The 57,671-nt window shown below is 66.7% G+C and carries 54 protein-coding genes (2 of these 54 running past the window's edge); 16 read left to right on the forward strand and 38 right to left on the reverse strand.

Annotation, left to right across the window (positions count from 1 at the left end; all coding sequences use genetic code 11):
* From mnmA to KRX55_RS04675, 4 genes are all read right to left on the reverse strand, one after another.
* On the reverse strand, positions 1-1,032 hold the 5' portion of the coding sequence (gene mnmA / locus KRX55_RS04660) for a tRNA 2-thiouridine(34) synthase MnmA (RefSeq protein ID WP_218406630.1). The gene continues 72 nt to the left of window position 1, outside the view; the window shows 1,032 of its 1,104 coding nt (coding positions 1-1,032); the start codon lies at positions 1,030-1,032; its stop codon lies beyond the left edge, outside the window.
* A gap of 118 nt (positions 1,033-1,150) precedes the next feature.
* Positions 1,151-2,347 (reverse strand): hypothetical protein, encoded by a 1,197-nt coding sequence (locus KRX55_RS04665; RefSeq protein ID WP_218406631.1) that lies wholly within the window; start codon positions 2,345-2,347, stop codon positions 1,151-1,153.
* A gap of 102 nt (positions 2,348-2,449) precedes the next feature.
* The gene (locus KRX55_RS04670) at positions 2,450-3,160 is read right to left on the reverse strand and encodes a 3-oxoacid CoA-transferase subunit B (RefSeq protein ID WP_218406632.1); all 711 of its coding nucleotides are present in this window, start codon (positions 3,158-3,160) and stop codon (positions 2,450-2,452) included.
* Entirely contained in the window at positions 3,153-3,902 is a 750-nt protein-coding gene (locus tag KRX55_RS04675) for a CoA transferase subunit A (protein ID WP_218406725.1), read from the reverse strand. Before KRX55_RS04675 ends, KRX55_RS04670 begins: the two co-directional genes overlap by 8 nt.
* 85 nt (positions 3,903-3,987) lie before the next feature.
* On the opposite strand from KRX55_RS04675, the gene pcaD reads away from it, so the two are divergent.
* The 5 genes from pcaD (at position 3,988) to KRX55_RS04700 (ending at position 8,735) form a co-directional block, all read left to right on the forward strand.
* Entirely contained in the window at positions 3,988-4,824 is an 837-nt protein-coding gene (gene pcaD / locus KRX55_RS04680) for a 3-oxoadipate enol-lactonase (protein WP_218406633.1), read from the forward strand.
* The gene (locus KRX55_RS04685; RefSeq protein WP_218406634.1) at positions 4,814-5,935 is read left to right on the forward strand and encodes a muconate/chloromuconate family cycloisomerase; all 1,122 of its coding nucleotides are present in this window, start codon (positions 4,814-4,816) and stop codon (positions 5,933-5,935) included. The genes pcaD and KRX55_RS04685 overlap by 11 nt, the downstream gene beginning before the upstream one ends.
* 27 nt (positions 5,936-5,962) lie before the next feature.
* Positions 5,963-6,250, forward strand: a complete 288-nt coding sequence (catC, locus tag KRX55_RS04690; protein WP_218406635.1) for a muconolactone Delta-isomerase — start codon at positions 5,963-5,965, stop codon at positions 6,248-6,250.
* Between the two features lie 308 nt (positions 6,251-6,558).
* Positions 6,559-7,425, forward strand: a complete 867-nt coding sequence (catA, locus tag KRX55_RS04695; RefSeq protein WP_218406636.1) for a catechol 1,2-dioxygenase — start codon at positions 6,559-6,561, stop codon at positions 7,423-7,425.
* A gap of 83 nt (positions 7,426-7,508) precedes the next feature.
* On the forward strand, positions 7,509-8,735 hold the full coding sequence (locus KRX55_RS04700; protein ID WP_218406637.1) for a thiolase family protein: 1,227 nt from the start codon (positions 7,509-7,511) through the stop codon (positions 8,733-8,735).
* A gap of 61 nt (positions 8,736-8,796) precedes the next feature.
* On the opposite strand, the gene KRX55_RS04705 is transcribed toward KRX55_RS04700, so the two are convergent.
* Both KRX55_RS04705 and KRX55_RS04710 read right to left on the reverse strand, forming a co-directional pair.
* Positions 8,797-10,419, reverse strand: a complete 1,623-nt coding sequence (locus KRX55_RS04705; RefSeq protein ID WP_218406638.1) for a 4-hydroxyphenylacetate 3-hydroxylase family protein — start codon at positions 10,417-10,419, stop codon at positions 8,797-8,799.
* A 42-nt stretch (positions 10,420-10,461) separates the two neighbouring features.
* Positions 10,462-10,986, reverse strand: coding sequence for a flavin reductase family protein (locus tag KRX55_RS04710; RefSeq protein WP_370625755.1), 525 nt, complete (start codon positions 10,984-10,986; stop codon positions 10,462-10,464).
* A gap of 233 nt (positions 10,987-11,219) precedes the next feature.
* Here KRX55_RS04710 and KRX55_RS04715 point away from each other — a divergent pair, with 233 nt between their 5' ends.
* On the forward strand, positions 11,220-12,158 hold the full coding sequence (locus KRX55_RS04715) for an AraC family transcriptional regulator (RefSeq protein WP_218406640.1): 939 nt from the start codon (positions 11,220-11,222) through the stop codon (positions 12,156-12,158).
* Between the two features lie 19 nt (positions 12,159-12,177).
* Here the strand turns inward: KRX55_RS04715 and KRX55_RS04720 are convergent, their stop codons facing one another.
* The 6 genes from KRX55_RS04720 to KRX55_RS04745 form a co-directional block, all read right to left on the reverse strand.
* Positions 12,178-12,963, reverse strand: coding sequence for an IclR family transcriptional regulator domain-containing protein (locus KRX55_RS04720; protein WP_218406641.1), 786 nt, complete (start codon positions 12,961-12,963; stop codon positions 12,178-12,180).
* A gap of 127 nt (positions 12,964-13,090) precedes the next feature.
* Positions 13,091-14,227, reverse strand: coding sequence for a cysteine desulfurase family protein (locus KRX55_RS04725; protein ID WP_370625750.1), 1,137 nt, complete (start codon positions 14,225-14,227; stop codon positions 13,091-13,093).
* Positions 14,228-14,230: 3 nt separating this feature from the next.
* A complete protein-coding gene (locus tag KRX55_RS04730) occupies positions 14,231-15,190 on the reverse strand; it encodes an electron transfer flavoprotein subunit alpha/FixB family protein (protein ID WP_218406642.1) in 960 nt (319 codons plus the stop codon).
* 50 nt (positions 15,191-15,240) lie between these two features.
* On the reverse strand, positions 15,241-16,056 hold the full coding sequence (locus KRX55_RS04735; protein WP_218406643.1) for an electron transfer flavoprotein subunit beta/FixA family protein: 816 nt from the start codon (positions 16,054-16,056) through the stop codon (positions 15,241-15,243).
* 152 nt (positions 16,057-16,208) lie between these two features.
* On the reverse strand, positions 16,209-17,396 hold the full coding sequence (locus KRX55_RS04740; protein WP_218406644.1) for a class I SAM-dependent methyltransferase: 1,188 nt from the start codon (positions 17,394-17,396) through the stop codon (positions 16,209-16,211).
* On the reverse strand, positions 17,397-18,254 hold the full coding sequence (locus KRX55_RS04745) for an ABC transporter ATP-binding protein (RefSeq protein WP_218406645.1): 858 nt from the start codon (positions 18,252-18,254) through the stop codon (positions 17,397-17,399).
* A 217-nt stretch (positions 18,255-18,471) separates the two neighbouring features.
* On the opposite strand from KRX55_RS04745, the gene KRX55_RS04750 reads away from it, so the two are divergent.
* The 3 genes from KRX55_RS04750 to glgB all read left to right on the forward strand — a co-directional run bounded on the left by KRX55_RS04750 (position 18,472) and on the right by glgB (position 23,759).
* Positions 18,472-19,218 carry an iron transporter gene (locus KRX55_RS04750; RefSeq protein ID WP_218406646.1) on the forward strand — a complete coding sequence of 249 codons (747 nt, stop codon included), beginning with the start codon at positions 18,472-18,474 and terminating at the stop codon, positions 19,216-19,218.
* A gap of 205 nt (positions 19,219-19,423) precedes the next feature.
* The gene (locus KRX55_RS04755; RefSeq protein WP_218406647.1) at positions 19,424-21,457 is read left to right on the forward strand and encodes an alpha-1,4-glucan--maltose-1-phosphate maltosyltransferase; all 2,034 of its coding nucleotides are present in this window, start codon (positions 19,424-19,426) and stop codon (positions 21,455-21,457) included.
* A gap of 100 nt (positions 21,458-21,557) precedes the next feature.
* The gene (glgB, locus tag KRX55_RS04760) at positions 21,558-23,759 is read left to right on the forward strand and encodes a 1,4-alpha-glucan branching protein GlgB (protein WP_218406648.1); all 2,202 of its coding nucleotides are present in this window, start codon (positions 21,558-21,560) and stop codon (positions 23,757-23,759) included.
* A 91-nt stretch (positions 23,760-23,850) separates the two neighbouring features.
* Here glgB and KRX55_RS04765 read toward each other — a convergent pair whose 3' ends face one another.
* On the reverse strand, positions 23,851-24,780 hold the full coding sequence (locus KRX55_RS04765; protein ID WP_218406649.1) for a tetratricopeptide repeat protein: 930 nt from the start codon (positions 24,778-24,780) through the stop codon (positions 23,851-23,853).
* Positions 24,777-25,103 (reverse strand): thiamine-binding protein, encoded by a 327-nt coding sequence (locus tag KRX55_RS04770; RefSeq protein ID WP_200258894.1) that lies wholly within the window; start codon positions 25,101-25,103, stop codon positions 24,777-24,779. The genes KRX55_RS04765 and KRX55_RS04770 overlap by 4 nt, the downstream gene beginning before the upstream one ends.
* A 70-nt stretch (positions 25,104-25,173) precedes the next feature.
* Between KRX55_RS04770 and mce the strand changes: the two genes are divergently transcribed.
* Positions 25,174-25,635: a methylmalonyl-CoA epimerase gene (mce, locus tag KRX55_RS04775; protein ID WP_218406650.1), complete on the forward strand. Its 462-nt coding sequence runs from the start codon at positions 25,174-25,176 to the stop codon at positions 25,633-25,635.
* On the opposite strand, the gene KRX55_RS04780 is transcribed toward mce, so the two are convergent.
* The 17 genes from KRX55_RS04780 to rho form a co-directional block, all read right to left on the reverse strand.
* Positions 25,632-25,946: a hypothetical protein gene (locus tag KRX55_RS04780; protein WP_255567561.1), complete on the reverse strand. Its 315-nt coding sequence runs from the start codon at positions 25,944-25,946 to the stop codon at positions 25,632-25,634. The genes mce and KRX55_RS04780 overlap by 4 nt on opposite strands.
* Positions 25,946-26,641: an endonuclease NucS gene (gene nucS, locus KRX55_RS04785; RefSeq protein ID WP_218406651.1), complete on the reverse strand. Its 696-nt coding sequence runs from the start codon at positions 26,639-26,641 to the stop codon at positions 25,946-25,948. Before nucS ends, KRX55_RS04780 begins: the two co-directional genes overlap by 1 nt.
* A 51-nt stretch (positions 26,642-26,692) precedes the next feature.
* Entirely contained in the window at positions 26,693-27,127 is a 435-nt protein-coding gene (locus tag KRX55_RS04790; protein ID WP_218406652.1) for a DUF2550 domain-containing protein, read from the reverse strand.
* A 304-nt stretch (positions 27,128-27,431) separates the two neighbouring features.
* The gene (locus KRX55_RS04795; protein WP_218406653.1) at positions 27,432-27,803 is read right to left on the reverse strand and encodes a F0F1 ATP synthase subunit epsilon; all 372 of its coding nucleotides are present in this window, start codon (positions 27,801-27,803) and stop codon (positions 27,432-27,434) included.
* Between the two features lie 13 nt (positions 27,804-27,816).
* Positions 27,817-29,262 (reverse strand): F0F1 ATP synthase subunit beta, encoded by a 1,446-nt coding sequence (gene atpD, locus KRX55_RS04800; protein WP_198735648.1) that lies wholly within the window; start codon positions 29,260-29,262, stop codon positions 27,817-27,819.
* Positions 29,263-29,265: 3 nt separating this feature from the next.
* Positions 29,266-30,246: a F0F1 ATP synthase subunit gamma gene (locus KRX55_RS04805; protein WP_218406654.1), complete on the reverse strand. Its 981-nt coding sequence runs from the start codon at positions 30,244-30,246 to the stop codon at positions 29,266-29,268.
* 52 nt (positions 30,247-30,298) lie between these two features.
* Positions 30,299-31,942 (reverse strand): F0F1 ATP synthase subunit alpha, encoded by a 1,644-nt coding sequence (atpA, locus tag KRX55_RS04810; RefSeq protein ID WP_218406728.1) that lies wholly within the window; start codon positions 31,940-31,942, stop codon positions 30,299-30,301.
* Positions 31,943-32,011: 69 nt separating this feature from the next.
* Positions 32,012-32,830, reverse strand: a complete 819-nt coding sequence (locus KRX55_RS04815) for a F0F1 ATP synthase subunit delta (RefSeq protein WP_218406655.1) — start codon at positions 32,828-32,830, stop codon at positions 32,012-32,014.
* Positions 32,831-32,835: 5 nt separating this feature from the next.
* Entirely contained in the window at positions 32,836-33,414 is a 579-nt protein-coding gene (locus tag KRX55_RS04820; protein WP_218406656.1) for a F0F1 ATP synthase subunit B, read from the reverse strand.
* 49 nt (positions 33,415-33,463) lie between these two features.
* Complete coding sequence (locus tag KRX55_RS04825; RefSeq protein WP_198737374.1) at positions 33,464-33,703, reverse strand: ATP synthase F0 subunit C; 240 nt, start codon at positions 33,701-33,703, stop codon at positions 33,464-33,466.
* 171 nt (positions 33,704-33,874) lie between these two features.
* The gene (gene atpB / locus KRX55_RS04830) at positions 33,875-34,687 is read right to left on the reverse strand and encodes a F0F1 ATP synthase subunit A (protein ID WP_218406729.1); all 813 of its coding nucleotides are present in this window, start codon (positions 34,685-34,687) and stop codon (positions 33,875-33,877) included.
* A 504-nt stretch (positions 34,688-35,191) separates the two neighbouring features.
* Complete coding sequence (locus KRX55_RS04835; protein WP_218406657.1) at positions 35,192-35,620, reverse strand: hypothetical protein; 429 nt, start codon at positions 35,618-35,620, stop codon at positions 35,192-35,194.
* Positions 35,621-35,654: 34 nt separating this feature from the next.
* Positions 35,655-36,806 (reverse strand): glycosyltransferase family 4 protein, encoded by a 1,152-nt coding sequence (locus KRX55_RS04840; RefSeq protein ID WP_218406658.1) that lies wholly within the window; start codon positions 36,804-36,806, stop codon positions 35,655-35,657.
* A 1-nt stretch (position 36,807) separates the two neighbouring features.
* Positions 36,808-37,458: an L-threonylcarbamoyladenylate synthase gene (locus KRX55_RS04845; RefSeq protein ID WP_218406659.1), complete on the reverse strand. Its 651-nt coding sequence runs from the start codon at positions 37,456-37,458 to the stop codon at positions 36,808-36,810.
* Positions 37,459-37,491: 33 nt separating this feature from the next.
* Complete coding sequence (gene prmC / locus KRX55_RS04850) at positions 37,492-38,346, reverse strand: peptide chain release factor N(5)-glutamine methyltransferase (RefSeq protein WP_218406660.1); 855 nt, start codon at positions 38,344-38,346, stop codon at positions 37,492-37,494.
* 11 nt (positions 38,347-38,357) lie between these two features.
* Positions 38,358-39,431 carry a peptide chain release factor 1 gene (prfA, locus tag KRX55_RS04855; protein WP_218406661.1) on the reverse strand — a complete coding sequence of 358 codons (1,074 nt, stop codon included), beginning with the start codon at positions 39,429-39,431 and terminating at the stop codon, positions 38,358-38,360.
* 1 nt (position 39,432) lies between these two features.
* Entirely contained in the window at positions 39,433-41,445 is a 2,013-nt protein-coding gene (rho, locus tag KRX55_RS04860) for a transcription termination factor Rho (protein WP_218406662.1), read from the reverse strand.
* 526 nt (positions 41,446-41,971) lie between these two features.
* On the opposite strand from rho, the gene KRX55_RS04865 reads away from it, so the two are divergent.
* From KRX55_RS04865 to KRX55_RS04875, 3 genes are all read left to right on the forward strand, one after another.
* Entirely contained in the window at positions 41,972-43,687 is a 1,716-nt protein-coding gene (locus KRX55_RS04865; protein ID WP_218406663.1) for a long-chain fatty-acid--CoA ligase, read from the forward strand.
* Between the two features lie 133 nt (positions 43,688-43,820).
* A complete protein-coding gene (locus KRX55_RS04870) occupies positions 43,821-44,114 on the forward strand; it encodes a DUF2249 domain-containing protein (RefSeq protein ID WP_218406664.1) in 294 nt (97 codons plus the stop codon).
* Between the two features lie 220 nt (positions 44,115-44,334).
* Entirely contained in the window at positions 44,335-45,462 is a 1,128-nt protein-coding gene (locus KRX55_RS04875) for an ABC transporter ATP-binding protein (RefSeq protein WP_218406665.1), read from the forward strand.
* A gap of 78 nt (positions 45,463-45,540) precedes the next feature.
* Here the strand turns inward: KRX55_RS04875 and thrB are convergent, their stop codons facing one another.
* The 7 genes from thrB to argS all read right to left on the reverse strand — a co-directional run bounded on the left by thrB (position 45,541) and on the right by argS (position 53,743).
* A complete protein-coding gene (thrB, locus tag KRX55_RS04880; RefSeq protein WP_218406666.1) occupies positions 45,541-46,464 on the reverse strand; it encodes a homoserine kinase in 924 nt (307 codons plus the stop codon).
* 5 nt (positions 46,465-46,469) lie between these two features.
* Positions 46,470-47,552 carry a threonine synthase gene (gene thrC / locus KRX55_RS04885; protein WP_218406667.1) on the reverse strand — a complete coding sequence of 361 codons (1,083 nt, stop codon included), beginning with the start codon at positions 47,550-47,552 and terminating at the stop codon, positions 46,470-46,472.
* 4 nt (positions 47,553-47,556) lie between these two features.
* On the reverse strand, positions 47,557-48,894 hold the full coding sequence (locus KRX55_RS04890) for a homoserine dehydrogenase (RefSeq protein WP_218406668.1): 1,338 nt from the start codon (positions 48,892-48,894) through the stop codon (positions 47,557-47,559).
* An 888-nt stretch (positions 48,895-49,782) separates the two neighbouring features.
* Positions 49,783-49,944 carry a hypothetical protein gene (locus KRX55_RS04895; RefSeq protein ID WP_218406669.1) on the reverse strand — a complete coding sequence of 54 codons (162 nt, stop codon included), beginning with the start codon at positions 49,942-49,944 and terminating at the stop codon, positions 49,783-49,785.
* A gap of 17 nt (positions 49,945-49,961) precedes the next feature.
* Positions 49,962-50,456 carry a DUF4190 domain-containing protein gene (locus KRX55_RS04900; protein ID WP_200258816.1) on the reverse strand — a complete coding sequence of 165 codons (495 nt, stop codon included), beginning with the start codon at positions 50,454-50,456 and terminating at the stop codon, positions 49,962-49,964.
* 155 nt (positions 50,457-50,611) lie between these two features.
* The gene (lysA, locus tag KRX55_RS04905) at positions 50,612-52,090 is read right to left on the reverse strand and encodes a diaminopimelate decarboxylase (RefSeq protein WP_218406670.1); all 1,479 of its coding nucleotides are present in this window, start codon (positions 52,088-52,090) and stop codon (positions 50,612-50,614) included.
* Complete coding sequence (gene argS, locus KRX55_RS04910; RefSeq protein ID WP_218406671.1) at positions 52,091-53,743, reverse strand: arginine--tRNA ligase; 1,653 nt, start codon at positions 53,741-53,743, stop codon at positions 52,091-52,093.
* A gap of 794 nt (positions 53,744-54,537) precedes the next feature.
* Between argS and KRX55_RS04915 the strand changes: the two genes are divergently transcribed.
* The 3 genes from KRX55_RS04915 to KRX55_RS04925 form a co-directional block, all read left to right on the forward strand.
* Positions 54,538-56,226 carry an L-lactate permease gene (locus KRX55_RS04915; RefSeq protein WP_218406672.1) on the forward strand — a complete coding sequence of 563 codons (1,689 nt, stop codon included), beginning with the start codon at positions 54,538-54,540 and terminating at the stop codon, positions 56,224-56,226.
* A gap of 480 nt (positions 56,227-56,706) precedes the next feature.
* On the forward strand, positions 56,707-57,492 hold the full coding sequence (locus tag KRX55_RS04920; RefSeq protein ID WP_218406673.1) for a (Fe-S)-binding protein: 786 nt from the start codon (positions 56,707-56,709) through the stop codon (positions 57,490-57,492).
* Positions 57,489-57,671, forward strand: partial view of a lactate utilization protein B gene (locus tag KRX55_RS04925; protein ID WP_218406674.1) — the start only. The gene runs 1,374 nt beyond the window's last position; the window shows 183 of its 1,557 coding nt (coding positions 1-183); it begins with the start codon at positions 57,489-57,491; its stop codon lies beyond the right edge, outside the window. The genes KRX55_RS04920 and KRX55_RS04925 overlap by 4 nt, the downstream gene beginning before the upstream one ends.

Below are 57,671 nucleotides of genomic sequence, written 5' to 3' on the forward strand. Positions count from 1 at the left end.
GAGCACGGCGGCCTGTCCACGGGCGACACCGGAGAGCGGGTCGCGGAGCGCGAGTTCCATCGCGTCGCCGTCCGTGTCGACCCGCGCCCGGCACGGGACCACCCCGCCGTGGGCGCGCACCTGCACCTCGCAGTCGAACTCACCGGCCATGCCGGGATGGAGGACCTTCAGCCGGTCCGCGTGGATCACCGACACCGCGAGTCTCTCCCACGGCCCGACGGTGACCGTCCCGGTGGCGGCGTCGATGTCGGTGACGTACCTGGGTCGGCCGTCGGCGGCCGGTTCCCCGAGTCGCAGGCCCTTGCGCTGACCGATGGTGAACGCGTGGACGCCGTCGTGGTCACGGAGCTCGCGTCCCGTCTCGTCGACGACCATGCCGGGGCGCAGGCCGATGTGCCGGCCGAGGAACGCCTGGGTGTCACCGTCGGGGATGAAGCAGATGTCGTAGGAATCGGGTTTCTTCGCCACGGCGAAACCCATCGCCGCGGCTTCGGCGCGGATCTCGGGCTTGACGGTGTCGCCCACCGGGAACATGCAGCGGCTGATCTCCCCGGCACTGAGTACACCGAGAACGTAGGACTGGTCCTTGTTCGGGTCGACCGCGCGCCGCAGGTAGCCGTCCCCTCCGTCGCACGGCTGGGTGAGCCGGGCGTAGTGGCCGGTCGCGACGGCGTCGAATCCTAGCGCCACGCCCCGTTCCAGGAGCGCGGTGAACTTGATCTTCTCGTTGCACCGCAGGCAGGGGTTCGGGGTCTCCCCGTGGGCGTAGGAGTCGATGAAGTCGTCGATGACCTCGGCGCGGAACCGCTCGGAGAAGTCCCAGACGTAGAAGGGGATGCCGAGTGCGTCACAGACACGACGGGCGTCGGCGGAATCCTCCAGCGAGCAGCATCCGCGGGCGGATTCCCGGACGGTCTGCGGGTCCCGCGAGAGCGCGAGATGGACTCCGGTGACGTCGTGCCCGGCGGCCTTCGCCCGTGCGGCGGCGACGGCGGAATCGACACCGCCGCTCATCGCCGCAAGTACTCGCATCGTCCCTGTCCTCCCGTGTCTCCCTGTTCCCGTTCACGGCCCGGTACCACGCTGACCGCGGAGTGGGCCGTGCCCCAGGGTAGCGGTCGATGGAGGGATCCTCCCAACCGCGTCAGACTCATCTCCCGCAGGACAGTTCCGGTTCTCCCAGGACCGTCGCGGCGAGCAGGGACATGTCCGCGGGGAGGACGACCGTACCGAGGTCCGCGGTGCACGTGGTGTCGTCGGGATCGAACGCCGTCACGGAGAACGTGCCTGTCGACGGGTCACCGCCCCAGGCGACACCGAGCGCGCGACCGTCACCGCCACCGGTGACCGTGGCGCCGGCGATCCCGGTGAGTTCGGAACCGACACTGCGGAACCGGGGCTCCGGGGTGAAGGTGTAGCTCTCGATCAGCCCATCTCCGCTGATGCGGTGGATCGAGCCGTCGGCTGCGGTGCCCCCGGAGGTGTCGATGCCCCGGACCTCGGACGCGGGTCGGAAGGTGTCGACGGTGGTGCGGGTGGCTTCACCGCCGTCGACGGTCACGGCCGTACCGTCGCCGGACACCCAGCTGACCGTGTCGCCGCAGCCGGCACGGCCCCACACCGGGGCGGGGCCGGCGGGGAGCACCTCCGAACGGATGTCCTCCGGACCTGAGGCCGTGATGCGGGAGACGGCCACATCCTTGCCGAGCTCCCCGCCGTCGAAGCTCGGCGCCGGGGAGGCGGCCGCCAGCCAGGAGATGTGTCCGTCGGCGCATTGTGTCAAACCCACGGGCACTGAATCCGACACCGTGCTGAACGATGAACCGTCAACTCCGATACTGATGATCAGGTGCGCATCCGGACGTCCGCCGTCGCCGGCGGCGTACGCGAAAGCGGCACGCTCGCCGGTCTCGGACGGGACCGCCCCCGTGACGAAGCCGACCGGGTCGCCCTCCACGTGGTGTCGGGGTTCGAGACTGGCGTCGTAGACGGTCACTCCGGAGCTGTCCGCGACGGCCACCCGGCCGTTCGCGAGTGGAACCAGCCCGGGGAGGATCGACTCGCCGGAGGAAGCGACGGTGTCGATCACCCCGTCCGGATCAACCTCCCCCAGTTCGGTGACTCCGGGAGAACCCGTGAGCACCACGAGACGGCGGCCCGGGATCCCAGGCCGGGATTCCGTACCGGCGGTTTCGGACCGGGCCGCGGTCTGCTCCCCCGGTGACGTAACCTCATCTCCGGGTGATGCCGTATCCGAACACGCGCTCAACGCCGCGACGAGCACGGCCGGGAAGACGAGCGCAGCGATGTACGATGCTGTTCTTCTCCGCATCCGGTCAGGGAGCACTCCGGTTCTCCTCTTCTGCGTCTGTCTCGACAGATGACCTGTCCATGCTAACGCGGCGTCGGAACCTTCCGGCCGGGGGGAGGATCCACCACCGGGTCGATATCACCCGAGTACCGCGACATCGACCGGTGTCGCGTCGGCCAGGTCCAACCGCATTCCGGTCAGCCGCTGGACCTCCACCGGACTCATGCCCGGGTGGTACTCGCGGAGAACCGGTACCGGATCGGCGATGTCGATGACGGCGATATCGGTGACGATGGTGTTCACGCACCTCCGACCGGTGAGCGGAAGTGAAGTGACGTCAACGAGCTTCGGTTCCCCCGACCGGGTGCAGTGGTCCATGAGAACGATCACCCGACCGACGCCGTGAACCAGGTCCATCGCTCCCCCCATCCCCTTCACCATCCGGCCCGGAACCATCCAGTTGGAGAGATCACCGGCCGCGCTGACCTGCATACCACCGAGCACCGCGACGTCCACGTGTCCGCCACGGATCATCGCGAAGGACTCCGAGGACGAGAAAAGCGCGCCGCCGGGCTCGAGGGTGACGGTTTCTTTTCCGGCGTTGATGAGTTCGGGATCGACCTCTTTCTCGGTGGGATACGGCCCCACCCCGAGCAGGCCGTTCTCCGAGTGGATCGTCACGTGCAGGTGTCCCGGAATGTGAGCAGGCATGAGGGTGGGCATCCCTATTCCGAGATTGACGTGGTCACCTTCCCGCAGTTCACGGGCCGCCCTGGCGGCCATCTGCCGTCGGGTCAGTCGGGGATGTGGTTCCGGTTGTGTCGGCCTCCCGGTATTCAGGTCAGACATCGGACACCGTCCTGTTCTCGATTCCGGTCGGGCGGGGACCCACGACGACGACGCGGTCGACGTACACCCCGGGTGTGTGGACATCCTCTGGCGGTATCGCGCCCGGCTCCACCAGGTGTTCCACCTGCGCTACCGTGATCCTTCCGGCGGTAGCGGCATCGGGATTGAAGTTGCGAGCGGCGCCACGGAAGTAGAGGTTGCCGTAGCGGTCTCCGAGATGAGCGTGGACGAAAGCGAAATCGGTGACGATTCCGTGCTCCAGGACGTAGGTGCGCCCACCAAACTCCCGGTGTTCCTTCGGGGCGCTGGTCTCCGCCACTCGACCGGCGCCGTCGTACCTGAGCGGCAGGCCGCCGTCGGCGACCGGGGTACCCACGCCCGCGGGTGTGAAGAACGCCGGTATTCCCGCACCACCCGCGCGCAGGCGTTCCGCGAGCGTTCCCTGCGGGGTGAGTTCGACCTCAAGCTCGCCAGCGAGGTACTGCCGGGCGAACTCACGGTTGTTGCCGACGTATGAGCTCACGGCCCGGCGAACCCGGTGAGCCGCGAGCAGCAGTCCGAGGCCTCGGTCGTCGGTCCCGAGGTTGTTGCTGACGATCTCGAGCCTTCCCGCCCCCTGACGGAGCAGTGCCCGGATGAGGACGTCCGGGATTCCGACGAGCCCGAATCCGCCCACAGCGAGACTGGCTCCGTCGGGAATGTCTGCGACCGCAGCCGCAGCCGAGTCCACCACTTTGTTCATCATGAACTCACCATAACCAAATGTACGCATGATGTACACTAATTCACATAGCGCACACCAGAATTCCGGAGGATCCATGCCACTCATGCTCGAGAACACCCTCCTCACCGTCCAAGGGAGCACACCGGTGGTGTTCCTCGGCTCCCTCGGAACCGATCACTCCATGTGGGATCCGCAGGTCAGACACCTTTCCCGCCGACATTCGACCATGGCTGTGGATCTACGCGGACACGGCGCCTCCCCCGCTCCACCCGGCCCCTATTCGATGACCGAGCTGGCGGACGACGTCCGTGCCACCATCGACGGAGCAGAGCTCGGGACGTGCCACCTCGTCGGCCTGTCACTCGGCGGCGCCGTCGCACAGGAGCTCGTGATCGCCGAACCGCACCGCTTCCACTCCCTCACTCTCATCGCCACAGCCGACCGCTTCCGGGAGGCGCACGGGTGGCTCGACCGTGCGGCCACGGTCCGGGCCTCAGGAATGGGGGAGGTGGCGTCCGCCGTCATCGACCGATGGTTCACCCCCGGGTTCAACGGCACCGCGGACCGGGAGCGGTGCCTCGCAATGCTCCGCGAAACCCCGGCCGAGGGATACGCGGGATGCTGCGAGGCGCTGGCCGGCTGGACCAGCGGAGACCGACTCTCCGGGATCACGGTTCCGACACTCGTCATCGCGGGAGCGGAAGATCCGGCGACGCCGCCGACGGTCGTCAGGAAACTGGCACTGGAGATACCCCGGTCCGAGTTCCGGGTGCTCTCCCCCGCCGCCCACCTAGCCAACCGTGAACAGCCCACCGCGGTGAACGAACTCTTGGCCGACCACCTGGAACGGAATGACCCCGACCCCCGGCCGCGACCGCGAGAATCAACCTCAACCGCCCGGATCAACCACCGGCGCACCAGGAGCCACGATGGACAGTGAATGGCTGATCGAGGACATCACCACCCGCATCCTCGACGTACCCCTCATCAGACCCCACCGTTTCGCCACGATGACCGCAACCCATCAACCGATTCTCCTCGTCGAGACACGCCTGGCCGGCGGGGCCGCGGGATGGGGCGAAGGTGTCGTACCCGGCGGCCCCTGGTGGGGCGGCGAGAGCGTGGAGACCATGCAGGTGATCGTCGAGCGGTATCTGACTCCGATCCTGCGGGGAACCGATGTCCGGGAACTCCCGTCGACCATGGAGAAGTGCGGTGGCGTCGTGGCCGCTTCCCCCTTCGCGAAGGCCGCTGTCGAGATTGCCTGCCACGATGCCTGGGCACGGGCCCTGGAGGTTCCGCTCCACGATCTGCTGGGGGGACGCTTCCGGGACCGGATCGACGTGACCTGGGCACTCGGTGTAGCCACCGTCGGGGAGATGGAAGATGAGATCGCCACCCGGCGCACCACCCACGGAACCGGATCTTTCAAGCTCAAGATGGGCGCGGGAGATCCCGCCGCGGACACGGCACGAATCGTCGAGCTCGCCGGGATCCTTGGCGGGGAGGTGGGGCTCCGGGTCGACGTCAATGCTCGGTGGAGCCGACTCACGGCTCTGCGGATGCTCCCGAAACTGGTGTCCGCCGGGATCGAGGTCGTCGAGCAGCCCACTCCCGCCGGCGATATCGAGACGCTCGCCGAACTCCGCAGAGCGACCGGAGCGGTGATCATGGCGGACGAGTCGGCGATGACCGCGGGCGACGTACTCCGCCTCATCCGTCACGGTGCCGCGGACATCATCGCGGTGAAGACGACCAAGTGCGGTGGTCTCGCCGAGGCGGGGAGAATGGCCGCCGTCGCGATGGCCGGCGGCCTCGCCTGCCACGCCGCAACCAGTATCGAGGGACCCGTCGGGACAGCGGCGAGTGCCCACTGGGCGGCATCCAGCCCAGCCGTCACCTTCGGCAGTGAACTGTTCGGACCACAGCTCATGTCCGTCAACTACTGCACGGCAGAACTCGACTATTCGGATGGAACGGTCGAGGTACCGACGGGTACGGGAACCGGACTCACACCGGATCGGCGGACCGTCGCCCGACTGTCCCGCTAAAAACACCTCTACGAGAAGGAGAACACGATGGCCCTCTACCACGTCCGAATGGACGTCTCACTGCCCGATGACCTCGACCCCGCGGAACGTGAAACCCTGGTGTCCACGGAGCGGCGGTACTGCCATGAATTGCAGAGCGCCGGAAAATGGCCGCACATATGGAGAATCGTCGGTGCCTACTCCAACATCAGCATCTTCGATGTGGACAGTCCCACGGAGCTGCACGACATATTGTGGGGCCTCCCCCTGTTCCGCTACATGGTGGTCACGGTGACTCCCCTGTCGAAGCACCCGTCCGACATTCTCTCCGACTGATCAACCGACCCACCCCCGCGGGACAGCGAAGCCCGCACCGTCACGGCGGTGCGGGCGATCAGCCATGTATAGATAATGTGTTCTATTGGGCGGCGAGAGCGAAGTCGACGACATGCGCCATACAGGAGTCAAGTACCGCTTCTGCGCATAGTGGCTATCACCTGCGCAGATCGGACACTTGGACGTTGACGAATCTAACGTTGCGGAGCACAGTGGAATCAGAAAGTGATCCAGATCATCATTTACTACCTTCACCCGTATTCGTAAGTGTGATCGGATCGTCCCGCCCCTCAAGTCAGGAGACCATCATGTCAACCCCGACAGTCACATCGACCACGAAGACACCGAGCGCCCATGACTCCGGTATCGCCGCCACGGAGCTGTTCAAGGCCGCGCGCTTCACCTGCGACACGTCCGTGGAACGTGCCGGCGCCATCTACAAGGATCTGCTCGCCGCTCTCGCGCAGGTCATCCACGACCATCAGATCACCTACGACGAGTACCACGTCCTCATGCAGTGGATGGTCGACGTCGGTGAGTACGGTGAGTGGCCACTCTGGCTCGACGTGTTCATCGAGCACGAGATCGAACAGGTCAACTACGACCGGAACCACTACGCGGGCACCAAAGGCTCGATCGAGGGACCCTACTTCGTCCCGGACGCCCCGAAACTGCCCTCCGTCTGCGAACTGCCTATGCGGGACAAGGACCGCGAATCCAAACCCCTGGTCTTCCACGGTCAGGTCACCGACCTCGATGGGGTTCCGCTCGGTGGCGCGCTCCTGGAGATGTGGCACGCCGACGAAGACGGCCTCTACTCGCACTTCGCACCCGGAATGAACATCCCGGACTGGAATCTCCGCGGCACCGTCGTCACCGACGAGGAGGGACGTTTCGAGGTCACGACCATCGAGCCGTCGCCCTACAAGATTCCCGCCGACGGCCCCACAGGCTGGTTCATCAGCTCGTACGGCGGCCACCCGTGGCGCCCCGCCCATCTGCACCTACGGATCAGCCATCCAGGTCACCGGGTCATCACGACGCAGCTCTACTTCGAGGGTGGAGAGTGGGTCGATGACGACGTCGCCGCCGCGGTGAAGCCCGAGCTGATCCTCCGCCCCGAGAACAACAGGGTTGAGTACAACTTCCGGTTGGATCCCGATTCCGGACAGTAGTGTCCCCGCAATTCCCGCGACCCGGCGATTCGCCGGGTCGCGGGTTCGCCCTTTTCCGTCATCTGGAGAAAGTGGAGCACCCCATGACTACAGCTGATGCGTTCATCGTCGCCGGAAAACGCACCCCCGTCGGCCGCTACGGCGGCGCTCTGTCCAGCGTGCGCCCCGATGACCTCGCCGCCACCTGCCTCCGCGCAGTCATCGACGACACCGGAATTCCACCGGAAGCCGTCGACGAGGTGATCCTCGGCAACGCCAACGGCGCCGGCGAGGAGAACCGTAACGTCGCCCGCCTCGCGTGGCTGATCGCCGGCTACCCCGACACCGTCCCCGGAATCACCGTCAACCGACTCTGCGCCTCCGGTATGTCCGCCATCACCCTCGCCGCCACCATGATCCGCGCAGGCGACGCCGACATCGTCATCGCCGGTGGCGTCGAATCGATGTCCCGCGCACCCTGGGTCCTGGCGAAACCCGAGAAGCCGTTCGCCAAACCCGGGGAGATCACCGACACCTCCATCGGGTGGCGGTTCACCAACCCGGTGCTCGCGGCACGGGACAAGGCGACGTTCTCCATGCCGGAGACCGCCGAGGAGGTCGCCCGGGTCTGCGGGATCAGCCGCACCGACGCCGACGCGTTCGCCGCGCAGTCACAGCAACGGGCCACAGCAGCCATCGAGGCCGGACACTTCGACGACGAGATCGTCCCCGTCGAGGTCACCGGGCGCAAGGGAGCGGTGACCGTGGTCGACACCGATGAGGGCCCACGCCCGGGCACCACCACCGAGGTGCTTGCCCGGCTGAAGCCGGTCGTCGCCGGCGGCGAGGTCGTCACCGCGGGCAACAGTTCCTCGCTCAACGACGGCGCCTCCGCGGTGGTGGTGTGTTCCGAACGTGCCCTGAAACGTTTCGGCCTGACCCCGCGGGCCCGGGTCGTCGGCGGTGTGTCCGCCGGTGTCGCACCGGAGGTCATGGGACTCGGCCCGGTCCCGGCGACCCGGAAACTCCTCGACCGCATCGGCTGGGGCATCGGGGATCTGGAGGCCGTCGAGTTGAATGAGGCGTTTGCCACGCAGTCGCTGGCCTGCATCCGTGATCTCGGCCTGGACCCGGGGATCGTCAACAGCTGGGGTGGGGCGATCGCGCTCGGTCACCCGCTCGGCTCCTCCGGGTCCAGGATCGCCATCACCCTGCTGAACCGGATGGAGCACGAGGGCGCCCGGCGCGGCCTGGCGACCATGTGCATCGGCGTCGGACAGGGCGCCGCCCTCGCCCTCGAGCTGGACACCGGGACGCGCGGCTGGCCGTAATATGCGACCGAGCCGCCGCGATCCCTGGGATCGCGGCGGCTCGGTCAAACGCAATTCAGGGTCAACTGTTCCTGCGGTACGCGTAGACGTCATCGTTGCTGATGAGGTCCGGGACGGTCCAACCGTCGAGGTCGTACTCAGCCATGAAGTCCTCGGCCAGTCCCCGCATGGAGCTCGTCCGACCACGGTCATTCGCCGCGAACAGCAACTCGGCCTTGACGTTCTCGTGGTTACCCGAGTAGTTGCGCTCGTACAGTTCATGCCGGCCGCCGAACTCCGAACCGATGGAGTCCCACAGCGCCTTCATCACCTTTACCCGATCCACCGCGGTGATCCCGTTGGAACCACGCACATACTTGTCGAGGTAGGGCCGGATCTCGGGATTCCGGAAGTCCTCGGCGGAGCTGGGCAGGTAGATCAGCCCGGAGGCCACGTCCTGCTCGATGATCTCCTTCACCCTCGGATATCCCTGGATCATGAACATGCGGTAGGTCAGGCCGTACTCCAGCTTCGGTATGACTGTCCCTTCCTTCCAGGGTTCCGGGTCCCGCGCCATCGACTCGGAGAGCGACCAGAAGAGGTTGCGCCATCCGATGACCTCGCCCACGCGGGTCTGCACCCCCCGGAAACCTCCTGCACCTGTCGCGTCGAGCGCCTTGAGGAGCAGACCGGCGATGAAGTCTAGCTTGACCGCGAGCCGGGTGCAGCCCTGGAACGTGAACCTCGGAAGGAAACCCGACTGGGGGAAGAAGGCGTTGATCTTCTCGACGTCGCCGTACATGAACACGTTCTCCCAGGGTACGAGGACCTTGTCGAAGATGAAGATCGCGTCATTCTCGTCCATCCGGCTGGACAGGGGGTAGTCGAAGGGCGTGCCCGCAACCGCGGAATTCTGTGCATAGGAGGTTCGGGAGATCAGCTTGACACCGGGGGCGTCCATGGGCACGGTGCAGATCAACGCAAACTGACGTTTCTTGATGGGAAGACCGTAGTGAGCGATGAAGTTGTAGTTGGTGATCGCCGAACCGGTCGCCACCACCTTCGCTCCGGATACAATGAGTCCGGCATCGGTCTCCTTCTCCACCTTCATGTAGACGTCGCCGACCTGGTCCGGCGGGAGCTGCCGGTCAACCGGTGGATTGATGATCGCGTGATTCCAGTAGAGGACCTTTTCCTGGCTCTCCCGGTACCAGCGCTCCGCATTGTCGCCGAACGGCTCGTAGAGTTCCCGGTTCGCGTGGAGGGTGCCGAGGAAGGACGCCTTGTAGTCCGGGCTCCGCCCCATCCAACCATAGGAGATCCGGGCCCACGCGGCGATCGCGTCTCGTTCCCGGAGCAGATCCTCAGAGCACGTGGATGCCTTGAAGAAAGGCATGGTCACGCCACCGTTTCCGGTGTCCGTCGGCGTTGTCAGGGTCTTGACCTGATCACCAGTGTGCATGGCGTCATACATCCGCGCGACCATCCTGACGGAGTTCCGGAAGGCAGGGTGGGTCGTCACATCGGACACCCGCTCGCCGTGGATGTAGACTTCGCGACCATCCCGGATCGACTCGATGTACTCGTCTCCGGTCATCGGGTTGGAGGCGTAGTTCTTCTGGTGGTTCACCGGCTTGTCCGCCGCCGGATTGACGGTTCCTCCCTCGGTGTGGTCGGCATGGTCTTGGTCTGCTGAGCTGGTCATGACTGAGTCCTTGTCTGTCTGGGGGAATGCGCGGATGCGCACTCAGGGCAGCGGGGTCAGCGGTGCGTTGGCACCGAACCAACCCCCGAAGGGATCGTCCGCGGAGAAGTTCCAGCAGCTCTCGCGGCTCTCCGGTCCGATGGTGTGGAAACCGGATCGGAAGAACAGGATCGGGTCCGCCTCGGTGTTCACTTCGGCGTCGACGATCTCCCCGAGGTAGAGCACGTGGTCACCACCGTCGTAGTGGGTCCACGGTCTGCACCAGACCGTCGCGAGACATCCGGTCAGGGACGGGGCGATGTTGCTTTTGTCCCAGCTGATCGGACGGTCCTGCGGACGACCCGCGAAATGCAGCGCGGTCTCGGTCTGATCGCTGGCGAGAATGTTCACCGCGAAATTCGCCCCGGGAAGCAGCTGACCGGCCAGTGAGGATTTGGTCAACGTCACCTGACAGAGTCGCGGCGACTGGGACACCGACGTGAAAGCCGTGACGGTCGCTCCGTGCGGAGTCCCGTTAGGGTGGCCCACCGTGACGACCGTTACACCGGACGCGAACTGGCCGAATATGTTCCGTAGCTTCCGCGACTGGACCGGTGCCCCCTGCCCGGTCTCGACGTCTCCCGACCCCGAGGCCGATCGTGTCCCTGCTTCTCTCACTGATGCTCACTCCTTCACCGCTGGTTGAAGTGATCCGCATTTATGCTGCAAATCACAAAGTGGACGGTATATGATCTGCACAACAGGCGAAATCCGCAATGCGCACGTCTGTCCGCTATGCGAATACATGAGAGAGGTGGGCGATGCGGAACCACCACGGCCGCGATCACATCAAGAGGATCTCCCGCGAGGTGTGCGATCGATACTTTCCCCATGATCTGATCGTCCGTTCGCCGGTACTGACCGAGAACAGCCGCCTGGCGGGGCGAACCTTCAACGCGGTCACGCTGATCGGGCTGAAATGGGGAGCCGCGGTCCGGATCGACACCGCACACCCCGGGGGATACGCGCTGAACATTCCACTTCGCGGAACATTGACCGCATACCACCGGGGCGGAATTCTGCGGAGCGGGACGAATCAGGGAATCCTCTGCCCACCGGACACCGACATCTCTTTCCCGGACTGGGGCAGTGAGGTTTCCATGCTCGGTGTCCGAATCGACGAAGGATACCTCCACCACCAGGCCGAACTGGCCGGTATCCGCTGTCCCGAGACCCCGGTGACCGTGGACCTGGGAAGCGGGGTCGGTCGATCCTGGCGGGAGTTCATCGGTACCCTTCTGCCCGAGAACACGGCTGACGGCCATCTCGGCCAGCATCCACTGGTGGCCAGGCATCTGTCGGCGACGATAGCTTCCGGTCTGGTCGCCGTACTCGCCGCGGCACCGGCGGATCCGCAGAAGAACACCTGCTCTGACCGTCGGATCATGACCGCAATCGACGCGCTGGAGTCAGACCCGGCGCGTCCGTGGACGATCGCCGAGATCGCCGCGACCGCGAATGTGAGCGTGCGCACGTTACAGAAACACTTCAAGGAGGCGACCGGGGTCAGCCCCACGGAATACCTCCGGAACCTCCGACTCGATCTTGTCAACGATGATCTCCACGCGACCAGTTGGGGCTCCGGGGTGACCGTCACCGACGTCGCGGTTTCATGGGGTTTCACCCACATGGGGAGATTCTCCGCCGCGTACCGGCGCCGTTTCGGGGAACCGCCGAGCGCCACCATCCGCAGTGGGTGACGCCGACCCGGCGCCTGGGTCACGTCGACGATGTCGCGACCCGGAGATCTGCCTCGATCCTCCCCGCGGCCTCGCGAAGATGAGGGAGCAGGTCCGAGGACAGCTGCGGGAGTGTGTACTGGGCGGTCTGCGTCGACGTGTTGATCGCGGCCACCACGGCACCGGTCGGGTCGTGAACCGGCACCGCCAACGACGTGAGCCCGATCTCCAGTTCCGAGGACACCACAGCGAAGTCACGCTTCCGTACGTCCCCGAGCTCCCGTTTCAGCTCCGCAGCGTCGCCGATGCTGTACCGGGTCAGGCGGGTGAAGTTCATTTCGGCGATGAGATCGTCGAGTTCCTCTTCCCTCAGGCCTGCGAGAAGCACGCGTCCCATGGAAGTGAGATGCGCCGGAAACCGCGTTCCGATGCTGATGCCCACCGTCATGATCCGACTCACCGCGACCCTCGACACATAGACGATATCGGCCCCGTCGAGGACCGCCATGGAGGCCGATTCCCCCGTCGTCGTCCGGAGCTGTTCCAGATGGGGTTGCGCCACCGCGGTCAGTGGCTGGGTCGACAGATAGGAGTACCCGAGCTCGAGGCACTTCGGTGTCAGCCAGAACCGCGAACCATCGCCGTCGGCGTAGCCGAGATCCTTCAGCGTCAGGAGGAAGCGGCGCGCGGTCGCCCGGGTCAGCCCCGTGGCCCGGGCCACCTCGGACAGGGTCTGCCGGGAGGATTCCGTAGAGAAGCTGCACAGGACCTGCAGCCCCCGTGCCAGGGACTGGACATGGTCGGTGGATCGAGCGGATTCTGACATCGTGGTCCTTCGGCGGCTCGTCGCACCGCCGGGATCCGTTTCCCGGCTCCGACGGTGTCTTCGGTTGGTCTGAGTATAAATGGTGGTGGAATCCATCCGATCGACGGTCCGTACCCGGCGACAACCGTCAGGCCATACCCGCGAGCCTCGCGCGGGCGACCACGTCGGCGATGACCCCGAGCACCCGGTCAACGTCGGATTCCGTGCTCGTGGAACCGAGTGTGAAACGCACGGCCCCGCGGGCGTCATGCTCACTGACCCCCATCGCGAGCAGCACGTCACTGGCCCTGTTGACTCCGGCGGAGCAGGCGGATCCCGTGGAGCAGGCGATCCCCGCGCTGTCGAGCAGCATGATCAGGCTGTCGCCTTCCGCACCGGGGAAGGACACGTGCAGGTGCCCCGGGAGCCGGTCGACGTCCGCGCCGTGGACCAGGACGTCGTCGACGCGGTCCAGGATCCCGGCCTGCAGCCGGTCGCGCAGTTCGGCGGTCCGGGTGGCGGCCCCGCTCAATTCGGAGACCGCCTCGGTGAGGGCCGCGGCGGTCGCCACGGCACCCGCCACGTCGGCGGTGCCGGGTCGGATGCCGCGTTCCTGTCCCCCGCCGAACAACACCGGTGCCGGCGCGGGTGAGCGTCTGGCGAGGAGCAGTCCCACCCCGCGTGGCCCGCCGAACTTGTGCGCCGCCGCGGCGAGCGTGGTCGCGCCGAGTGCGGCGAAGTTCACGGGCAGATGTCCGACGACCTGGGTCGCGTCCACGTGCACCGGTGTCCCGGCGGCGGCTGCGCGGGCGCAGATCTCGGATACGGGCTGGATCGCGCCGGTCTCGTTGTTGGCCCACATGCACGTGGCCAGTGACGCCCGTGTGTCCAGGCGGGGGTCCGGGACGACCACGCCACCGGGCCCCACGGGAAGTAGGTCGAGACCGGCACCCTCCCCGGCCAGTGCCTTGACCGTCTCCGCGACGGCCGGGTGTTCGATCGGGGTGGAGATGATCCTTCCCCGACCTCCGGCACGCCAGAGCCCCTGGACGGCGATGTTGCAGCTCTCGGTGCCTGACCCGGTGAAGATGACCTCGATCGGTTCACAGCCGAGGGCGTGGGCGATCCGTTCTCTGGCTTCCTCGAGGGCCGCCCGGGCGAGACGTCCGGAGGCGTACTGGCCGGCGGGGTTGAGCAGTCGCGCGGTATCCGCCCACGCGTCCACGGCGCACGGACGGATCGGGGCGGTCGCCGCATGGTCGAGGTAGTGCAGCGATTCCGGCACGGATCAACCCCGCCTGCGGCGCGTGATCTCCTCGGTGAGCGCCGGAGCGATGCTGAACAGGTCCCCCACGACGCCGAGGTCTGCGATCTCGAACAGGGGCGCGTCCTCGTCGTTGTTGACGACGACGATGGTCCTGGAGGTCTGCATGCCGGCCTTGTGCTGGATGGCGCCGGAGATGCCGAGACCGATGTAGAGCTCCGGTGCGACGGACACACCGGTCTGGCCGATCTGGTACTGACCGCCGTACCAGTCGTGGTCGATGGCGTCACGGGTGGCGCCGACGGCTCCGCCGAGCGCGTCGGCGAGGGGTTCGACGATGTCGGTGAAGCCTTCGGCGGACCCGACACCGCGTCCACCGGCGACGACGATCTTCGCCTGCGCGAGGGCGGGCCGCTCGCCGCGTTCGGCGGGGATGAATCCGGTGACACGGACGTCCTTCTCCCCTGCGCCGGGCAGTTCGAGGGTCACTAGTTCACCGGCACCGGGACGGGGTTCCGCGTCGACGGCTCCGGCGCGCACGGCGTAGATGGGGCACTCGCCGCCGACTGCGGCCGTGACGGAGACCGTGTCACCGAAGATGGACTGTTGCGCGGTCCGGTCGGCGTTGACCCCGACGACGTCGCACAGGACACCGGAGCCCAGGCGTACGGCGAGGCGGGCGGCGATCTCGTCTCCGGCGGGTGACGAGGGGACGAGGACCGGGGCGGGGTTCGAGGACGCGAGGATCGAGAGGGCGTCGACGGCGGGAAGGACGAGCCGCTCCCCGACGTCCGCCCCCTCGGCGGCGACGATCTGGTCGGCACCCGCCGCGGCCAGGGCCCCGGCCAGCGGAGCCACGGTTCCCGGGGCTCCGACGACGACGGCGCTGACGGCCCCGAATGCGCGGGCGGCGGTGATCAGTTCTGCGGTGACTTCGTCGAGCGCGCCGTCGGTGTGCTCGACCAGTACGTATGCGTGGGACATTGCGGGTTCTACTCCTGGGGTTGCGTGGATCTGCGGGGCGGGGCGTGCGACTAGATGAGGTTCCGGGACTCGAGGAAGTCGGCGATGGCGACGGCGGCCCGGCCGTTGTCGCGGATGATCTCACCCTGGCTGCGCTCGGGGCGTTCGGCGGCGGCCGTGACCGCAGTCGCGGCGTGGGCTCCCCCGACCTGTTCCGCGGTGGCGGCGGTGTCCGCCAGGGACAGGCGTGTGATCTGGGCCTTCTTCGCGGCCATGATGCCCTTGAAGTTGGGGAACCGGGGACGGTCGGCCTGGTCGGTGACCGAGATGATCGCCGGGAGGGTGGCGGCGAGCTCGAACTCACCCCGCGGGGTCTCCCGGACACCGGTGACGATCCCCTCTGCGGCGTTGACGGTGGCGCTGCGCAGGTGGGTCAGCGCGGGGATGGTGCGGTACTCGGAGAGGATTCCAGCCATTCCCCCCATCAGTCCGTCCGAGGACCGGTTTCCGGTGACGATGAGCTTGAGGTCGTCCAGCCCCAGGACGGACATCGCCGCATCGATAGCGCAGGTCAACGACCATGCCGTACCGGGCAGATCCGAACCGGCGATGCCCTCGTCGGACAGCAGGACGGCATCGTCGACGCCCATGGCGAGCGCCTTGCGCAGCGCCTCCTCCGCTCGGCCGGTTCCCGCGGTGAGGGCGACGACCCGCCATCCCGCGTCGGCGTCCGCCTCGCGGATCTTCAGCGCCTGCTCGACGGCGTACTCGTTGATCTCGTCGATGACCTCATCGACGTTGTCGCGGTCGAGGGTGAAGTCCTCGGCCAGCTTCTTCTGCGACCAGGTGTCGGGGACGTGCTTGACCAGTACCACGATCGTGGGCATGCGGTGTGGGCCTTCCTTGTTTTTCAGGTGTGACGGGTTTCGTGGTCGTCCGTGGGTCGACCCTCCGGCGCCGGAGGGGACACCACGGCTCCCAGGCTGGCCGCCAGTCTAGCCGCCGTCGACGCTCCCGTCGCCACCGGGCGAACAACCTGTCAGCTGCGGTCAACGCCCCCGGTCCGGGGACCACAGACCAGGGCGACCCCGGCCGAACCGATCCGGGTCACCACGACGGCCATGGGGCGTTCACCGGCGGGTTTGAGGTTCCGGCGGAGTTTGTCCGGATCGATGTCCACGCCACGCACGAGTATCTCCAGCGCGCCGCATCCGTGATTCCGGAGAACCGCCTTCAGCTTCTTCAGCGGCACCTGTTCGATGAATGGAAATCCGGTCCTGCCCTCCGGGATACGGTCACCGGTGAGGTGGGCGATCCGGTCGTCGAGCATCCACAGGCCCTCGCGCAGTGCGTAGTGGCGGACCAGCCCCGCACGGACGACGGCACCGTCGGGGTCGATGATGTACCGGCCGGGTGGACCGGTGAGACTCTCCCCGTCACCGTCACCGGAGAGATCGGTGATCCGGTCGAGGCGCGGTCCGGTCCCCGCCTTCGTGGAGATCATCACCGCCTCGCGCCGCTCACCGCCACCGAGTTGCGGCGAATACAGGCACGCCTCCTTGACTCCGCCGTCGACGCTGACGACACTCACGGGGCCGTCCCATCCACTGAAATCCAGCCCCGGTGCGCACTTCACCGCCACCGGGGTCCCGGCGTGGGCGGCGATCAGGGCGGGCAGCGGTGGTAGCAGCTGGTCGGGGCGGGTGATGCGACGCCCTCCCGCCCGGCGTGCGGGGTCGGCCACGACGACGTCGACGGCCCCCGGGCTCAGGGCCGGGACCAGGGCGTCCGCGACCACGACGCCCGCTCCGGTGTTGACCCGGGCCATCCGGGCCCGGACGGGGTCGAGGTCGGATCCGGTGACGGCCAGCCCCGCGTCGGCCAGCGGTGGCAGTTCGGTGCCGATGGAGCAGGTCACGTCGTGCACACGGGCACCCGCGCCGAGGTGTTCAGCGATCCGTCGCGCCCGGACGGCGACGACGACGGGCGGGGTCGCCTGCTGTGCGGATTCACCGCACATCAGCCAGTCGGAGGGCAGCTTGCCTGCGGACGAACGGCGCGCGGTGACGAGTTCGGTGACGGCGCGCGCGTGCCCACCGAAGTGCCTGCGGAGGACCTCGGTGTCGGCGATGAGGCTGCGGCGGGTGAGCGCGAGTTCCGCGGTGACCTCCGCGATCTGCGCGCGGTGGGACCGGAGGAAGTCGACCTCCTCGAGCGTGTACGACATCTACTTCCGGTGGCTCCCACGCCCGGCGCGGGGTGCCCGCCGGGCGAAGTAGCGTCCGTCGATCCGGTCGAGCTGGATCGGCTGGTGGAACGCGCGGGTGAGGTTCTCTCCGGTGAGGACGTCATCGATGAGCCCCTGCGCGACCACGGCCCCCTCGTCGAGGAGCATCGCGTGGGTGAAGCCTGCGGGGATCTCCTCGACGTGGTGGGTGATCATCACGATCGCCGGGGCGTCGGGATCGAGCGCGAGTTCCCCCAGGTGCCCGACGAGGTCCTCCCGCCCGCCCAGATCCAGGCCGGCGCCTGGTTCGTCGAGGAGGAGGAGCTCCGGGTTGGTCATGAGTGCGCGGGCGATCAGAACGCGTTTGCGCTCCCCCTCTGACAGGGTCCCCCACGTGCGCCCCTGCAGGTGGTACGCGCCCACCTGCTCGAGGATGGTGCGGGCCTGCTCGAGGTCGCGCTCGTCGTACTCCTCGCGCCACCTGCCGAGGATGGCGTAGCCCGCGGAGACCACGAGGTCCCCCACCTCCTCGGTCGGGGGGATGCGATTGCCGAGGGCGGCGGACGACACCCCGATCATGGCCCGGAGGTCACGCATGTCGGTGCGCCCGATCCGCTCCCCCATGATGAAGGCAACCCCGTCGGAGGGGTACTCCTCGGCCGCCGCCATCCGGAGGAGGGTCGTCTTCCCCGCTCCGTTCGGTCCGATGATCACCCACCGCTCGTCGAGTTCCACCTGCCAGGTGACATCCCCGACGAGTGTTGCCCCGTCACGGACGAAGGACACGTCGCGGAAGTCGATGAGCAGGTCCAGGTCGGTTTCGGTCTCATTCACAGTCACCCCTCCATCATGGACCATCCGGAACCGGTTGGGCGTCTGCCACGTCCGGGGTGGAAACCGCACCCCCCTTTGACTTGAAGGTGAGCCAAACCTATCATCGACCCCGTTCGGGCAGTCCCTTTTCAGGGATCTGGTCCCGATTTCCATGGTTCCTCCGAGCCGGGTCGCCTGAGACACCTCGCCTCCCCCTGTCCCGACCGAGACCACCATCCACCATTTTCCACAGGGAGAAGAGATGAATAAGCGCCTGATGAGGAAGGCTGCGGCCATCGCTGTCGCCGCCACCACAATCACAACCACGCTGACAGCCTGCAGTTCGGACGGCACCGAGGGATCCGCCGAGGAATCCACCACCACAGCTGCCGCGGCGACCTCCGGGCAGTCCGGTGAACAGGCCGGGGACCCCCGTCTGGAGGCCTCCGTGTGCGGCACCCCGGAGGATGACGGTGAGAACCACGAGATCCCGATCGGTTCCACGACCGCGGGCCCCTTCGACATCGACGCGGCGTACTTCCAGCCCGCCTACATGAACAACAACGGCGACAGCATGCCCTCGTACAGGGACTCGATCGCCCACATCGAAGCGGACGTCAAGACCAACGAGAAGGGCGAGGACTACGGTTGGTCCGTCGGGGAGACCCCCGCGGATCTCCGGATCAGTTACAAGATCACGGACGCGGACGGCAAGGAGATCGTGTCAGGCAAGTTCATGGAGATGAACGCGGTCGACGGCTCTCACTACGGAACGAACATCCCCCGGACCGCCGAAGCCAAGGGCCTGGTCGGAACGCTCGACGACCCCGCACACCTCACCCTGACGCTCAAGGTCGAGGCCCCGGAGCACTACCCGCTGCACATCGACCGCAGGACCGGTGTCAAGGAACACGAATGGTTCAAACCGATCACCGTCAAGATGGAGATGCTCTACACCGGTGAGCAGCTCAAGTGCATCGTGGATGATCCGGTAGCGGACAACTCCTGACAGTCCCCCCCATCCGGCATGCGGAACCCCGGGCACCATGACGGGTGCCCGGGGTTCCGCATGCCGGGGTCGGAATCAGGCGGGTACATCCGGGAGCACTCAACTAGACTTGGTTGAGCACCGGTGGATCGACCGCGGCACCCCGTCGATCCACCGTCCACCGGCGTGAGCCGGGGTAAACCGGACAACCACGAATGAGGAAACAGTGACTAATCGCCTTGGCCTAGATGATGTCCGCCCCGTGATCTCCGGGGGTCGACACCCCACGAAGGCTGTGGTCGGTGAGGTGGTACCGATCTCAGGTCTGGCGTGGCGCGAGGGACACGACGCGATCTCCGCCACCCTCAACGTCCGGGGCCCCGAAGCCTCGCCCGGGTTCCGGCGTACCGTCCGCATCCCGATGCACACCAGCCCGCACGACGAGGACCAGGTCAACGCCGTCGTCATCCCGGATGCTCCGGGGACGTGGACCTTCCGCATCGACGTCTGGTCGGACCCGGTCGCCACCTGGCGGCACGCGGTAACCTCCAAGATCGACGCCGGCCAGACCCGCGCGGACCTGGCCAACGACCTGGAGATCGGCGCGCGCCTGTTCCTCCGTGCCGCCGAGGGGGCTCCGAAGAAGCGCCGTCCCGAATTCACGTCCGTGGTCGAGAGTCTCCGCCGGGAGGACGTCTCCCCCGCCGAGGCTGTGGCCCCCGCCTTCGAAGCGGACTTCGTCGACCTCCTGGACAGCCATCCCCTCCGCGAACTGCTGACCCGCGGCATCACCCGTAAGATCAAGGTCGAACGCCCGAAGGCGCTGTTCAGCTCCTGGTACGAGTTCTTCCCGCGGTCGACCGGCGGCGTCGACGAGGACGGCCGGCCGGTGCACGGCACCTTCGCCACCGCAGCCGCCGAACTCGACCGCGTCGCCGGAATGGGCTTCGACACCGTCTACTTCCCGCCGATCCACCCCATCGGTGAGATCAACCGCAAGGGCCGCAACAACACACTCACCCCCACTCCTGAGGATGTCGGTTCACCGTGGGCCATCGGCTCCACCGCCGGCGGCCACGACGCCGTGCACCCCGCGCTGGGCACCATCGACGACTTCGACGCTCTCGTGTCCCGCGCGGAGGAACTCGGTCTGGAGGTCGCCCTCGACCTCGCGCTGCAGTGCGCCCCGGATCACCCCTGGGCCGCGGAGCATCCCGAGTGGTTCACGGTCCTGCCCGACGGCTCGATCGCCTACGCGGAGAACCCCCCGAAGAAGTACCAGGACATCTACCCCCTGAACTTCGACAACGACCCCGACGGGCTCTACCGGGAGGTCCTCCGGGTGGTGCTGTTCTGGGTCGGCCACGGCGTCACCACGTTCCGCGTGGACAACCCGCACACCAAGCCGGCCAACTTCTGGGAATGGCTCATCAACGCCGTCCACGAGAAGCACCCGGAGGTCATCTTCCTCGCCGAGGCCTTCACCCGCCGGCCCCGCCTGTACGGTCTGGCGAAGGCGGGATTCAGCCAGTCCTACACCTACTTCACGTGGCAGACCACGAAACGGGAGCTGACCGAGTTCGGCCAGGAGATCTCCCGGATGGCGGATGTGTGCCGCCCCAATCTCTTCGTCAACACCCCGGACATCCTGCACGCCTCACTGCAGTACGGGGGACGCGGTATGTTCGCCCTGCGGGCCGTACTCGCGGCGACGATGTCGCCGCTGTGGGGCGTCTACTCCGGCTACGAGCTCTACGAGCACCGGGCTCTCAAGCCCGGCAGCGAGGAGTACCTGGACAGCGAGAAGTTCGAGCTCCGCCCGAGGGACTACGCCGCCGCGGAGGAATCCGGCGACTCACTCTCGGTGTTCATCGGCACCCTCAACCGGGTCCGCCGCGAACACCCCGCCCTGCAGCAGCTCCGGATCCTGGACTTCCACGCGACCGACTCCGACCAGATCATCGCCTACTCGAAGGTCGATCCGGTGTCCGGTGACGCGGTCCTCGTCGTGGTCAACCTCGACCCCTACAACGCGGTGGAGACGACGGTCCATCTCGACCTCGAACGCCTGGGGCTCGACCCGGGCGCGATGTTCGACGTCCACGATGAGATCAGCGGCGCCGACTACCTCTGGGGCGAGCACAACTACGTCCGCCTCGAACCGTGGAACAACGTCGCGCACCTCCTCATCCTCCCCACGGTGGACCCCGAACGCCGCGAGCAACTCGCCTGGCGCCGGATCGACCGCTACCGGGCCTAGCTTCCCGCCCGGGTGCCGCGTACCGTGCAACAGCAGCGGCCCGCCCCGGGCGCCGATCCGCCAGCCCCGCGCCACAGTCAACCCCTCTAAGGACACCGCCATGAACTCCCCGAACGTCCCCGACCGACTCCTGATCGCCGACGGCGACTGGCAGCTGCTCTCGACCTGCCGCCACCACGACCCCCACGGCGTCTACGGCTGGCACCACACTGAGTCGGGTTCAGTGATCCGGACCCGCCAGATCGGAGCCGAACGGGTCCAGCTGCACGTGGAGGGACGCGAGCCCGTCGACATGCAGCCCATCGGCGACGACGTCTACGTCGCCGCCCTCCCGGACACCACCTCGGTAGCCTACGAACTGATCATCACCTGGTCCGGCGGGGGCACCGTGACCCGTGCCGACGGATACTGCTTCCTCCCGACGCTGGGCGAGACCGACATCCACCTGATCAACGAGGGACGCCACGAGCGCCTCTGGGAGGTACTCGGCGCGCGGGTCCGCCGCTACGACACGGTCCTCGGCCCCGTCATCGGCACCTCCTTCGCGGTGTGGGCGCCCAATGCGGCGGGCGTCGCCGTCATCGGCGACTTCAACGGCTGGAACCCGTCCCAGACGCCGATGCGCGCACTCGGATCCTCCGGTGTGTGGGAGGTGTTCGTTCCCGGCGTGTACGCCGGGGAGGTGTACAAGTACGCGATCCACACGCACGACGGCACCCGCCTCGACAAGGCGGACCCGATGGCACGCCTGACCGAGGCACCGCCCGCGACGGGCTCGATCGTCGCGGAATCGGACTACCGGTGGCGCGACTCCGGGTGGCTCGAGCAGCGCGACTCGACCGACTGGGACGCGTCCCCCATGAGCATCTACGAGGTGCATCTCGGTTCCTGGAAGTACGGCCTGACCTACACCGAGCTGGCGGATGAACTCGTCGACTACGTCGCCGACATGGGCTACACGCACGTCGAGTTCATGCCGGTCGCCGAGCACCCCTTCGGTGGTTCCTGGGGCTACCAGGTCACCGGCTACTACGCTCCCTCCTCGCGGTGGGGCACGGCGGATGAGTTCCGCGCACTGGTCGACGCCTTCCACGCCCGCGGCATCGGGGTCCTCGTCGACTGGGTTCCCGCACACTTCCCCAAGGACGAGTGGGCGCTCGCCCGGTTCGACGGCTCCGCACTCTACGAACACCCGGACTGGCGGCGCGGTGAACAGCTCGACTGGGGCACCTGCGTCTTCGACTTCGGCCGACCCGAGGTCCGTAACTTCCTGGTGGCCAACGCACTCTACTGGCTGGAGGAGTTCCACATCGACGGCCTGCGGGTCGACGCCGTGGCCTCGATGCTGTATCTCGACTACTCCCGCAAGGAGGGCGAGTGGCTGCCTAACGTCCACGGCGGCCGCGAGCACCTGGAGGCGGTGCAGTTCCTCCAGGAGATGAACGCGACGGTGCACCGCCACCACCCGGGCGCACTGACCATCGCCGAGGAGTCCACCTCCTGGCCGGGTGTGACCGCGCCGACCACCGAGGGCGGGCTCGGTTTCTCCATGAAATGGAACATGGGGTGGATGAACGACACGCTGCGGTACTTCGGTGAGGACCCGATCAACCGCAGCTGGCACCACAACGAGATCACCTTCTCACTGGTGTACGCGTTCTCCGAGAAGTTCATCCTGCCGATCAGCCACGACGAGGTCGTCCACGGGAAGGGCTCTCTGTGGGAGCGGATGCCCGGCGATTCCTGGAACAAAGCCGCCGGTGCCCGGACTCTGCTCGCCTACATGTGGGCGCACCCCGGCAAGCAGCTTCTGTTCCAGGGTCTCGAATGGGCGCAGACCTCCGAGTGGTCGGAGAGCCGCTCCCTCGACTGGGGCAATCTCTTCGGCTGGGAGGGCGAGTACCACACCGGCGTCCGTGACCTGGTGCGCGACATGAACCACCGCTACGTCGACGAACCGGCCCTCTACACCCGGGACTTCACCGGTGACGGGTTCGACTGGGTCAAGGCCGACGACGCCGAGAACAACATCCTCGCGTTCCTCCGTCACGGCGCCGGCGGCGAGAAGCTGCTCTGCGTCAGCAACCTCGGCGGCAACAGTCAGCTGTCCTACACCTTCGGACTGCCGGTCGGCGGCGACTGGGAACTCGTGCTCAACACCGACGCGGAGAACTACGCCGGTGCCGGGAACGACCTCCGCCGGGTCATCCACGCCGACGACTACGGCTGGGACGGCAAGCCGCACTCGGTGACCCTGCATGTGCCGGCGATGTCGACCCAGTGGTACCGCCACCGCGGCTAGGCCACCGGCTCCACCACATGACACGGTTGGTGCCCCGTGCAGTCCCCTGATGACAGGGGCCGCACGGGGCACCGTCTCGTTGATCGGTCGGTCAGAACAGGGCGCTGGCCATGCGGCCCCGGGCGGCGATGACCCGAGGATCGTCTGTGGCGAACAGCGCGAAGAGTTCCAGCAGCCGCTCCTTGACCGTGGCCTTCCGGTCGCCAGTGTTCGAGGCGAGCAACGTGATGAGCCGATCGAAGGCGGGTTCCGGATCACCCGCGGCGATGGCGGCGTCCGCGGCCGCGAAGGCCTTGTCGATGTCGGAGGGGTCCGCGTCGGCTTCGGCGACGGCGTCCACCGCGGGATCCGCCCCGGACAGGCGCTTGAGCAGACGGGCATTGTCCCGCGCGAGTTTCGCGTCCGTGTTCGCGGGTTCCTTCGCCAGGATGTCATCGTAGACGGCGATGGCCGCGTCGAAATCACCCTGCGCCATGGCGTCCTCCGCCGGAGCGAAGCGCGGGTCCCCCGGCTCCTCTTCGTCGGCGGAGTCCTCGGTGCCGTCCTGCTGCGGGAGCCCCTGGAGCTTCCCGGCGCAGGCCCCGACCACGGCGGCGGTCCACTCCTGGAGTGCGGACTGCGGCTGGCCGCCCTGGAAGTCCGCGAGCGGCCTTCCACCGGCTATGGCGACGACGGTCGGCAGCGCCGTGACGCCGAAGATCTGCGCCAGTTCGGGGGCGGCCTGTGCGTCGATGTACCCGAACAGCCAGTCATGTCCCGCGGCTGCGGCGAGATCCTTGAGATCGGTACGCAACTGCCGAGAGGATTCGACCTCATCCGAGCCGATGAGCAGGACGACCGGGACCTGCATGGACCGTTCGATCACCTCGGACTCGATGTTCGACCGGGTGACGGTGAAGGAGGTGGGGATCCCTCCCCCGGCGTTCCCTCCCCGGGACTGTGCCTGGGAGCGGGCCTCCGCCCGGGCCTTGATCTCGCCCAGGTCCACGGCTCCGGCGGTGAAACGTTCGGGAGTGGTCATAGTCCGTTCTCCTTTTCCTCGGCTGCGGCCAGGCGCCGGTTCACGGCGTCGACCTTGGCGGTCAGCTGACCAGTGTAGCCCGGTCGGATGTCGGCCTTGAGAACCAGCCCGACCCGCGGGGAGACGGCGACCACGGCGTCGGTGGCGCGTTTGACGACGTCCATGACCTCGTCCCACTCACCCTCGATGAGGGTGAACATGGCGTTGGTCTCGTTGGGTAGGCCGGAGGCGCGGACGACACGGACGGCTTCGGCGACGGCGTCCGCCATCTCCGCCTTGCTGCCGGGCGTTTCGGTGGGGGCGACTGAGAATGCGACGATCATGGCCCCAGGCTACCGAAGACCGCCGGGTGTTCCTCCGAACGAGGCCCGGTCGGGCTCCGACGGGAGTAAAATGGCCTGCATGAACAATCCCATCGATATCCCCCATGAGTACGTCACCTGCCTCGACCACGTCGGCATCGCGGTCCCCGACCTCGAGGCGGCTCTCGAGTTCTACCGGAGTGCCTTCGGCTGGGTGAACCTCCACCAGGAGACGAACGAGGAGCAGGGTGTCGTCGAGGCGATGGTCGGGCCCGCTGACCATGCGCCGACCGCCGGCGTCATCCAGCTCCTCGCACCGCTGAATGAGTCCTCCACCATCGCGAAGTTCCTGGAGAAGAAGGGGCCGGGCCTGCAGCAGATGTGTCTGCGCACCGACAACATGGACGCGTTGTGTGAACACCTCCGCGACAACGGTGTCCGCCTGCTCTACCCCGAGCCGAAGCGCGGCACCGGTGGTGCGAGGATCAACTTCGTCCACCCGAAGGACGCCGGCGGTGTCCTCCTCGAGCTCACCGAGCCCGCGTCCGATTAACGCCTTTCCCAGCAGTGCCGGTGCCAGTGCCGCCGGTCATCGGCGCCGCGCCCCAGATCCTTCGGCCACGCCACGATGTGTGCGACACCCGGCGGGATGTTCTGGTTGCAGCCGGGGCAGACGTAGAACTTCCTCGCTCCGGTCGACCCGATCCTCCGCACGAGGTGCGGCGCCCCACCGGTGTACGCCGGTCCGGGCATCTCCTGGGTCCCGTGGAACACCGCCCCGTCCCTCGGCAGCGGACGCGGGCCCTGCTGCGGGCTGGAGCGCCCGGTACGGCGCCCTCCCCTGGGATGATTGCGCCGGGGCATCAGAAGAGACGCAGCTCGGATGACTCGGTGCCCCGTAGCGCCTGGTAGTCGAGCACGACACACCTGATGCCGCGGTCCTCCGCGAGGGTCCGGGCCTGTGGCTTGATCTGCTGTGCGGCAAACACCCCGCGTACCGGTGCCAGGAGTTCATCCCTGTTGAGGAGCTCAAGGTACCGGGTCAGCTGTTCGACCCCGTCGATCTCGCCGCGCCGTTTGATCTCCACCGCCACCGCCTCGCCGGCGGCGTTCCGGCAGAGGATGTCGACCGGACCGATCGCGGTCGGGAACTCCCGACGGACGAGCGTGTACCCGTCGCCGAGGGTGGTGATCTGTTCGGCGAGAAGCTCCTGCAGGTGGGCCTCCACGCCGTCCTTGATCAGGCCGGGGTCCTGCCCGAGCTCGTGGGTGACGTCGGAGTGGATCTTCTCGATGGTGATCCGGAGCTGCTCGCCCCTGGAGTTCTCCACGATCCAGAGCGTGTGCCCCGCGTCGTCCTCGTCGACGTCGACCTCGACGGGCTCCTCCCGGAGCGTGCAGGGTGGCGTCATCCAGTTCAACGGTTTGTAGGCGCGGTCATCGGCGTGGACCGACACCGAACCGTCGGCTTTGACGAGGAGCAGTCTGTCGGCGGACGGGAGGTGCGCCTCCAGGCGTCCGATGTAGTCGACGGAACAACGGGCTATGACGAGTCGCATTCCTCGTAGTTTAGCGTGCCGTACCGCGCCGGTTGACGGCGCCCGCCACGGTCACCGGTCGAGCGGCCGGAACCGTCGTTCCTGCCGGGCGCTGGGTGCGGATTCGATCCAGGACGTCAGGGCGGTTTCACCGTGTCCGTCGAGGGCGAGTTCGTAGCGGTCGTCGAGGACGGACAACTCGATGATGCGGACACCTGCGGGCATGAACGTCATTTCGGCGACAGTTGGTTCCCGACGCTCCGTCACCTCGGCACCGGTGCGGGGGAACCGGAGATCGGCGGAGGGAGAGACGGAACGCAGCTTGTAGAACTCGAGGCCATCCCCCGAGTACCGGAGCGCACCGTGCCGCCATCCGTGGACCCCGACGGCCGGAAGTCTCCGCAGAAGGATGCCGCAGCCCGTCGCCCGGACTCTAAGGAAGCGCCATCCCGCGAGAACGACGAGAACGCACAGTGACGTGAACAGCCCGTACCAGAAGAATTCCACCGATCACTCCCTCTTGCCCAAGGTGCGGCGGCACAGCTCCGGAACGTCAGCGACGCTGACACCTGATGCACCGCTTTTCTGCGATCCTACCCGTGGCACGTCTGATCAACGAACTTCTGACGCCGGGGGTCCCCGGGGATTGAAAACGGCAGGTTGACGGGGGTAAACGAGCCAACCGTACCGGATGCGACCGGGAAGGTGGTCGACACGGCGGCGATCACACGCGGAAAAAAGACGACGTGCCCCGGGGAACCATTGATGGTTCCCCGGGGCACGTCGTGCGTGAAGGATCGAGCCGGAGGCTCTAACTCTCCTGACTCCGCCGGACGGCGCGCAGACCGGCTTCGGCGCGTGCCCTGGAGTCATGGTCGTCCTCGTTGAGGGCGATCTCCGCGGCGGCGGTGTCGACCTCGGACGCCCATTCGGCGTAGTCCGCGAGGATGGTGACCTTGTCCTTGGACACGGAGATGAACCCACCCTGGACGGCCGCGACGAGACGATCGCCCTCGGCCGGGCGGATGGTCACGACGCCATTCTCGATCAGTTGACCGAGCATCGGCTCGTGACCGGCGAGTACGCCGATCTCACCCTCGGTGGTCTGGGCCGTGACGATCGTGGCGTTGCCGGACCACAGTTTACGCTCCACGGCGACCAGTTCAGCGGCGATTTCAGCCATGAGACCCGCCCTTCTACTTTTCGTTCATCTTCTGGTACGCGGCCTCGACGTCATCCAGTCCACCCAGGCCGTTGAACGCCTGCTCCGGGTAGTGGTCGAAGTCGCCGCGGCAGATGCGCTCGAACGCCACGATGGTGTCCTCCAGCGGCACGTAGGACCCGGGGATACCGGTGAACTTCTCCGCGACGAAGAAGTTCTGGCCGAGGAAGCGCTCCAGGCGACGGGCGCGCTGGACGGTGATCTTGTCCTCCTCGGACAGCTCATCCATACCGAGGATGGCGATGATGTCCTGGAGTTCCTTGTTCTTCTGCAGGATGTTGATCACGCGCTGCGCGACGTTGTAGTGACGCTCACCGACGATACCGGGCTCGAGGATCCGCGACGTGGAGGTCAGCGGATTCACGGCCGGGTAGATGCCCTTCGAGGCGATCGAGCGGTCGAGCTCGGTGGTCGCGTCGAGGTGGGCGAAGGTGGTCGCCGGAGCCGGGTCGGTGTAGTCGTCGGCGGGCACGTAGACGGCCTGCAGAGAGGTGATCGAGCGGCCCTTCGTCGACGTGATGCGCTCCTGGAGCACACCCATCTCGTCGGCCAGGGTGGGCTGGTAGCCAACGGCGGAGGGCATACGACCCAGCAGGGTCGAGACCTCGGAGCCGGCCTGGGTGAAACGGAAGATGTTGTCGATGAACAGCAGCACGTCCTGGTGCTGGACGTCCCGGAAGTACTCCGCCATCGTCAGACCCGACAGCGCGACGCGCATACGGACTCCCGGCGGCTCGTCCATCTGGCCGAAGACGAGTGCGGTGTCCTGGAGAACCCCCATCTCCTCCATCTCGAGGAAGAGGTCGGTACCCTCACGGGTACGCTCACCGACGCCCGCGAACACGGACGTGCCGGAGAACTCACGCGCGATACGGGTGATCATCTCCTGGATGAGGACGGTCTTGCCGACGCCGGCGCCGCCGAACAGGCCGATCTTTCCACCCTTGACGTAAGGGGTCAGCAGGTCGATGACCTTGATGCCGGTCTCGAGGATCTCGGTCTTGCCCTCGAGCTGGTCGAAGGGCGGCGGATCGCGGTGGATGCCCCACTGCTCACCGTCGCGGCCGAGGCCCGGCTCGTCGAGGCAGTCACCGAGGGCGTTGAAGACGTGGCCCTTGACGACGTCGCCGACGGGGACGGAGATCGGGCGGCCGAGGTCGGTGACCTCCTGGCCGCGGACGAGTCCGTCGGTCGGTGCCATCGAGATGGTGCGCAGGAGGTTGTCACCCAGGTACTGGGCGACCTCGAGCGTGATGGTCTTGGCGACTGCCTCGAGCTTGATCTCGACAGTCAGTGCGTTGTACAGGGCCGGAAGCTCGCCGCGCGGGAATTCCACGTCGACGACCGGACCGATGACGCGCACGACACGGCCGGCGGTGGACGCCTGCTGTGTGTTCTGCTCCTGGAGAGCTGTAGTCATAATCTAGTCACTTTCTCCGCTTTCGGCGAGCGCTCCCGCGCCACCGACGATCTCTGTGATTTCCTGGGTGATCTGTGCCTGACGGGCCTGGTTGGCCACGCGCGAGAGGTCCTTGACCAGCTCGTTGGCGTTGTCGGTCGCAGACTTCATTGCGGTACGTCGGGACGCGGACTCGCTGGCCGCGGCTTCGAGGAGCATGGCGTAGAGACCACGCGAGACGTACTGCGGCAGCAGTGCGTCGAGCAGCTCCTCCGCGCTGGGCTCGAAGTCGTAGTCCGCCTCGATTCCGTTGGAGGACGATGCGAGCATGTCCTCCCCGGTGTCGATGTGGTCGAGCTCGATGATCGGCTCGATGGGGAGGAGCTGGTGCGCCCGGGCGTTCTGGGTCAGCATCGACTCGAACTCGGTGTAGACGACGTGCAGCTGGTCGAATCCCTGGATGGGTTCACCCTCCGCGGTCGACAGTCCCTCGCGCCACTTGGCGGTGCCCGCGGAACCGGCGACGAAACCGTCGATCAGGTGCCGGCGCATGCCGTGCGTCTCCTTGTATCCCGGATCCTGGGAGAAGCCGGTCCACGCTCCGGCGATGTTCTCGCCGCGGAAGCGGTAGTAGCTCAGTCCCTTGTTACCCGAGACGTAGAGGACAACTTCGTAGCCCTTGTCCTCGAGCATGCCCCGGAGTTCCGCGGCCTTCTTGAAGACGTTGTAGTTGTAGCCGCCGCACATACCGCGGTCACTGGTCACCACGAGAATCGCGGCCCGACGTCCGTTCTCGCGCTCACGGAGCATCGCATGGTCGAGTTCGGTGGCGGACGCGAGGCGTTCGATCACACGGTGGATCTCCTCGGCGTACGGCATCGAAGCCTCGACCCGCTGCTGGGCCTTCGTGATTCGCGAGGTGGCGATGAGCTCCTGGGCCTTGGTGATCTTCTTGGTCGAGTTCACCGACTTGATGCGGGAACGTAGCTCGCGAAGATTGGCCATGGTCTATCGCCTCCCTTCTTTTCCTTGGACGGTCATGGTGCGTGTCACGACCCTATTTCTTGGTTGCCTTGCGGGAGACGGTGATCTTGTTCTTCTTCAGATCGCCCTCCGCCAACGCCTCGACCTCGGGTTCGTTGATGACCGGGGTACCGTCCGTGGTCTGGAAGGTGCGCTTGAAGTCCTCGGTCGCTGAGACCAGGGTCTCCTTGGATTCGTCGGAGAACGCTGCTCCACCGGCGATCTGGTCGTAGACCTCGCCGGCGTTGCCGTGCAGGTACTCGTGGAGTTCGGTCTCGAAGCGGCGGACATCCTCGACGGGAACGTTGTCGAGGTGGCCCTCGCCTGCGAGCCAGATGGAGACCATCTGGTCCTCGACGGCCATCGGGTTGTTCTCGGACTGCTTGAGCAGCTCGACGAGACGCTGACCGCGTTCCAGCTGACGCTTGGACGCCGGATCCAGATCGGACGCGAAGGCCGCGAAGGCCTCCAGGTCACGGTAGGAGGCGAGGTCCAGACGCAGCGAACCGGACACCTTCTTCATGCCCTTGGTCTGTGCGGCGCCACCGACACGGGAAACGGAGACACCGACGTTGATGGCCGGGCGGACACCCTGGTTGAACAGGTCCGACTCCAGGAACACCTGACCGTCCGTGATGGAGATGACGTTGGTCGGAATGAAGGCCGAGACGTCGTTGGCCTTGGTCTCGATGATCGGCAGTGCCGTCATCGAGCCGGCGCCCATGTCGTCGGACAGCTTCGCGGCACGCTCCAGCAGACGGGAGTGCAGGTAGAACACGTCACCCGGGTATGCCTCACGGCCCGGCGGGCGGCGCAGCAGCAGGGAGATGGCACGGTAGGCCTCAGCCTGCTTCGTCAGGTCATCGTAGATGACCAGGACGTGCTTGTTGTTGTACATCCAGTGCTGCCCCAGGGCGGCACCGGCGAAGGGCGCGAGCCACTTGAAGCCCGCGGAGTCGGAGGCCGGAGCGGCGACGATCGTCGTGTACTCCAGAGCGCCGTGCTCCTCGAGGGTCTTCCGGATTCCGGCGATCGTGGAACCCTTCTGTCCGATGGCGACGTAGATGCAGCGGACCTGCTTCTTCTCGTCGCCGGACTCCCAGTTCGCCTTCTGGTTGAGGATGGTGTCCAGGCAGACCGCGGTCTTACCGGTCTTGCGGTCGCCGATGATCAGCTGACGCTGACCGCGACCGATCGGGGTCATCGCGTCGATGGCCTTGATACCGGTCTGGAGGGGCTCTTCGACGGGCTGACGCTGCAGCACCGAAGGGGCCTGAAGCTCGAGGACACGGTCCTCTTCAGCTTCGATGGCACCCATGCCGTCGATGGGCTCACCCAGGGGGTTGATCACGCGGCCGAGGAACTTGTCACCGACCGGGATGGACAGGACTTCTCCCGTCCGCTTAACTTCGTCGCCCTCTCTGAGACTCTCGTAGTTGCCCAGGACCACCACGCCGACGCGGTCGGTGTCGAGGTTCTGTGCGACGCCGATGACGCCGCCCGGGAACTCGAGCAGCTCATTCGTCATCACTGACGGGAGGCCCGAAACCTGGGCGATACCGTCAGCCGCCGAAATGACCACGCCGACCTCCTCACGGGAGGCCTCCGGGGAGTAGCTCGAGGTGTAATTCTCAATCGCGCTACGGATCTCGTCGGAGGAGATCGTCAGCTCCGCCATGTTCTTCCTGCTCTCGGTTGTTTCTTCCAGCATTATTTGTCTAGTTCTCCTGGTCGTAGTCGGCGCCGGTCACGGCAGTTTCGACCGCAGGCGTTGGAGCTTGCCTGAAGTGGAACCATCGATGACTTCCGAACCGACGCGGACGACCACACCACCGAGGAGGCTGGGGTCAACCTCAGAGTGGATGGACATCTCACGACCGTAGATCGTGCCCAGCTTGTCCCTCAGACCCTGCTCCTGCTCCGCAGTGAGCTGGGTCGCGGCGACCACGTGGGCGACCGTCCGGTTCTGCATGTCGGCGGCGAGTGCACTCAGTGCGGCGATGTCCTGGACGGGACCGTGGTCGCGTCGCGTGATCGCCTGGAGTGCCAGCGCCTCGGTCACCGGGGTGACCTTGCCGTACAGGACACTCGCCAGCAGTCCGCGTTTCGCGTCGGCTGTCGCCGTACGGTCGTCGAGGAGCTGGGTGAGCCGGGGCTGGTCGGTCAGGATGCGGGAGAGCCGGAAAAGCTCGTCCTCGACCTGTTCCAGTTGTCCCTGGCTCCGGGCCGACTCCAGCAGAGCGCGGCGGCCGAGTTCGACCAGTCCCTCACGCATCTCGCGCGGGGTGGACCAGGTCAGTTCAACCGCATCCACGAGGACCCTGAGGGTGGTGTCGGAGATCTTGCCGCCGAACACCTCCCGCACCAGTCCCACGCGCTGCTCGGCGGGGTTGGATACCTCCGCTGCAGCGACACGCAGGGCGCGGTCGCCGTCGAGGATCTCCACGACGTCGAAAAGCTCGGTTCCGGTCTGTGCGGCGGTGGCCACGGCGTTGCCCTGGCCGGACAGGATGGTGTCCAGATTGCGCGTCGCCTTCGCCAATGCCTCGCGGCTCGCTGCGTGCATGTCGCTCACTTTCCTGCCGGGGCCACGGTGTCGAGATCGGAGAGGAACTTGTCGATCGTCCCGGAGCGCTTGACGTTGTCGCCCAGCTGCTCACCGAGCAGACGCTCGGCCAGGTTGATCGAATTCTGTCCCATCTCGCGGCGCAGTTCGGTGACGACCTGCTCGCGCTGGGCCATCAGCTGCTTCTCACCGGACTCGATGATTCGGTTGCTTTCTTCGGTGGCCTGGGTCTTCATGTCCTCGATGATCTGCTTGCCCTTGGTGCGCGCGTCCTCGCGGATCTGCGCGGCTTCAGCACGAGCCTCAGCGAGCTGGGCGTTGTACTTCTCGAGGGCGGCCTTGGCTTCCGCCTGCGCGGCCTCGGCGCGCTGGATTCCGCCCTTGATGCGGTCCTCGCGCTCGACGAGCACTTCGCGGGCCTTCGGAAGAACGAACTTCCAGAAGCCGATCAGGATGACGATGAAGCACAGCGCCGACCAGACCATGTCGTAGGTGAACGGGAACAGCGGCGAAATCTGGCCGCTCAGCGGCAGATTTCCGTGCTCCGCGCCACCTTCGGCAAGGTGGTAAAGGTGGTTAGTCATAGGTCCTCACAGCTTTCGTTGTCGGCGTGGTTCTTCGCTGTTCAGTGGATCAGAACAAGAAGCCGGCGACGAGGCCGATGAGGGCGAGGGCCTCCACGAAGGCGATACCCAGGAACATGGTGGTACGCAGCTGGCCGGCCATCTCGGGCTGGCGCGCCATGCCCTCGAGGGTCTTGCCGACCAGGATGCCGATGCCGATGCCGGGGCCGATCGCGGCGAGGCCGTAGCCGATGGCGCCGAAACCGGAGAAGGAGGTGGCGGCTTCCTGCGCGAGGATGATCTCGTTCATTGGTGTGTCGTTCCCTTTCTTGAGCCAGGAAGGTTCATGTTCTTCCGGGCGAGGTGGTGATGATGGGGTATTCAGTTGACCGTTTTTTCGCCCCGGCCTGGGCCGGTGCAGGTCCGCCGTACCGGATATCCGGAACCACGGACCACCCGCCGCCCTCGGGCGGCGGGATTGTCAGTGTTCGTCCGCGTGCAACGACAGTTCGATGTAGACGGCACAGAGGAGCGCGAAGATGTACGCCTGCAGGAAGATGACCAGCAGCTCGAACAACGTGAACGCGACTCCGGCAAGGAAGGTCACACCACTCACGATGGTCCAGCCATTCAGCTGCCAGAAGAAGAAGTTCGTGGCGGAGAACAGCAGAACCAGAATGAGGTGACCAGCGAGCATGTTGGCCATGAGACGCAGTGTCAGCGTGGCCGGCCGCATGACGAACGTCGAGAAGAACTCGATCGGGATCGTCAGCAGGTGGAGTAACGGCGGAAGATTAGGAACCACCGTCGAGCACTTCACGTACTTGAAGAAGCCGTAACGCTTCACACCGGCGTAGATGAACGCGATGTAGCCGACGATCGCCAGCGTCAGCGGCATACCGATTCGAGCATTCGGGGAAATGTTCAGGCCCGGCACCACGGACGGCAGGTTCATCGCGAAGACGGTGAAGAAGATGGCCGTCAGCAACGGCAGAAAGCGACGACCCTCCCGCTTACCGAGGATCTCCTCGGCGATGTGGAGCCGGACGAAATCAAGGCCCATCTCCCCGACGCTCTGCAGCCGGGACGGAATCAGCTTGGGATTCCGCATGGCAACCGCGAAGAAGATGACGAGCAGAACCGCCATGAGCAGGCGGACGAACATCAGACGGTCGAGTGCGAATGCGCCGTTGAGGAAGTCGTGGAACCAGAGGTTCACGACATTCCCGTGCTCATCCACGTACCCCGGGAAAATTTCTTGGTCCAGGTCGGGCTTGTGGAACTCACCCTTCATGGACAGTGTCATAACGCTCAGCGTTCTCTCCCGTGTTCGGGCCGCACCCGACGTTTCTGCTTCTGGGTGCGGTGCGATGGACGTCTGAAAAATACCTGGACCGACCGCGGACTCCGTCGCACATCATCGCGGTGATCGCTGGGGCCCGTGTCAGTGGACACGCCACCCGGAGAGCGGCGCGACCGTGCGGACGAAAGCATGTCGGCACAGTGGCTCCGTGGACCCGGGGATCAGACTATCAGGTGCCGGGTACGTTTACCGAAGAATGCCCCGGGGGTGGCTGATGCCCCCCGGAAACAGGGGTGCGGCACACCCGTTCAGCGGGGAAAACACTCACCTGTAAGCTCTGTCACACGGGAAGTACGGGCGCTGCCGGGGGTAAATTCATGAACTTTCCGGTGTGAGGTCCGAACCCGCCTTCACGATGCCCCAAACCTCCTGGAGCACGCGCAACCTGCAGGGAACCCGGGAGCCCGGCGGGCGGGCCGGTGACCCTGCGTGTCACTACACGTACGTCGTGCGGGTCCGGACGATCCCCCAGGTCTCTGAACCGATCACCGCCACCATCGCGACGACCACGGTCGTGAACAGCGCCCTCCTGGAGTAGAAGTCGAGGTCCCTGAGGACGAAGAGCACGACGAGGAGGACCACCAGCTTCAGCAGCCAGCTGCCGAGAACGACGGCGGCGGTCGTCGACGGCGACTGCCCGCTCGTGACCAGGACGCTCAGCACGGTCATGAGGAGGAAGCCACCCCCGACACCCGCCCCGATGAGAACACCCCACAATCCGGGCATCCCGTCGAGGCTTCTCCACAATGTACCGAGCAGGAGCGTGGTCACCACGAGGGCGACCGCCCCCAGGCGTGCGGCCCGGATCAGCGGAACACGGTGGTCGTCGTACTGCGATTCGGGGGTCTGCTTCGTTTCACTCACGAGTGGGATACTACGTGACCGGAAGAGACCCCGGTTACGCGCTCTCCCGGTCACGGGAACGCTTGTCGAGCACAGGTGCGATCGTCGCGATGAACGCGAGGACGAGCGCGAGGAAGAAACCGAAGAGCGCGTCGTAGACCGGGAGCACGGTGAACGCGACGGCGCCGAACGCGACCGCGAATGTCCAGAGATAGATGGCCAGGGCGACCTGACGTGGTGTGTGTCCGTGGCGCATGAGCTGGTGGTGCAGATGGTTCTTGTCGGGCACAGCCATCGACTGTCCGGTCAGCAGGCGCCGCACCACGGTGATGACGAGCTCCGCGAGGGGGACACAGACACAGCCCGCGGCGACGATCACCGGTGCCATGACCGCGAACACGTCGGCGACGCCGTACAGGGAGAGATTGATCTTGCCGGAGGCAGAGGTCGAGGCGGCGGCCAGCAGCAGTCCGATCAGCATGCTCCCGGTGTCCCCCATGAAGATCCTCGCCGGCGCGAAGTTGTGCGGGAGAAAACCCAGGCACACGCCGACGAGCCCGGCCCCGATGATCGCGGGCGGGTACGCCGACACGGCTCCACCCTGGTCGTGGAGGATGGTCAGGGCGAAGGTGAGGATCGCTCCCCCGGTGATCATCCCCACCCCCGCCGCGAGGCCGTCACTGCCGTCGACGAAGTTGAGTGCGTTGATCAACGACACCGTGACGAAAGCGGTGAGCACGGTGGAGAGGACCTGGTCGAGGACCACGGTGGTTCCGCCGCCGAACGGGAGGTAGATCAACGTCCACGTCAGTCCCATCAGACTCATCACGACGGCCCCGAGTGTCTGCCCGATGAGCTTGGTCAGCGCGTCGAGCTCCAGGAAGTCGTCGAGGATGCCGACCATGACGATGACGAAACCGGCGCAGACCACCGCCCCCATCTCGGGCGTGATCGGTTGGAAGCCCCGGTTCAGTGCCGGCAGCTGCTGCGCCACGAACACCGCCACGAGGAAGCCGGTGAACATGGCGACCCCGCCCATCTGCGGCGTCGGGTGTTTGTGGACGTCCCGTTCCCGCACCGGATCGACCTTGCCCGCCCGGACGAGGATGTGCCGGATGATCCCGGTCGTCAGGTAGGTCACGGCGCAGGCGACAAGGAGAACCAGCCCGAGTTCACGCAGGGGAACCCCGGCACCTCCGGCGCCCATGTCAGGTCAACGTCTCCGGTGCGATGCCCAGGGCCTCCGCTATCCGGTCGGCGGGGACCGCCCCCTCGCGGAGCAACCGGGGCCGGGCACCGGAGAGGTCGACGATGCTCGAGGGCATCGCGGTGGGACAGGTTCCGCCGTCGAGATAGACCGAGGCCGTGGTCCCGAGTTGCCGTCGGGCCTCCTCCACGGTCGTCGCCGGCGGTTGACCGGAGATGTTCGCGCTCGAGACCGCCATCGGCCCGGTTTCCCGGAGGAGCTCTATCGCCACCGGGTGCAGGGGCATTCGCAGCATCACCGTCCCCCTGGTGTCCCCGAGGTTCCACGGCAGACTCGGCGCCTGGGCGACGACGATGGACAGGCCCCCCGGCCAGAAGGCCTCGATCAGCGTGCGGGCGGCCGGCTGGTTGTCGCGGACGAGCCCGTGGACGGTGTCCCAGCTCCCGACCAGCACGGGGACCGGCATGTCCGGCCCCCGGTGCTTCGCCCGGAGGAGATCCGCGACAGCCCGGTTGTCGAAGGCGTCACACCCGATGCCGTAGAGGGTGTCCGTCGGCAGGACGACGAGCCCGCCGCCCTTGACCGAGCTCACGGCCGCGGAGAGGCCATTCATGCGGTCCTCGGGGTTCAGGCAGTTGTAGATCCGGCTCACTGGTCTGTTCTCTCTTTCCGGGTGGAACCTCGTTCAGCTTCGTCCGAGTCTACTCGCCGTGGTGAAACGTTCCCGACCGGCCAGGTCCCGGTGGGTCCGGAGGTCCGTGAAGCCCCCGTGATCGGCGAACGCCGTCCTCACGGCGTCGCCCGTGGCGTCATCGTGCTCGACGCCGCACAGTCCCCCGTCTTTCAGCAGCACGTGGACGTTCTCCAGCATCGGGAGAATGACCGACATTCCGTCCGCTCCCCCGAACACGGCGTGGTGCGGATCGTGCCGGACCTCCGGTGGTATTCCGTCGTATCCGCGCTCCGGAACGTAGGGCGGGTTGGACAGCACGAGATCGACGCTCCGGTGGAGCTCGCGCAGAATCCCCCGCTGCGTGGCGTCGGCCTCCACGAGCCGGACGGCCGGAGCGTGGGCGGTGATGTTCCGCCGGGCCCACTCCGCCGCGGACGGATCGAGTTCGACCGCGGTGACGGTCGCATCTCTCCTGGCCACGGCGACGGCCAGGGCGAGGGTCCCGGAGCCGGTGCAGAGATCCACGACGACGGGAGCGGTGCGGTCGGCGATCGCAGCGATTCCCCACTCGGCGAGCAACTCGGTTTCGGGCCGGGGGATGAACACACCGGGCCCGACCTCGAGATCGAGGGCCCCGACCGGGGCCGTACCGGTGATGTACTGGAGCGGCTCCCTCCGTGCCCGGCGGGCGACGAGTTCCCGGAACCCCTCCGGGATCACCTCATCACCGCGGAGGAAGAGATCCATCCGGCCGCAGCCGAGCAGATGTGCCGCGATGAGCTGGGCGTCGACGAGTGGCGTCTCCACGCCCGCGGCAGCGAGAACCGCCGCAGCGTCGCGCACTGCGGCGGTCACCGTGTTTCGCACGTGTACGGCCCCTACTCGGCTTCCAGACGGGCGTTGCGTTCAGCGGTCTGCAGCGCCGTGAACAGATCCTCGAGGCCGCCGTTCAGGACGGTGTCCAGGTTGTTGGACTTGTACCCGATCCGGTGGTCGCTGACCCGGTTCTCCGGCCAGTTGTAGGTGCGGATCCGTTCCGAGCGGTCCATCGTCCGGATCTGGGCCGCACGCCCCTCCGCGGCCTCCGCGTCAGCCGCCTCCTCGATCTGCTGCTGCAGCCGGGCGGCGAGGACCTGCATGGCCCGGGCCTTGTTCTGGATCTGGGAGCGTTCCTTCTGGCACGTCACCACGATGCCGGTGGGCAGGTGGGTGATGCGGACGGCGGAGTCGGTGGTGTTGACGCCCTGCCCGCCCTTGCCCGAGGAGCGGTAGACGTCCACCCGGAGGTCCTTGTCGTCGATCTCGACGGCCTCGATCTCGTCGGGCTCGGGGTAGACGAGGACACCCGCCGCGGAGGTCTGGATCCGGCCCTGGGACTCGGTGACGGGGACACGTTGGACCCGGTGGACACCGCCCTCGAACTTGAACACGCTCCATGCGCCGTCCGCGGACGGCTGCTTCGACTTGATTGACAAGGTCATGTCCTTGACTCCACCGAGATCTGATTCGCTGAGCCCGAGAACCTCCGTGACGAAACCGTGCTTCTCGGCGTAGCGCTGGTACATCCGGGCGAGCTCACCGGCGAACAACGCCGCCTCCTCGCCACCGGCACCGGACTTGATCTCCATGACGATGTCATCGGCGTCGTGGGGGTCACGCGGGGCGAGAAGATCCGCGAGCTTCTCCTCCAGTTCGACCTGACGTTCGGCGAGCCGGTCCGCCTCCGCGGCGAACTCGGCGTCCTCGTGCGCCATCTCCCGCGCGGCCTCCAGATCACCCTTCACGGCGGACAGTTCATCGTGCACGCGGATGATGGGCTGAAGCTGCGAGTAGCGCTTACCGACCCTGCGGGCGGCCGCCGGATCATTGTGGAGTTCGGGATCCGCTAGTTGCGCCTCGAGCCCCTGGTACTCGGACAGGATGTCGTCGACGGCGGAAACCTGATTCGACATCTTAGGAGTACTCCTCCTCGCCGTCGGACGCCATCGGGGCCGACGAGGCGATCTGCATCATGAACTCCGCGTTGGACTTCGTCTTCTTCAGCTGCTTGATGAGCAGATCGATGGCCTGCTGATTGTCCAGGGCGGACAGGATCCGACGCAGCTTGTGCATCAGTCGAGCCTCCTCGGGAGCGAGCAGCAGCTCGTCCTTCCGGGTACCGGAGGGATTGACGTCGACGGCCGGGAACACCCGACGCTCGGAAATCTTGCGGTCCAGCTTGAGCTCGGCGTTTCCGGTGCCCTTGAATTCCTCGAAGATCACCGTGTCTCCGGCGGAGCCGGTCTCGACCATCGCGGTCGCGATGATCGTCAGTGAACCACCCTGCTCGATGTTCCGGGCGGCACCGAGGAAACGCTTCGGCGGATAGAGCGCGTTCGAGTCGACGCCACCGGAGAGGATGCGGCCCGACGCCGGGGAGCTGTTGTTGTAGGCACGCCCCAGTCGGGTGATCGAGTCGAGCAGGACGACGACGTCCTTGCCCTCCTCGACGAGCCGCTTCGCACGCTCGATGGCGAGCTCCGCGACGGCGGTGTGCTCGCTCGGCGGGCGGTCGAAGGTGGAGGCGATGACCTCACCCTTCACCGAACGCTGCATGTCGGTGACTTCCTCGGGACGCTCGTCGACGAGGACGATCATGCAGTGGCACTCCGGGTTGTTCGTCGCGATCGCGTTCGCGATGTTCTGCATGATCGTCGTCTTACCGGCCTTCGGCGGGGAGACGATCAGCGCACGCTGCCCCTTGCCGATCGGCATGATCAGGTCGATCAGTCGCGTGGTCAGGATCTTCGGGTCCGTCTCGAGACGCAGACGCTTGTTCGGGTAGAGCGGGGTGAGCTTGTAGAAGTCGGGGCGCTTGCGCGCCTCCTCGGGGCTCATCTGGTTGACGGTGTCGACCCGGACGAGGGAGTTGTACTTCTGCCGGTTCCGGCCACCACCACTGTGCTGGTTGGCGGGCTGGCCGTCGGCGCGCATCTTCACCTGTCCGGTGATCGCGTCACCGGGGCGGAGGCCGAAACGGCGCACCATCTGCTGGGGAACGAAGACGTCCGCCGGCCCCGCGTGGTAGCCGGTGGTCCGGACGAAGGCGAGGTTGTTGTCGACGATGTCGAGAATGCCGCCGACGGGCGAGAACACGTCGTCGTCCCTGGACTCGTCGTTGCCGTGGTTGTTGCCGTGGTTGTCGTTGTTGCCGCGGTTGCGGTCCCGACGGTTGCGGCGGTTGCGACGGTTTCCACGGCCTCCCCCGTCGTTGTCGTCGCGGTTGCGGTCCCGGCGGTTGTTGCTGCGACCGTTGCCGTTGTCGGAGTCACGGTCGTCGTTGTTGTTGTTGCGGCGGTTGTTGTTGCGGCCGTTGCCGTTGTCGGAGTCACGGTCGTTGTTGTTGCGGCGGTTTCCGCGGCCGTTGCCGTTGTCGTCGTCGTCATCCTGCTGACCGCCGTCGTTGCTGTCGCGGCCGCCCTTGCGCTGCTGCTGACGGGCGCGGTTGCGACGCGCCCGGCGAGCCGCCGCCCGGGACTCGTAGTGGCCGTCATCGTCACCGTCGTCGCCACCCCGGGAGGAGTCCTCACCGTCGTTGCCGCGCCCGCGACCGCGGTCATCATCCCGGTCGTCGCTGCGCGAACGGTTGCGCCCGCGGTCATCCTGGTTCTGCTCGCCCGACTCCCGGACGTTGTCCGGGTGTTCGCCGGATTCCGGCCCGGATTCCCCGGGAGTGATCGTCGGCGTGGTCACCCGACGTCGACGACGGGCACCGCCGGACGCCTCCGAGTTCTGCGCCCCCTGATCATCGGTCGCGGACGCGGCCTCCGGGGCCGGCTTCTGTCCGCCCGCGCCGCGGATGGCCTCGATGAGGTCTCCCTTGCGCTTGCCGGAGATACCTCGGATACCGAGCTTCTGCGCCATCTGGCGCAGCTCGGTGAGCTTGAACGAGGCAAGATCCTTGTTGGCGTTGTCCGTTTCGGTCACGAAAGTCCTTTCAATCGCTGTACCGGCACAGTTGGCGTCACGCGCCACTGGGGCAGAAGTTGCTGCCGGCAGCTTTTCACGGAAAATGTCAGTCCTCGCAGATCCGACGGACTCGGGAACTCCGGATGAGGGATGTCCGCGGATACGCCGGGAACGGATGAAGCTCTGCTTCGGACTTGTCTGGGTGCTTCGTTCGGATTGCCCCGCGGACGTACCGCCGGACCCCGTCATGGAAGCCGTCTTACCGAGTCCGGATCTTAGAAATCCCGGACCCTCGAGTGTGCGGCCCTGGGAGGGAGTGCGAGAAACCGTCTTAGCCGACGATTCCCCTCCGCATCTCGCCCCTGGCGGTCACACTGCATCAACCTGTCGGTTCAATCAACCACTTTAGCGCATCCGGGACACTTACGCCCACACCGGCCTGCACCGGTCCCGACCGCCCAGGGGCCGGTACCGGGTGTGACCCTCCCGCCCGATCGCGCAGTGGGATCCCCGCGGTACGGGGAGCACGGATAAGGTGGTGGACATGCTGAGCACGATGCACGACATCCCCATGTCGCTGACCAGGATACTTAGGTACGGTTCGACCGTTCACGGTTCCTCGACGGTCACGAGCTGGGACGACGGCGAGCCCACCGCGCTGACGTTCAGTGAGATCGGGGCCAGGGCAGCGGCCCTCGCCAACGCACTCAGGGACGAACTGGGCATCGACTCCGATCAGCGGATCGGCACGTTCATGTACAACTGTGCCGAACACCTGGAGACCCTCTTCGCGGTCAGCTGCATGGGGGCGGTGTTCAACCCCCTGAACAAGCAGCTCATGGACGACCAGATCGCGCACATCATCAACCACGCCGACGACCGGGTGATCATCGCGGATCCCCGGCTCCTCCCAGAACTGGGGCGGGTTCTGGAACACTGCCCCAGGGTGACGGATGTCGTCGTCACGGGGTTGCGGGACATCGACACGCTGTCCCCGCATCTGCCCGTACACATCCGGATCCACTCCTACGAATCCCTCATCGACGGACGCTCCACGGAGTACGACTGGCCCGTCCTCGACGAACACACGGCGGCCGCGATCTGCTACTCGACAGGAACCACGGGCGCCCCGAAGGGAGTCGTCTACTCGCACCGGTCGATCTACCTGCACTCCATGAGTCTCCGGACCACGGACAGCTTCGCCGTCAGCCACGGCGTTCCCTTCCTCTGCTGCGTGCCCATCTATCACGTGCTGTCCTGGGGGGTGCCGATCTCCGCCTTCATGTCCGGGGCGCCGATGATCCTCCCGGGATCGGACCTCTCCGCGCCGTCCCTCGCGAAGATCATCGCGACCACCCATCCACGGGCCGCCTCGGGTGTGCCCACCCTGTGGATCTCCCTGATGGTGCACTACCTCTCGAACCCTCCCGAGCGGATGAGCCTCCAGGAGATTTTCGCCGGGGGATCCCCGGTACCACCGGTCCTGATCAAGATGTGGGAGGAGCGCTACGGCGTGGACGTCATACACATCTGGGGCATGACGGAGACATCGCCGATCGGCACGGTCGCCCGCCCCCCGATGGGCGCCTCCGGACAGACCCGCTGGACCTACCGGATCAGTCAGGGCCGGTTCCCCGCGTCCATCGAGTACCGCGTCGTCAACGAAGGACGTGAGGTCACCGGAACCGACCGGAACCAGGGCGAGATCCAGGTACGGGGCAACTGGGTCACCGCCTCCTACTACCACTCCCCCGAGGAAGACCAGGGCGGCCTCGCGCGGAACTTCCGGGGCGCGGAGGTCGGGGATGCCGCCGACAAATTCACCGACGACGGGTGGCTGCGCACCGGCGACGTCGGTTCGATCACCCGTGACGGCTTCCTCACCGTCGAGGACCGGGCCCGCGACGTGATCCGGTCCGGCGGTGAGTGGATCTACTCCGTCCAGCTGGAGAACATGGTCATGGAATCCGAGGAGGTCGTCGAAGCCGCGGTCATCGGTTATCCGGACGACAAGTGGGGTGAACGGCCGCTCGCGGTCACCGTCCTGCATGATGGCGTTCTCCCGGACCGTGCCACCGCAGAACGCCTCCGGGACAACCTGCGCGAGAAACTGCCCGCCTGGATGCTGCCCGAGTACTGGACATTCGTCGAACAGATCGATCGGACCAGCGTGGACAAGTTCGACAAGAAGGACCTGCGGCAGCACCTTGCCGACGGCGACTTCGAGGTCATCCGGCTCAGGGGCCCGGGCGAGCGCTGAAGCGATCGCCGGTGGTGAAGCGCCCCCCGACTTCTCCGGGGCCGTCGACCGAGATCCGGCCGCCGGTGACAACCGGCCCGGTCCGGGATACCATCAGGGAACGAAATCTGCAGCCCCGCCGAAAGGAACCCCCATGAATCCCAGGGAAGAACTGCCGTTGACCGAGACAACGGGTGCCTGCGGTTGCGGTGAACATGACGTGCCGGTTCCGGAACTGGATGCCGCCGCCATCCCGCACGCCATCCGCCACGGAGCGATCCACGGTGCGCTGGGCGTGCTCCCGGTCGGGGCGGCACTCGTGCTCGTCGCCCCACACAATCCGGTGCCGCTGCTCAACGAGATCGCGGCCCGTGCGGAGTCCTTCGACATGAGGTTCCTGGAGCAGGGGCCGGACGAGTGGCGCATCAAGTTCACCAGAATGGCCTGAACCCAGCCCCGGGGAGATTTCCCCGACCACACCTGGGACGAGCCCCACTGTGGCATCATGGGGTGATCTGCACAACACCGTGCAGTCAGTGTCATCCCGGGTCACGAAATCCGGTTCCCCGGCCGGCGGCGACGCCGGACCACGGCACCGGACACATGTGACGGGGCGGTACTCCACTCGGATCGTCCGGCACGTACCTGCCGGTGGAGGGAATTCAATCATGGCTACAGTGACCTTCGACAAGGCCAGTCGAATCTACCCGGGGGCCGATCATCCGGCCGTCGATGAACTTGATCTGCACATCGAGGACGGCGAGTTCCTCGTTCTCGTCGGGCCGTCAGGCTGCGGGAAATCCACCTCTCTCCGGATGCTGGCCGGCCTGGAGGACGTCAACTCGGGCCGGATCCTCATCGGTGACCGCGACGTCACCTCGGTGCTGCCGAAGGACCGGGACATCGCGATGGTCTTCCAGAACTACGCGCTCTACCCGCACATGACCGTCCGGGAGAACATGGGCTTCGCCCTGAAGATCTCCAGGACCCCCAAGGACGAGATCGCCCGACGCGTGGATGAGGCCGCGGGGATCCTCGGGCTCGAACCCTTCCTGGACCGGAAACCCAAGGCGCTCTCCGGCGGCCAGCGCCAGCGCGTCGCCATGGGCCGCGCCATCGTCCGGAAGCCCCAGGTGTTCCTCATGGACGAGCCCCTGTCCAACCTCGACGCGAAGCTCCGCGTGCAGACCCGCACCCAGATCGCCTCTTTGCAGCGCAATCTCGGTGTCACCACGGTGTACGTGACGCACGATCAGACGGAGGCCCTGACCATGGGCGACCGGATCGCGGTCCTCAAGGACGGGGTGCTCCAGCAGTGCGGCACACCGCAGGACATGTACGACCGGCCCGTCAACAAATTCGTCGCCGGATTCATCGGTTCACCGGCGATGAACCTCGGGACGTTCCACGTCGACGGCGACGAGGCCCGACTAGGTTCCGCCGCGGTGAGACTCCCGAGGGACACGGTCGCCGCCATCACCGAGGCGGACGGCGGTCGCATCACGATCGGTTTCCGCCCGGAGAGCCTCGAGGTCGTGAGCGAACAGGTGGGCACCACCATCCCGGTCGTCGTCGACCTCGTCGAGGAGCTGGGCTCCGACGCCTACATCTACGGACACCTCGCGGGTGCCGAGGATTCGGCGATCGGTTCGGGCCCGGATGAATCCGCCGATTCGCCCATCATCGTGCGGGTTCCTCCGCGTACCGCCCCGAAGCGCGGTGAGACGATCCACGTCCGGATCCGGGAGAATCAGCAGCACTGCTTCAGCGCGGCCACCGGCGAGCGGATCGCCTGATCCCGTCCCACGTCACCGGCGGGCAAGAGACGGGGTGGCCGGGAGCTCGATCGCTCCCGGCCACCCCGTTTTCACCGTCTAATCGACCGTGACCTCTACCGGTCCGGCGACCTCGAGTTCGTGGACGGTCAGACCGTCGGCACGCGCCTGATCGAGGATCTGCGGATCGACCGGTTCAGTCGACAGCACCATGACGGTGGGTCCTGCCCCGGAGAGGTACGCGGGCCAACCGCGGTTGCGCAACCGGTTCACCCACTCGGCGGTCACGGGGAGGACATCCGCCCGGTACGGCTGGTGCAGCCGGTCCCGTGTTCCCTCCCAGAGCAGCTCGGGATGGTGCTGGATCGCGACGGTCATCACCGCGCAGCGGGAGACGTTGAATCGCGCGTCCATGTGGGTCACATCGCTGGGGAGCACCCGGCGGACGGCCTGCGTCGAGGCGCGGAAGTCCGGGACCAGGGCGGTCGCCCGGATCCGCTCGTCCGCGGGGATCCGGACCGCACGGTACTGCGGTTTCGTCGTTCCGTCGACGGGGACCTCGGTCCAGCCGACGATGGCGCTGCCGAGCACGCTTGCCGCGGCGTTGTCGGGGTGTCCCTCGAAATCACTGGCGAGCTGCACGACGGCGGCATCGTCGAGCACGAAGCCGGCCAACCCGTTCGCCGCGGCGACGCCGGCGACGGCGGCGGAGGCGGAGGAACCGAGTCCGCGGGACTGCGGGATCGAGTTCCGGCACGTGACCTTCAGTCCGGGCGCGGTGACGCCGGCGGCATTCAATCCCGCCCGCACGGCACGGACCACGAGGTGCCGCTCGTCGAGAGGGACCTCTCCCTCGCCCTGTCCCTCGACGGTGACCTCGAGACCGGACTCCGTGACCTCGACGTCGACGTGGTCGTGGAGACTCACCGCGAGACCCAGGGTGTCGAACCCCGGGCCCAGGTTCGCCGAGGAGGCCGGAACCGTGACGTGTGCCGTCCGACCGACGGGAAGTGCGGTGCCCACGGCGATCACGCCCTCAGACCGAGCGCCTCGACCACGGCGGCCGGATCAACGTCGATCGGGGTCGGCTCCGGCATCTGCAGCAGCGCTGTCGTCGGGTCCTTGAGGCCGTTGCCCGTGACGGTGCAGACGACGGTCTGGCCCGGCTCGAGCCAGCCCTCCTCGTGCGCCGCGAGGACACCTGCGACGGAGGACGCGGACGCCGGTTCGACGAACACTCCCTCCCTACCGGCGATGAGGCGGTAGGCCTCCAGGATCTTCTCGTCGGTGGCGGCGCGGAAGACACCTTCGGACTCGTCGCGGGCGGCGACGGCCGAGTGCCAGGATGCGGGGTTGCCGATGCGGATGGCGGTCGCGATGGTCTCCGGGTTGGTGACGGGCTCACCGTTGACCAGCGGTGCCGCGCCCGCGGCCTGGACGCCGAGCATCCGGGGGCGGCGGCTGGTCACACCGTCGTTGAAGTACTCGGTGTAGCCCTTCCAGTAGGCGGTGATGTTGCCGGCGTTGCCGACGGGCAGGGCGTGGATGTGCGGCGCGTCGCCGAGGACATCGGCGATCTCGAAGGCCGCGGTCTTCTGGCCCTCGATACGCATGGGGTTGACGGAGTTGACGAGGGCTATCTCCGGGTACTCGGTCGTGGTCTTCTGGACGAGTTCGAGGCAGTCGTCGAAATTGCCGCGCACCTGGATGATCTCCGCGCCGTGCATGACCGCCTGGGCGAGCTTGCCCTGGGCGATCTTGCCCTCGGGGATGAGCACGGAGCACTTGATGCCTGCACGGGTCGCATAGGCGGCAGCCGACGCGGAGGTGTTGCCGGTGGAGGCGCACATCAGCACCTTCTTGCCGTTGGCGACGGCGTCGGTCACCGCCACGGTCATGCCACGGTCCTTGAAGGAGCCGGTCGGGTTGAGCCCCTCGACCTTGAGGTAGACGTCGCAGCCGGTGATCTCGGAGATGTGGTGGGCCTTCAGCAGCGGGGTTCCCCCCTCCTGGAGGGTGACGGCCTTCCAGCCCGGAGCCACCGGCATGCGGTCGCGGTACGCCTCGATCAGGCCGGGCCAGCCACGGTGGACGGGGTTGTGGGAACTCATTGGATCATTCACCTTCCAGTCTAAGGACACTGTTGACGGTTTTCACTGCGTCGAGCTTCTTGAGCGTCTCGACTGTTTCGGACAGATCGGCCTCGCGCGCGGAATGGGTGACGACGACGAGCCGCGCGGCGTCACCGCTCTCCTCCTGGCGAACCGTGCGGAGCGATATTCCGGCATCGGCGAACACGCGGGAGACGTCGGCCAGGACACCGACGCGGTCCTCGACCTCCATGTCGACGTGGTAGCGGGTATTCACCTCTCCGAACTGCGCGACAGGGAGGTTGGCGTAGGTGGATTCTCCCGGCGCCCGGCCACCGTGGACCTTGTTCCGGGCGGCGCCGACGAGGTCACCGAGCACGGCCGACGCGGTCGGGGACCCGCCCGCACCATTCCCGTAGAACATGAGTCGGCCTGCGGCCTCCGCCTCGACGAACACGGCGTTGAAGCTCTTGCTGACACTGGCCAGGGGATGATTCCGCGGGACGAGCGTCGGATGAACCCTCGCCGACACCTTCGTGACCCCGTCTTCACCGGTGATGCGCTCACAGATGGCGAGCAGCTTGATCGTGTATCCGGCGGCGCGTGCGGCCTCGATGTCGCGGGCGGTTATGGAGGAGATGCCCTCGCAGTGGACATCCTCGTAGGTGACCCGGGTGTGGAACGCCAGGGATGCGAGGATGGCGGCCTTGGAGGCGGCGTCATGGCCCTCGACGTCTGCGGTGGGGTCCGCTTCCGCGTACCCGAGGCGCGTGGCCTCGGCGAGCATGTCGTCGTAGGAGGCACCGGTAGCGTCCATGGCGTCGAGGATGAAATTGGTGGTCCCGTTGACGATGCCCGCGACGGATTCGACGCGGTCGCCGGCGAGCGAGCGCCGCAGCGGTCCGACGACGGGGATCGCGGCCGCGACCGCGGCCTCGAAGTAGAGGTCCACTCCTGCGGCGTCGGCGGCTTCCGCCAGTTCGCCTGAGTGCGCGGCCACGAGAGCCTTGTTCGCGGTGACGACGGATTTTCCCGCCTCGAGCGCAGCGAGCACGAGTTTGCGCGGGTAGTCGATTCCGCCGATGACCTCGACGACGATGTCGACGTCATCACGCTGGATCAGGCCCATGGCGTCTGTCGTGAGCAGATCCTCGTCGACGGAACCGCGGTGCTTGGCGATGTCGCCCACGGCGATGCCCTTGATCTCGAGCGGGCCTCCGACCCGGTGGGTGAACTCATCGGAGTTCTCCAGGAGGAGTCGGAATACCTCGCTGCCGACGGTTCCGTGGCCGAGGAGAGCCACGCCCACCGGGCTGCCCTCCCCCTTGCCTGGGTTGTAGGTTGGCTGATCTTTGACGGTCATGGTGCTCCATGTGGATTCTCGTGAATGTGCTCTGCTGGTGCTCTCCCGGAGACCTGTCCCTGTCCGGTCCACCGGGAGAAGACGCTACGGGAGGAATCTCCGGTGCGTCTGGACGTACCAGGCCATCATAGACAGACTGTTCCGGATGCTTCAGCGGTGGACCACCGATCACTCCGTTGCCCCGTTCAAGTTACCTTTAAGGATGTGATCCGTTCCGGGGATCCTCCTCACGGTGGAACGACTCCGACGCCGCGCGGGGGAACACGGGGTCCACCACGTCGCCCAGACCCATGCACTGTCGACCAACCAGGTTCGGGTGTTCGCGAAGGAGTCGGAACGCGGAACGGGTGCGGTCGAAGATCCGGCGTCACGACCATCGGCGCCCCCGGACACCGACGACCACGAAACAGCCCCCCCCCCAGAGATGGCCGGAGAAGCCCGCGGACGGCCCCGCTCCGCACCGGTCGACCCGCTGGAACCGGTTCCTTCCACGCCGGGGACACGGGAGGCGCTTCCCGGCCCGTCGAGCGGTACCACCTGCCCGTGATCCCCGGACAGGGGAGTCCGGGAGTGATCCCGCACGGCCTTCATCGGGGCGTCATCGCCACCGGAACGTCACTCGCGCTCCCGGCGGCTGTCCGGGGTCCGGGGTGCCACTCCCCTGCGGGGTTGTTCCGGCGCCCGTCCTGGGACGCCTCCGTGAACGGAAGGTTCGACGTCTCCGGTGGGGCCGGGGTAGGGTCGGTTCCTCTGCCGGGCGCTCCCCGCCCCGGGTCCTGAACTTCAGCTGTGGCCCGACCGTTCCACACCACCTCATCCCCCGTGCACCCCGGCTGCGACCGGCCCCACCTCGCCGCCGGGGTGTCATCGGGAACCGTCCCACGACGCTCACCGCTTCCGGAGAGGTTCTCCGGTCGCCCGTACGTGGGCCTCCGACGCCCGTGCCCGGGGGAGGTACCCCCGGGCACGCGGAGAGGGGCCGGACACCTGCATCCAGGTGTCCGACCCCTCTCCGGTCAGTTCGATGACGATGTCCTCCGACTTCGCCACGGAGTGCTCCGCGCCCCCTAGGAGGCGGTGGGTGCCTCCGCAGAATCATCTGAATTCTCTTCGACGATCTTGTTCTTCACGTTCTCGAGGCAGGCGTCACGCTCTGCCCCATCGAGCTCCTGGCATTCCTGGATCTGCTTGAGGTTCTCCTCACCGACGATGTCCTCGGCGGCCTTGAATACCACGAAACCGACGACGAAGCTCAGCACGATGGACAGGACGGAGAGGACGACGGCTGCGATGGACAGACCCCTGCCGGCCTTGGGGCCCACGACCTTCTTGGCCTTGACGATGCCGATGATGCCCAGCACGATGCCCACGATCGCCAGGACCCAGTTGAGCATCGGAACCCAGCAGAGGATGACGGCGAAGATGGAGACACCCAGCGCCCAGGGGGCGATGGCGTTCTTCTCGGGGCCGGAGGATGCGGCGGGGTAACCGCCGTAGCCGCCACCCTGCGGGTAGCCGCCGCCCTGCGGGACGTTGTTTCCGGGATCGTTCGGTGTCGTCATTGAGATAGCTGCTTTCTGTGTGTTCCGTGGACTGTATCGTGTACCCGCACAGACAGACTCTGCCGCGCAGTTGACCACCGGGGCGGCGGGCGGGGAGGTCTCGGTGCCCGGCCAGTCTACGTAACACCACCCGCTCCGACAACACCGTCACGGGTTCAGAACTCTCCCTCCTCCAGTGCGAGGAGATCGTCGAGGGTCTCCCGGCGCAGCATGAGCCGCGCCCGTCCCGCGCGGACCGTGACGACCGCCGGACGGGTGAACATGTTGTACCGGGAACTCATCGCGTAGCAGTACGCACCTGTTCCGGCGATCGCGAGCAGATCGCCTGCGGCGATGTCGTCCGGGTAGATGACGTCGCTGAGCAGGATGTCCCCGGACTCGCAGTGGGAACCTACGACCCTGGTGGAGATCCCCTCACCGTCGACGAAGCGGTTGACCACGCGACCCTCGTACTCCGCCTGGTAGAGCGCGGGGCGGATGTTGTCGCTCATTCCGCCGTCGACGGACAGGTAGCGGCGGGTGGAGTCCTGGGCGGTGTGGACGTCCTTGACGGTGCCGACGGTGTAGACGGTCACCGTCGACGGTCCGGCGATCGCGCGGCCGGGTTCAACGAGCAGTTCAGGCGGGGTCAGTCCCAGGGAATCCGCGTGCGCGTTGACCTCCCGGAGCAGAGTCGCGGCGACCTCCGGCACGTCGAGGGGGTCCTGTCCCTCCGTGTAGGCGATGCCGTATCCGCCACCGAGGTCGAGGATCGAGACCGCCTCAGACGCGTCCACCGGATCGAGATCGCGCTTCAGCTCCCCCATCAGTCCCAGGAGGCGCTCAGCGGCGAGGGAGAATCCCTGGGCGTCGAAGACCTGTGAACCGACGTGGCAGTGGAGGCCGACCAACTTCAGGTTCTCGGCTCCGGCGGCGGCGAGGCACGCGGTGTGCGCGGAACCGGATGCCAACGAGAACCCGAACTTCTGGTCCTCGTGGCTGGTGGCGATGAACTCGTGGGTGTGTGCCTCGATGCCGGGTTTGACCCGGACGAGAACCTCCTGGTCCACCCCCTCCTCCACCGCGATGGCGGAGAGCCTGCCGATCTCCTCGGCGCAGTCGAGAACGACGTGTCCGACACCGGCGGTGACGCTCGCGCGCAGGAGCGCGTCGGTCTTGTTGTTCCCGTGCACGGTGATGCGGGACGGCGGGAACCCGGCGGCCAGTGCGACCTGCAGCTCCCCCAGGGAGGCGACGTCCAGGGAGAGTCCCTCTTCGTCGATCCAGCGGGCGATCGTCCGGGTGAGGAACGCCTTGGAGGCGTAGTGGACGTTGTGCCCCCCGCCGAAGGCATCGGCCATGTCGCGGCACCGGGAACGGAAGTCATCCTCGTCGACGACGAAGACGGGCGTTCCGTAGGTCTCCGCGATCTCCGGGAGGGGGACCCCCGCGATGGTCACGACACCGTCATCCTGGCGCCGGGCGTTCCGCGGCCAGACGTGTCCGGGAAGCCCGTTGAAGGTGTCCGCGACCTGATGCACGGCTGACGTGGATCCGGATGACCCCGCGGCGCGCTTCTCGACGGAGTCGAACCCGCCGTCGGCGATTCCCGCGATGGACCGACGTTCGAGTGACGTCTCGTTGCGGTGATTCATCTACATCCGCTCCGGTGCTGTGACCCCGACGAGGCGCAGGGCGTTGGCGAGGGTCTGTCGGGTCGCCGCGGCGAGCGCGAGTCGCGCGCGGTGGACCGGCTCCGTCTGCTCCCCGCCCCGGGGCAGGATCTGGCAGGTGTCGTAGAAGCGGTGGAAGGTCCCCGCGAGCTGCTCCGCGTACCGGGCGACCCGGTGCGGTTCCCGAAGTTCGGCCGCCGCGGCGACCACTGCGGGGAACTCCCCGAGGGTCCGGATGAGGTCCCCTTCCCTGGGCTCGGTGAGCAGCGAGAGGTCGGCACCCGCGTGGTCGACCCCGATCTCCGCCGCCTTCCTGGCGATGGAGCAGAGCCGGGCGTGGCCGTACTGGACGTAGTAGACGGGGTTGTCGCTGGACTGGGAGGACCAGAGATCCATGTCGATGTCGAGGGTGGAGTCGACGGAGGAACGGATCATCGCGTATCGGGCCGCGTCGACACCGATCGCCTCGACGAGGTCGTCGAGGGTGATGACGGTGCCCGCGCGCTTGGACATCTTCTTCACCTCGCCGTCCTTGACCAGGCTGACCATCTGGCCGATCATCACCTCGACGCTGTCGGGGTCGTACCCGAGGGCTGCTGCGGATGCCTTGAGCCGGGCGATGTACCCGTGGTGGTCCGCACCCAGCATGTAGATGCAGAGATCGTGTCCACGCTCGATCTTGTCGACGACGTAGGCGATGTCTCCGGCGATGTAGGCGGCGTCGCCGTCGGATTTGATGACGACACGGTCCTTGTCATCGCCGAAGGCGGAGGACCTCAGCCACCAGGCGCCGTCCGCCTCGTAGAGGTTGCCGTTCTCCTTGAGCATCTCGATGGACCGTGCGACGGCCCCGGACTCGAACAGGGAGTTCTCGTGGAAGAAGACGTCGAAATCGGTGCCGAACTCGTGGAGGGAGCTCTTGATGTGGGCGAACATCATGTCCACACCGCGGGACCGGAAGGTCTCCTGCATGGTCACGGGATCCTGTTCGAGAACACCCGGGACCTCAGATTTCACGGCATCGGCGATCTCACCGATGTAGGCGCCGCCGTACCCGTCGTCGGGGGTCGGTTCCCCCTTCGCCGCAGCGACCAGCGACCGGGCGAACCGGTCGATCTGGGTGCCGTGGTCGTTGAAGTAGTACTCGCGGGTGACGGTCGCACCGCTGGCGGTGAGGATTCGACCGAGTGAATCGCCGACCGCCGCCCACCGGGTGCCACCGAGGTGGATCGGGCCGGTCGGGTTCGCGGAGACGAATTCGAGGTTGATGCGGCGCCCGGCGACGATGTCGCCGTTTCCGTACGTCTGTCCGGCCCGGAGGATCTCCTCGACGATCTTGCCCTGCGCGTCCGCGGCCAGCCGGATGTTGATGAAACCGGGGCCGGCCACGGTGGCTTCCGCGATGGCGGCACACTCACCGAGAGCCGCGACGAGCCAGGTGGCGAACTCCCGTGGGTTGGTCCCCACCTTCTTCGCCGTCTGCATGGCGACGTTCGTGGCGTAGTCACCGTGCTCGGGGTTGCGCGGCCGTTCGACGGTGACCTGCTCCGGCAGGAGCGAGGAGTCGAGGCCGCGGCCGTCCAGCACGCCGGTGGCGGTGGTCTTGATGAGGGAGGCGAGATCTGTTGGAGTCACGGTCAGTCATGCTATCAGCCCACCTGACGCGATCCGCGGGGCCTCGGGGAATCCGGTTCCGCCCGTGGCGTCTCATCCCACGAACCGTAGAACCACCGGTTCCCGGAGCTCCGACCGGCGGCTCCGCCCGACGGGCGCGACGTCCGGAGGGCCACCTCCGTCAGAGCGGTGGGTACGGGCCAAGTCGCGGGAAACGACACCGACGGCCCGACGAGACGGAACCCGTAAAGGGGTGACCGCATCCCCATTCAGAGGTCTCGCGCCAACTGCATTCGCCATTGAGGTGGCGGGATCCACCCCCGCGATCGCCCCGGCTCCGGGTGTCGGAGCGTCCCCCTCCGGCGGCGGCAGGGCACGTCGGCCTCTACGGAAGAAGGCGACCGACACCCACGAGTTGTCCGCACACGACATCCGATGCCGGGCCGGCGAGAACCCGTCGATGGAGCCAGGCCGGAATGGGAGCGGTCATCCCGACCAACTCGCCGACCCACCCCCGGGGGTGGGTCGAATCCACGGCCCACTCTCAGGAATATCTCAACCCGGCCGAGGACGAAACCGGTCACCTCAGTGCACGGATACCGCCCCATGAGGTCCGCGCGGCCCCCCGTCACGGACATTGACCACGACAGTGACTTCCGGATCACACCGCCTTTCTCCGCCATTCCCCGAAATCGGTCCAGATACCCCCATAGGATTCAGGGAGACTCACCGTGGCTTCCGTCTGAACCACAGACTTGATCGATTCGGCACAGTCCGATCCGCCACGGACACACCACGAATCACAAGGAGGTCCCATGAGGGATTTCACCATTCTCACCAACGCGGTGGGCGGAAGCCTGGGGCTATCGGCCGCCGTCGCAACCATCCCGCTCCTGACATTCTTCGCGATGCTGATCTTCGTCAAGGCGCGGGCGCACACGGCCGCGCTCGTCGCACTGCTGGCATCGCTGATCGTCGCGGTCGTCGGCTTCAAGATGCCGGTCGTCCTGGCGGTGGCGTCGGCGTTCCGGGGTGGCGTGTTCGGCCTGTTCCCGATCGTCTGGGTCATCGTCATGGCGCTCTGGTTCTACGAGGTGACGGTCGTCTCCGGCCGCTTCGAGGATCTGCGCAGAACGTTCGACCGCCTGGGATCCGGGGACATCCGCATCCAGGCGATCCTGATCGCGTTCTGCTTCGGTGGCCTCCTCGAGGCACTGGCGGGCTTCGGCGCCCCCGTGGCGATCACCGCCACGATGATCCTCGCACTCGGCGTGAAACCGCTGAAGGCCGCGGTCGTCGTGCTCCTCGCGAACACCGCCCCCGTCGCCTTCGGCGCCGTCGCCATTCCCATCACCACGGCCGGGGCCGTCGCGGGACGGACCACGGCGCAGACGGAGAACATCGCCGCCATCGTCGGCCACCAGGCACCCTTCCTGGCGTTCTTCGTCCCGATCATCCTGCTCTTCATCCTGGACGGGGTCAGGGGGATCCGCGACGCGTGGATCCCCGCGGTCGTCATCGGCTTCTCCTTCGGCGTCGCCCAGTGGGCCACCTCGAACTTCTTCGCCTACCAGCTCACCGACGTCGTCGCCTGCATCTTCTCCCTCGGCGTCGCCGTCGTGTTCCTGCGCTTCTGGTCTCCGCGCGGCGTCCCCGCAATGCGTAAGCGCCTCGGGGTCGGCGAGATCAAGGCGGCCGAGGAACTGCCCGCCCGTCGCGTCTGGATGGCACTCATGCCCTACGGCGTCGTCACGGTGATCTTCGGCATCGCCAACCTCGGAAAGACGATCCCCGACGCGTTGAATGCGGCGTCCGTGACATTCGACTGGCCGTTGCTGTCCGACCGGCTGCTCACCGCGGAGGGAACCCCGGTGAAATCCGCGTACACCTTCGCCTGGCTCTCGAATCCGGGCACCCTGCTGCTGATCTCCGGGCTCGTCGTCACACTGCTCTACTCGATCTTCAACGAGGGCGGCAAGTACAGGATCACCTTCGCCGGCGCGTTCTCCGCGATGGCGCACTGCATGGTGAAGATGAGGTGGGCGGCGCTCACCATCGCCGCCGTCCTGGCTCTGGCCTACGTGATGAACTTCTCCGGCCAGACCGTCGCGATCGGCCAGTTCGTCGCCTCCCTCGGCGCGGTCTACGGTTTCCTCGCGCCTACGCTCGGCTGGGTCGGCACCGCCGTCACGGGATCCGACACCTCCGCGAACGCCCTGTTCGGGAAGATGCAGGTCACCGCCGCCGAGGGGGCCGGATACAACCCCGACCTCATGCTCGCGGCGAACACCACCGGCGGCGTCGTCGGCAAGATGATCTCCCCGCAGTCGCTGGCCATCGCGGCGACCGCGGTGTCCATCGACGGCAACGAGGCCGACAGCCCCAAGGAATCCGACATCTTCAAGGCGGTCGTGCCCTGGTCCATCGTCATGCTCTTCGCCGTCTGCTGCCTGGTGTTCCTCCAGACGAACGTCCTGAGCTTCCTCGTCGCGACGGTCGGGTAGACCCACCCCCGGAGGCACCCGCCACCGCAGCTCCACCACCGCCCCGGTCCACCCTGCTCCCACGAGCCACGGTGCACCGGGGCACCGGCATTTTCACCGGTGAATTCGGCGGACCGTCGCGCAGGGAATTCGCGCCGGAAATACTCAGGAATTGTCCGGCGAGAAGAATACCGACTTAGTGAACTGAGCAAATTGACATTCCCCCGGAAAGCCCCGGAATTTCATTCGGGGACATGTCGCCACCATGTTCGGTGGACAGCGGTGACGATCCCGAGAATGAGACGTTCACCAGCATCGTTATCGGAGATGCAGAGATGTTCCCCACCGGGGGCGGCCCCCACGGATGTTCCTGATTTTGTGTGACTCACAATCACCCGGAGGAGTATCGTCGGAACCATCAGTCCTGCCGCCACATTCATCCGCGAAGAATTAGGCAAGGCTTCAGTTAATTAAACAGCCCAACGACAGCGAGGAGCACCCATGCGTGTCGCTCTCTTCTCAACCTGTATCGGGGACGCGATGTTCCCGGATGCGGTCAAGGCCACCGCTGTGGTCATCTCACGCCTCGGGCACGAGGTTGTCTTCCCCCCGGAGCAGACCTGCTGCGGCCAGATGCACGTCAACACCGGATACCAACGTGAGGCGGTCCCGCAGATCGAGAACTACGTCGACGCGTTCTCCGACCCGTCGATCGACTGCGTCGTCGCGCCCTCCGGTTCCTGCACCGGTGCCGTCCGGGAGCAGCACGTCCACGTGGCCCAGCGCTACGGGAAGAAGGGCCTGGCGGACGCCGCCCGGAAGACCGCGGAAAAGACCTACGACCTCTCCGAATTCCTGATCGACGTCGCCGGCGTCGATCAGCTCGGAGCGTTCTTCCCGCACAGGGTCACCTACCACTCGACCTGCCACTCGCTGCGGTTCCTCAAGGTCGGGGACCGACCGCTCAGGCTGCTCCGCAACGTCGAGGGCATCGACCTCGTGGAACTCCCGCACGCGGACGAGTGCTGCGGCTTCGGCGGGACGTTCTCGGTGAAGAACGCCCACACCTCGGCGGCGATGGTCGCCGACAAGGTCCGCAACATCCGCGACACCCGGGCCGAGTACGTCACCGCCGGTGACGCCTCCTGCCTGATGAACATCGGCGGTTCGCTCTCCCGGCAGCAGTCGGGTGTGCGGGCCCTCCACATGGCGGAGATCCTCGCCTCCACGAAGCAGCACCCGTGGCAGCCCGACTCCGCGATCTACTCGAAGGAGGCCATGCTGTGACCACGCTCCTCGGAACCCCGAAGATGCCGCCCCGCGCCCCGAAGGGCGTCGGGCACCTCCGCGGCACCCAGAGCTTCACCAAGGCGGCGGAGACCGAGCTGGACAACGCCACCCAGCGCCGCAACCTGCACAAGGCGACCCACACCATCCGCGACAAGCGGATGCAGGTCATCACCGAG

This window comes from Corynebacterium sp. TAE3-ERU16, from assembly GCF_019209935.1.
GTDB lineage: Bacteria > Actinomycetota > Actinomycetes > Mycobacteriales > Mycobacteriaceae > Corynebacterium > Corynebacterium antarcticum.

Excerpts from the sequence above, each read along its gene's own strand:
- nucS (WP_218406651.1), bottom strand. The coding sequence starts at position 26,641 with ATGCGACTCGTCATAGCCCGTTGTTCCGTCGACTACATCGGACGCCTG.
- catC (WP_218406635.1), top strand. The coding sequence starts at position 5,963 with ATGGCCCTCTACCACGTCCGAATGGACGTCTCACTGCCCGATGACCTC.
- KRX55_RS04870 (WP_218406664.1), top strand. The coding sequence starts at position 43,821 with ATGAATCCCAGGGAAGAACTGCCGTTGACCGAGACAACGGGTGCCTGC.
- KRX55_RS04705 (WP_218406638.1), bottom strand. The coding sequence starts at position 10,419 with ATGACCAGCTCAGCAGACCAAGACCATGCCGACCACACCGAGGGAGGA.
- KRX55_RS04795 (WP_218406653.1), bottom strand. The coding sequence starts at position 27,803 with ATGGCTGAAATCGCCGCTGAACTGGTCGCCGTGGAGCGTAAACTGTGG.
- KRX55_RS04675 (WP_218406725.1), bottom strand. The coding sequence starts at position 3,902 with ATGAACAAAGTGGTGGACTCGGCTGCGGCTGCGGTCGCAGACATTCCC.
- prfA (WP_218406661.1), bottom strand. The coding sequence starts at position 39,431 with ATGTCGAATCAGGTTTCCGCCGTCGACGACATCCTGTCCGAGTACCAG.
- KRX55_RS04805 (WP_218406654.1), bottom strand. The coding sequence starts at position 30,246 with ATGGCCAATCTTCGCGAGCTACGTTCCCGCATCAAGTCGGTGAACTCG.
- KRX55_RS04715 (WP_218406640.1), top strand. The coding sequence starts at position 11,220 with ATGCGGAACCACCACGGCCGCGATCACATCAAGAGGATCTCCCGCGAG.
- KRX55_RS04825 (WP_198737374.1), bottom strand. The coding sequence starts at position 33,703 with ATGAACGAGATCATCCTCGCGCAGGAAGCCGCCACCTCCTTCTCCGGT.
- catA (WP_218406636.1), top strand. The coding sequence starts at position 6,559 with ATGTCAACCCCGACAGTCACATCGACCACGAAGACACCGAGCGCCCAT.
- mce (WP_218406650.1), top strand. The coding sequence starts at position 25,174 with ATGGCCTGCATGAACAATCCCATCGATATCCCCCATGAGTACGTCACC.
- KRX55_RS04765 (WP_218406649.1), bottom strand. The coding sequence starts at position 24,780 with ATGACCACTCCCGAACGTTTCACCGCCGGAGCCGTGGACCTGGGCGAG.
- KRX55_RS04875 (WP_218406665.1), top strand. The coding sequence starts at position 44,335 with ATGGCTACAGTGACCTTCGACAAGGCCAGTCGAATCTACCCGGGGGCC.
- KRX55_RS04780 (WP_255567561.1), bottom strand. The coding sequence starts at position 25,946 with ATGCCCCGGCGCAATCATCCCAGGGGAGGGCGCCGTACCGGGCGCTCC.
- atpB (WP_218406729.1), bottom strand. The coding sequence starts at position 34,687 with ATGAAGGGTGAGTTCCACAAGCCCGACCTGGACCAAGAAATTTTCCCG.
- KRX55_RS04700 (WP_218406637.1), top strand. The coding sequence starts at position 7,509 with ATGACTACAGCTGATGCGTTCATCGTCGCCGGAAAACGCACCCCCGTC.
- glgB (WP_218406648.1), top strand. The coding sequence starts at position 21,558 with ATGAACTCCCCGAACGTCCCCGACCGACTCCTGATCGCCGACGGCGAC.
- KRX55_RS04900 (WP_200258816.1), bottom strand. The coding sequence starts at position 50,456 with ATGACGACACCGAACGATCCCGGAAACAACGTCCCGCAGGGCGGCGGC.
- KRX55_RS04865 (WP_218406663.1), top strand. The coding sequence starts at position 41,972 with ATGCTGAGCACGATGCACGACATCCCCATGTCGCTGACCAGGATACTT.
- KRX55_RS04685 (WP_218406634.1), top strand. The coding sequence starts at position 4,814 with ATGGACAGTGAATGGCTGATCGAGGACATCACCACCCGCATCCTCGAC.
- KRX55_RS04815 (WP_218406655.1), bottom strand. The coding sequence starts at position 32,830 with ATGCACGCAGCGAGCCGCGAGGCATTGGCGAAGGCGACGCGCAATCTG.
- KRX55_RS04915 (WP_218406672.1), top strand. The coding sequence starts at position 54,538 with ATGAGGGATTTCACCATTCTCACCAACGCGGTGGGCGGAAGCCTGGGG.
- KRX55_RS04735 (WP_218406643.1), bottom strand. The coding sequence starts at position 16,056 with ATGCCCACGATCGTGGTACTGGTCAAGCACGTCCCCGACACCTGGTCG.
- KRX55_RS04720 (WP_218406641.1), bottom strand. The coding sequence starts at position 12,963 with ATGTCAGAATCCGCTCGATCCACCGACCATGTCCAGTCCCTGGCACGG.
- KRX55_RS04670 (WP_218406632.1), bottom strand. The coding sequence starts at position 3,160 with ATGTCTGACCTGAATACCGGGAGGCCGACACAACCGGAACCACATCCC.
- atpD (WP_198735648.1), bottom strand. The coding sequence starts at position 29,262 with ATGACTACAGCTCTCCAGGAGCAGAACACACAGCAGGCGTCCACCGCC.
- KRX55_RS04820 (WP_218406656.1), bottom strand. The coding sequence starts at position 33,414 with ATGACTAACCACCTTTACCACCTTGCCGAAGGTGGCGCGGAGCACGGA.
- pcaD (WP_218406633.1), top strand. The coding sequence starts at position 3,988 with ATGCTCGAGAACACCCTCCTCACCGTCCAAGGGAGCACACCGGTGGTG.
- KRX55_RS04840 (WP_218406658.1), bottom strand. The coding sequence starts at position 36,806 with ATGGGCGCCGGAGGTGCCGGGGTTCCCCTGCGTGAACTCGGGCTGGTT.
- KRX55_RS04740 (WP_218406644.1), bottom strand. The coding sequence starts at position 17,396 with ATGTCGTACACGCTCGAGGAGGTCGACTTCCTCCGGTCCCACCGCGCG.
- KRX55_RS04750 (WP_218406646.1), top strand. The coding sequence starts at position 18,472 with ATGAATAAGCGCCTGATGAGGAAGGCTGCGGCCATCGCTGTCGCCGCC.
- KRX55_RS04890 (WP_218406668.1), bottom strand. The coding sequence starts at position 48,894 with ATGACCGTCAAAGATCAGCCAACCTACAACCCAGGCAAGGGGGAGGGC.
- KRX55_RS04770 (WP_200258894.1), bottom strand. The coding sequence starts at position 25,103 with ATGATCGTCGCATTCTCAGTCGCCCCCACCGAAACGCCCGGCAGCAAG.
- KRX55_RS04730 (WP_218406642.1), bottom strand. The coding sequence starts at position 15,190 with ATGTCCCACGCATACGTACTGGTCGAGCACACCGACGGCGCGCTCGAC.
- KRX55_RS04745 (WP_218406645.1), bottom strand. The coding sequence starts at position 18,254 with ATGGTCCATGATGGAGGGGTGACTGTGAATGAGACCGAAACCGACCTG.
- thrC (WP_218406667.1), bottom strand. The coding sequence starts at position 47,552 with ATGAGTTCCCACAACCCCGTCCACCGTGGCTGGCCCGGCCTGATCGAG.
- atpA (WP_218406728.1), bottom strand. The coding sequence starts at position 31,942 with ATGGCGGAGCTGACGATCTCCTCCGACGAGATCCGTAGCGCGATTGAG.
- KRX55_RS04920 (WP_218406673.1), top strand. The coding sequence starts at position 56,707 with ATGCGTGTCGCTCTCTTCTCAACCTGTATCGGGGACGCGATGTTCCCG.
- lysA (WP_218406670.1), bottom strand. The coding sequence starts at position 52,090 with ATGAATCACCGCAACGAGACGTCACTCGAACGTCGGTCCATCGCGGGA.